Origin of the sequence: Streptomyces sp. NPDC005483 (genome assembly GCF_040606035.1) — a bacterium.
Taxonomy (GTDB): Bacteria; Actinomycetota; Actinomycetes; order Streptomycetales; family Streptomycetaceae; genus Streptomyces.
The window spans coordinates 128,656-183,956 of record NZ_JBEXEA010000003.1 but is presented as its reverse complement, the minus strand read 5'-3'; the positions used below and the strand labels follow the sequence as shown (position 1 = coordinate 183,956).

Here is a 55,301-nt window from a genome sequence, read left to right as displayed (position 1 = left end):
GCCCGAGCGGCACGGTCACGACCTTCTGCATCGTCAACATCAAGGCCAAGAACCTCGACATCGAAGTGCCGTACGTCTACGCCCACATCGCGCTCGACGGCGCCGACCTTGCGCTGCACGGCCGGATCGGCGGCATCCCCTACGACCAGGTGCGCATGGGCCTCCGGGTCGAGCCGGTGTGGACCGAGGGCGGCCGCTACCCGGACCACTACCGGCCGACCGGTGAACCCGACGCGGACTACGAGACGTACAAGGAGCTCCTGTGACCAGCGACGCAGCCCCGGAGCCCCGCGACATCGCCGTCGTGGCCTTCGCCCAGTCCGACACCCTGCGTTCCACCGAGGAGGTGTCCGAGGTGGAGATGCTCATGCCGGTCCTGCACGACGTCCTCGCGCAGACCGGTCTGAAGACCGCCGACATCGGCTTCACCTGCTCCGGTTCCTGTGACTATCTCGCCGGGCGGGCCTTCTCCTTCACCCTGGCCCTCGACGGCGTCGGCGCCTGGCCCCCCATCTCCGAGTCGCACGTCGAGACGGACGGGGCGTGGGCGCTGTACGAGGCGTGGACCAAGCTGCTCTCCGGGGACGCCGACACCGCGCTGGTGTACTCCTACGGCAAGTCCTCACCCGGCTCCCTCCGGGACGTCCTCACCCGGCAGCTGGACCCGTACTACGTCGCCCCGCTGTGGCCCGACTCCGTCGCCCTCGCCGCCCTCCAGGCCCAGGCGCTCATCGACGCCGGCGACACGGACGAGCGCGAGCTGGCGGAGATCGGCGCCCGCAACCGCGCGACCGACAACCCGCGCGCACAGCTCAAGGGACCTGTACCGCAGGGGGATTACCTTGTACGACCGCTCCGCACCGGAGACTGCCCGCCCATCGGCGACGGGGCCGCCGCGGTGATCCTCGCCGCGGGGGAGCGGGCCAGGGAACTGTGTGAGCGCCCCGCCTGGATCCGCGGGATCGACCACCGCATCGAGGCGCACTCGCTCGGCGTCCGCGACCTGACCGACTCACCCTCCGCGCGCCTCGCCGCCGAACGGGCCGGCGCCTTCGAACGGCCCGTCGACACCGCCGAGCTGCACGCGCCGTTCACCTCGCAGGAGGTCGTCCTGCGCAAGGCCCTGCGGCTCGGCGACGCCACGCGGGTCAACCCGTCCGGCGGTGCCCTCGCCGCCAACCCGATGATGGCCGCCGGGCTCGCCCGCATCGGCGAGGCCGCCGCCCGTGTCCACCGGGGCGAGTCCGACCGCGCCCTCGCCCACGCCACCTCCGGGCCCTGTCTCCAGCAGAACCTGGTCGCCGTACTCGAAGGGGATCCCCGATGAGCAAGGAGCCCGTGGCTGTCGTAGGCATCGGCCAGACCAAGCATGTCGCGGCCCGCCGGGACGTGTCGATCGCCGGGCTCGTCCGGGAGGCGGCCCTCCGGGCGCTCCAGGACGCCGAGTTGACCTGGGCGGACATCGACGCCGTGGTGATCGGCAAGGCGCCCGACTTCTTCGAGGGCGTCATGATGCCGGAGCTGTACCTCGCCGACGCGCTCGGCGCGGTGGGCAAGCCGATGCTGCGGGTGCACACGGCGGGCAGCGTCGGCGGCTCCACAGCACTGGTCGCCGCGAACCTGGTGGCGGCCAGGGTGCACTCCACGGTCCTGACCCTGGCCTTCGAGAAGCAGTCCGAGTCCAACGCCATGTGGGGTCTGTCCCTGCCGATCCCCTTCCAGCAGCCCCTGCTGGCCGGAGCGGGCGGCTTCTTCGCCCCGCACGTGCGCGCGTACATGCGGCGCACCGGTGCGCCCGACACGGTCGGCTCCCTGGTGGCGTACAAGGACCGCCGCAACGCGCTCAAGAACCCGTACGCGCATCTGCACGAGCACGACATCACCCTGGAGAAGGTCCAGGCCTCTCCCATGCTCTGGGACCCGATCCGCTACTCGGAGACCTGCCCGTCCTCGGACGGGGCCTGCGCGATGGTGCTCACCGACCGGGCGGGCGCCGCACGAGCGCCCCGGCCCCCGGCCTGGATGCTGGGCGGCGCCATGCGCAGCGAGCCCACGCTGTTCGCCGGCAAGGACGCCGTGTCGCCCCAGGCCGGCAAGGACTGCGCGGCCGACGTGTACCGGCAGGCGGGGATCGCCGACCCGCGCCGGGACATCGACGCCGTCGAGATGTACGTGCCGTTCTCCTGGTACGAGCCCATGTGGCTGGAGAACCTCGGCTTCGCCGACGAGGGCGAGGGCTGGAAGCTCACCGAGGCCGGGGTCACCGAGCTGGACGGAGATCTGCCCGTCAACATGTCGGGCGGGGTGCTCTCCACCAATCCGATCGGCGCCTCCGGCATGATCCGCTTCGCCGAGGCCGCCCTCCAGGCGCGCGGACAGGCCGGGGAACACCAGGTGGAGGGCGCCCGCAAGGTGCTCGGGCACGCCTACGGCGGTGGATCCCAGTTCTTCTCCATGTGGCTCGTGGGGTCTGAGCCCCCTGATGCGTGAATTGCTTCCCGAAAGGTCCCCCGCACGTGGCCTGTCGGCGGTCGGAGTCGATCGCTAGGCTGGCCGCGGACGACGCAATCGGGAGGAGCACGGACGTGGCCGAGACCACCATCCAGCAGCAGCCGCTCATGGGCTGGGACAAGCCGGAGCTGGACCTGAGCAACGCCGATTGGCACTCGAGCAGCCGCGGTCGGGGGGATGTACAGATCGCCTTCGTCGAGGGGTTCATCGCGATGCGCAACAGTGGCCGCCCGGAGAGCCCTTCCCTGATCTTCACCCCCGCCGAGTGGGGCGCGTTCGTGTCAGGGGCGCGGGAGGGAGAGTTCGACCTCACCTGAGGGTGGGCGCAGGACGGGAACCGCAGGATCTTCTGGATGGCTGAAGGGCCGCCGGGGCCCGGTCGGCGGACCAGTGCTGCTGCGACGACCGTGCGTTAATGCATGCGGCGACGTCTAGCATTAGCCGCATGCAGGACACGATCAACAGCGACACCCGTCTGGCCCTGGACCTGGCCCTCACCATCCGGCACGACGGACACGGCGGCGTCGCGGACGAGCTGAGCGGCCTCGCCGGTCTCACCGCGTGGGTCCGGGAGCACGCCGAGACGCTGCCGGACGCCGCGGACCTCGTCGTCGACGAGATGACCCTCGCCGCCGTCCGTGACCTGCGGGCCGCCGTCCGCGCCCTCTTCGCCCGCGCCGTGCGCCCCGGCGAGCCCAGCCCAGCCGACGCGGCACGCCTCCTGCCGGTGCCCGAGGCCGTCGCCCGCCTCAACGCGGCCGCCGCCCGCACCCCGACCGTCCCCGTGCTGCACTGGACCGACGACGCCGAACCCGTCGTACACCGGCGGCCGTTGCCGGGCACCGACCTCACGGCCGTACTCGCGCAGGCCGCGATCGCGTTTCTCTCCGGAGCCGACCGGCCGCGGCTGCGCGCCTGCCATGCCCCGCGCTGCGTGCGCTACTTCCTGAAGGATCATCCGCGGCAGGAGTGGTGCAAGCCCTCCTGCGGCAACCGCGCCCGCGTGGCACGGCATCATGAGCGCCACAGGAAGCAAGGGGAGCGACCGTGACGTCGAAGGCGGCCCGACGGCGGTTCAAGAAGGGCGAACGGCTGCGGGCGTTCCGGGAGACGCGGCGCAGTGAGCTGCGGAACCGGCGGGGTGAGCGGTTCCGTTCGGCCCTGGCCGCCCTGAGCGCCGTCGTGTTCGGCGTGGTGCTGACCGGCTATTCGGGTCTGATGCTCGCGGGGGCCGTGGGGCTGTCCGGGACCTCGGGACGACTGCACGTCGACTCGTGCGACGTGGTGGGGAGCCACAGCAAGCCGACCATCGAATGCCATGGCCAACTGCTGTCGGCCGGCGGCCGGTTGGTGGACACCGACGCGGTCATCGAGGCCGACGCCCGCATCGGATCCACGATCCCCGTACGCGACCAGCCGCTCACCGGGCTGGAGACGCTCGGTTTCCGGGCGATCGCCGGCTGGGCGGCCCTGACGGCGATGGGGCTCGCCGTCCTCGACTTCGGGATCGTCATGGTGCTCACCCTGTCCGGACGGGACGCCGGCGCGACAGCCGGATCCCGCTCCGGCGCCACGCTGGCCGGGATCGCCGGAGCCGGTGGGCTGATCTACCTTCTCGCCGTGCTGTACGAACACGCCTTCTAGCCACGGCCGCGGTGGGCCGTGCCACGGCGCACCCGAACCGGAAACGGACAGTACCGGCCCGCGAACGGTGAGCGATCCCACGCAGGGGCGCCGGTACCCGCCCGGCCGGCCCCCGCACACCTGCGCCCGCACGAGCACGTAACCGCATTACCATGGGCGCATGTCGTTCCTCCGCCGCCGCAGCGCAACCCCCGCCGGTCCAGACTTCGACGTACTGGCCATGGACCCGGGCGACTGGCCCGGCAACCTCGGCGCGGGGCTCCTGCCCGCTCCCGACGGCACCTGCCAGGGCGTTTTCCTGCGCTACGACCTCTTCGGCGGCCGCGGCCCCGCGATGATCATCGGCAACCTCCCCGAGGGCTCCCCGGCCCGCGAGGTCTCCGAAGGAGAGGTCCCCTTCGAGGTGGCCCAGCTGTTGATCGCGCTGGAGAACGACGAGGAGGTGACCGTCACCGACACCGAGGACGTGCCGGTGATGCAGGGCGACAACCTCCTGATCGTGCGCCGCCTCAAGCTCTCCGAGAGCCGGATCTCCTGCGTCCAGTTCGACCGCAGCGACAACGTCCTGGTGACCATCGCCGCCTGGGACCGCCCGATCACGGACGACCTGTACGCCCTCCTCAAGCCCCTCCCGGCGGAGCTCTTCCAGCAGGGCTGACCGCCGGGCCGGTGGCGGCCCCACTCCCGAGGAGTGGAGCCGCCACCTCCCGGACGCTCCCTACCGGCGCGGCTGCCCCGGCCGGCGCTGTACCGACGGCTTCACATCGACGTCCGCCGCCCGCACGAACGCCACCCGGTGGCCGTACTGGATCTCGTAGTAGCGGTCCTGGCCGACCACGACCTTGTGCGAGTCCGTCGTGAAGGTGACCGCGTAGTAGTACTCGCCGGGCACCTTGTCACCGACGACGTACGTCTGGCCCTTGAGCACCTTGTACGGCAGCGGCGACACCGCCTGCGCGGGAACCCCCGTCGGATAGGCGGAGGCCTCGGGGTAGGCGCGGCCGTACACCGGGACGCTGTCCAGGCCCTCCTTCGGGGTCACCACGAGTCCGGCGGCGCTCACCGCGGTCGGGCTGCTCGCGGGGTTCTTGAACCACGCCTTCTGGCCCAGGTACCAGATCGCCGTCCAGTCGCCGTCCCGGCCGGCGACCGCGTACTGCTGGCCGGTGGACACGCGCGACGACAGGTCGTTGACGTCGGTCGTCGGAGCCTTGCCGCCCAGCCCGATGTCCGTGATCAGGGCGGAGCTCTCGTCGGGGGCCGAGTAGAGGCGTACCTCGCTCGAACCGTGGGAGGCGCAGGGCTCGCCCTTGGTGACACAGCCCGTGTACCGCGGCTGGTTGGCGGCGTAGTCGGGACGGATCGTCACCAGACCGCCCCACCTGGGGGCGGTGGCCCTGAACGGGTGGCCCAGCAGCTCGAAGTAGTGCCGCCAGTCCCAGTACGGGCCGGGGTCCGTGTGCATGCCCGCGACGGTCGAGGTCGTCGGGCCCGGCACGTTGTCGTGGCCGAGGATGTGCTGCCGGTCCAGCGGGATGCCGTACTTCGCGGAGAGGTACCTCACCAGCCGCGCCGAGGACCGGTACATCGCCTCCGTGTACCAGGCGTCCGGATTCGCCAGGAAGCCCTCGTGCTCCAGGCCGATCGACTTGGCGTTGACGTACCAGTTGCCCGCGTGCCAGGCCACGTCCTTCGCCTTCACATGCTGGGCGATGTGACCGTCGGTCGAGCGCAGGGTGTAGTTCCACGACACATAGGTCGGGTCCTGCACCAGGTTGAGGACACCCTCCCAGGAGCCCTCAGTGTCGTGGATGACGATGTACTTGATGCTCTGCGAGGCCGGCCGATCGCCGAGGTCGTGGTTGCCGTAGTCGTTGTCCCCGAATTCCTGGTACGGCGCCGGGATCCACTCGCAGGCCACCGTCTTCGGGCACTCGGTGTCGCCCGCCTTCGGTTTCCTGAGGCCCGCCCGGGTGAGCTGCGCGGTGTCCGGGGCGAGCTGCGGCCGCCCGGCCAGGACGATCCGCTGACCGGCGTCGGTGGTGCGTTCCTCGCCGGAGCGAAGCACCTCGAAGACGTCGTTCGCGTACGCCGCCGCGGTCGCGCTGTCGTCCGCGCCGGAGAAGCGGGCCACCGCGCCGTACCAGTCCGCCGGGTCCTGGCTCAGCGGCTCGCCCAGGTCCTTCTGGGCGGCGGCCAGCAACGCGGCACCGCCGGCGACGTTCGCCGCCGGGTCGGTGCGCAGGTCCTGCGTGCTCAGGCCGGTCAGCTCGGCGGCCTTCGGCAGTGTTTCGAGGCGGGCGGGGAGGTCCGCGGGCTCCGGGATCCTCGCGTCGGGCAGCAGGGCGGCGCGGGCGCTGTCGCCGCGTGCGTCCTCCGTGCCCTCGCTGTGGTGCGTCGCCGAGGCGAGCGCGGTGTGGGCGTCGGTCAGGTGCATCGGGCCGTAGCCCCCGGTCACGCTCGGGGCGCCGCCGTGCGTGTCCCAGCGGGACTGGAGGTACGAGACACCCAGCAGGACGCTCTGCGGCACCCGGTACTCGGCGGCCGCCGCGGCGAAGGCCCGCTGGAGGCCGGCCGAGGAGTCCTCGGCCGACGACGGGGCCGCACCGAGCAGGGGCAGCAGCAGGGCGGTGCCGGCCAGCGTGCCGACCACCCGCCGGGTGGCTCTGTTGGGGTCGGTGACGGATCCTCGCAATGCAGCCTCCTGGGACGATCGAGCGCGATGAGTCGAGCGGGGCCGGGCGTGCGTCAGTGCTACCGGCTTGTCGACGATCCGTCAATCATGCCCAGAGGCAGGGGATTTCCCCTGTCACCCGGGAACCACGGGAGTTTCGTGGCGGGGCCCCACGGGCCTGGGGGGCGTCAGTGGCGTACACCAATGGCCCCTGGCGAGAAGCAGCACATACGAAGGTCCGCGGCGCGCCGCTCCACAGGGCGCACCGCGGACCACCGTCCCCGTCAGCGAGTGCCGACCGCCGCGCGCACGGCCCGACGGGCCAGCTGGCAGTCGTCGTGCAGCCGCCTCAGCAGCAGCCGCTGTTCCTCGCCGGACGGCGCAGCACCCGGGTGGGCAGCGCCCGGTGCCGCCGGGGTCGCGTCGTGCATCGAACGCTGCACGGCCGTCTCGTAGGTACGGATCTCACGGGTCAGGACCAGCATCAGGTTCACCAGGAAAGCGTCCCGCGAGGCCGGGCCCGCCGACTGGGCGATCTGGCTGATCTGACGACGGGCCACCGGCGCGTCACCGAGGACCGACCACAGCGTCGCCAGGTCGTAGCCCGGCAGATACCAGCCCGCGTGCTCCCAGTCCACCAGCACTGGACCGGCCGGTGAGAGCAGGATGTTCGAGAGCAGTGCGTCGCCGTGGCAGAACTGGCCCATGCCCTGCCGGCCCGCCGAGTGCGCGATGCCGTGCAGCAGCTTCTGGAGGTCGCCCATGTCCCGGTCGGTCAGCAGCCCCAGCTCGTGGTAGCGGGAGATGCGGGCCGCGTAGTCGAGCGGGGCGTCGAAGGTGCCCACCGGGGGCCGCCAGGCGTTGAGCCGGCAGACCGCGCCGAGCGCCGCCCTGATGTCGGCGCGGGGCGGAGCCTCCGCGGGATGCCGGTGCAGTGCCGCCACCCGGCCGGGCATCCGCTCGATGACGAGCGTGCAGTTGTCCGGGTCGGCCGCGATCAGCCGGGGGACGCGCACTGGAGGGCGGTGCCGGACGAACGAGCGGTAGGCGGCTATTTCGTGCCGGATCCGCTCGGCCCATACGGGGGAGTGGTCGAGTAAACACTTGGCGACGGCCGTGCTGCGTCCCGTCGTACCGACCAGGAGCACGGAGCGTCCGCTGCGGCGCAGCACCTGCACCGGCGCGAACTCCGGGCAGATCCGGTGCACCGACGCGATCGCCGTGCGCAGCTGGGCGCCCTGGGGGCCGGACAAGTCGAGTCTCCCGCTGAGCGGTTGGGTGCCGAGCCCCGGAACGCGCCGTGCCCTGCCCGTACCCGGTACGGGGGCCGTCGGCCGCGCGGGGTCGAGGTAGGGGCCACCGCCCGGGCGGAGATGCGGCGACCGGGGCGGGGCGGACACGGAGGACGATGCTGCGTACATGGGCGAGACAGATCCCTTCGTGTGCCTGCTGTGCCTGGGAAAGCAGTGCGCCGCCCGGCCCGGATCACCGGGTGCACCCTGGGGAATGTCCCTGTGCGGTCCGGGTCGGGGTGGCGCGTTCCTACCTCACCGCATATGCCGCGTGGCACACCATCTGGCGAACCCTGGCGAACCCTGGCGAATAGTCCCCGAGCAACTGACGCGGGGCTACTGTCAACTCAGCCGAGAACCTGGGGGCTTGACGTGAGCGGACAATCCAACACCCGACTTTCGGACCTGTTCGGCCTGGCCGGCTGGTCCAAGGGTGAACTCGCGAGGCTGGTCAACCGGCAGGCGGCGGCAATGGGCCATCCCCAGCTCTCGACCGACACCTCCCGGGTGCGGCGGTGGATCGACATGGGAGAGATCCCGCGCGATCCGGTGCCGCGGGTGCTGGCGGCTCTGTTCACCGAGCGTCTCGGCCGTGTCGTGACCATCGAGGACCTCGGTCTGGTCAGGCACGGGCGTACGGGGAAACGGCAGGGCGACGGGAGTGCGGAACATCCCGACGGCATGCCGTGGGCGCCCGACCGAACCGCCGCGGTCCTCACCGAATTCACGGGAATGGACCTCATGCTCAACCGACGCGGCTTGGTGGGCGCGGGTGCAGCGCTCGCCGCGGGATCCGCACTCACCGGTGCCATGCACGACTGGCTGCACACCGATCCGGCCCTCACCGCCGATGCCCCTCAGTTCGACGACCCCCTGCACGCCGACCCCGCCGGGTTCGACCGTTACGAGGCCGCCCCCATCGGGTCGCAGGAGATCGAGGAACTGGAGCGCTCGGTCGAGGTGTTCCGGGCCTGGGACGCGGCCCGCGGCGGCGGCCTGCAGCGCAAGGCGGTCGTGGGCCAGCTCAACGAGGTGGGCGGCATGCTCGCCTACCGGCACCCCGACCATCTCCAGCGGCGCCTGTGGGGCGTCGCCGCCAACCTGGCCGTCCTCGCGGGCTGGATGTCCCACGACGTCGGCCTCGAACCGACCGCCCAGAAGTACTTCGTGATCGCCGCCCATGCCGCGCGAGAGGGCGGTGACCGGCCCCGCGCCGGCGAGGCGCTCTCCCGTGCGGCCCGCCAGATGGTGCACCTGGGCCGGCCCGACGACGCGCTCGACCTGATGAAACTCGCCCGGTCCGGCTCCGGCGAACAGGTGCTGCCCCGCACGAAGGCGATGCTCTACACCATCGAGGCCTGGGCACAGGCGTCCATGGGCAAGGGCCAGGCCATGCGCCGCACCCTCGGACAGGCGGAGGACCTCTTCGTCTCCGACAAGGGTGACGTGCCGTCGCCGAGCTGGATGCAGACCTTCAAGGAGGAGGATCTGTACGGCATGCAGGCTCTGGCCTACCGCACGCTGGCGGAGCACGAGCCGGGTGCGGCCGCGCACGCCCAGCACTACGCGGAGAAGGCCCTCGCGCTGCGGGTCGACGGGCGGCAGCGGTCGAAGATCTTCGACTTCCTGTCGATGGCCTCGGCCTGTTTCATCGCCGACGACCCCGAACAGGCGGACCGCTACGCGCGGTTGGCGCTGGTCTCGATGGGCTCCAACTCCTCCCACCGCACCTGGGACCGGCTGCGCCAGATGTACCGGCTCACCGCCGAGTACTCCAGCTACCCGAAGATCAACGAACTGCGCGAGGAGATCAGGCTGGCGTTGCCGAAGCCGAAGGGAAGGGGTGGCAACAGCGCACGGGCGTGAGCTTGTCCGAAGTCACGCTTGTCATGAAGTCACCTTGGCGATGAGCACGCAGGCGTCGTCCTCGCGTTCGGTCTCGCCGAACTCCTCCATGACCATCCGCACACAGTCCTGCGCGGTGCGCGCCCCGCCGAACCGGGGGGCCAGGTCCAGAAGCCGCTCCACGGCAGCCGTGTGGTCGCACCCGGGCACCAGTCCGTCCGTGTGCAGCAGGAGCAGGTCTCCCGGTTGGAGGGTCTCCTCGGCCTGCGCGTAGACGGCTGCGGAGGTCGCGCCGAGGAGCACGCCGTCGGGCGAGTCCAGCCGGCGCCCCGTCCCGCCCCGGAACAGCAGCGGGGCGGGGTGCCCGGCCTGCGCCCAGACCAGGGTGCGGGTATCGGGGCGGTAGCGGCAGCAGACCGCGCTGCCGAGGGCCGGTTGCACGGTGGCGTCGAGCAACTGGTTGAGCAGGGCCATCAGCCGGCCAGGCTGGGTGCCCGCCATGGCCATGCCGCGTACGGCACCGAGGAGGGTCGCCCTGCCGGAGGCCACGGAGACTCCGTGGCCGGTGAGGTCGCCGACGCTGAGGAGCGTCTCGCCGTCGGCCAGTTCGAGTGCGTCGTACCAGTCGCCGCCGATCAGGGCGTTCGATGACGCCGGCAGATAGTGGGCGGCCAGGTCCAGGGTCTGGGTGCCCTGGTGCGGGAGCCGCAGGGAGCCACGCCCCGGCGGCAGCACGGCCTCCTGCAGCTCGACCGCGAGCCGGTGCTCGCTGTGCGCGCGCTGCCGGTGGCGTTGTAACGAGTCACGGGTCTCGCTCACCGCCCGTTCACTGCGGCGCAGTTCGCTGACGTCCCGCAGGACGGCCCACATCGAGGCGGTGCTGCCGTCGGCGGCGAGCACGGGCTCGCCCATCATGTGGACGGTGCGCACCTCGCCCCCCTGGCGCACCACGCGGAACTCGCCGTCTATGCGCTTGGCGTCGACCAGACAGTCCGTGACCATGACGGTCAGCTTCGGCCGGTCCTCGTCGAGCACCAGGGAAGGGAGCTCGTCGAGGGTGAGCGGGGCGGTGGTGCGGTCGCGGCCCAGGATCTCGTACAGCTCCCCGGACCAACTGGCCTCGTCCGTCAGCAGGTTCCACTCCGCGCTGCCGACCCGGCTGAGCAACGAGCCGCGCCGGGGAGCGGGCGGCGCGGTTCGCGCGGCGGACTCCGCCCCGGGCGCCGACGGCACGGGCGGCGGTCCGTCCCGCAGCTGGGCCAAGTGCTGGTCCAGATCGCTGAGTTGGTGCAGGGCGAGGTCGTACAGCGCGCGCTGCCAGCGCTCCTGGGGGTCCGATTCGTCGCTGGGCGCGTCCCGTCGTACGGCGTCCACGTCACCCTTGAGCCGCCGCGCCTGCGATATGAGCGCGTCGACCGAACCGCGTCCTGGGGGCTGGGCGGCGGGGCGGTCCGCGGAGAGGTGGGACGGCATGACGCACTCCGATGCGGGGACGGTTCGACCAAGGAGGGGTGGAGGGACCGTTACGACTGTTGCACAGGCCGCGACGCGCTGTAAGGGATTTGGCGGCACACGATACGGTGGTGCTTCTGGCATATGCCACAGTCTTCACAGAGCGGTCGTACGGCGCGTGTCGTCTACGCCGTTCGGTGGGCCAAGTCGTAGGTGGCCTACGTGACTTGATGGTGCGCCGGAGTGGTCGTCCCGGTGTCCATCCATGTGTTCGACGGGCGTGTGTTCCAAGGAGTGTGACACAGGTGGATCGCACCTGGTGGCACGCATGTGACGCGGGTCACAAAAATTCACCCCCGCTCAGACGTAATGCAAACGGCGCCTGCGAGCTCCTAAGAACATGGACACGACCTTCGAGCAGACCGCCCACGCTCGCCTGATCGCCGCGGAGAACCGGCGACTGCCCGTTCCCGCCACGCTGCGCTACGGCTCCACCGACCCGCTGGCGGTGTGCGTCGACTTCCCGTCCGAAGTCTCCCTGGACGGGCGGGAGGTGACCTGGACCTTCGCCCGTGCCCTGCTGGAGGAGGGGCTGCGCGGCCCGGCCGGCGGCGGGGACGTGCACATCTGGCCGTGCGGCAGGGACACCACGGTCGTGGAGTTCCACTCGCCGTACGGCCTGGCCCTCCTGCAGTTCGACACGCCCACCCTGCGCGGCTTCCTGCTGCGGACCTACGCGCTGGTCGGCGCCGGCCAGGAGGACCTCGGCGAAGCCGTCGAGCAGGGGCTCAACGCGCTCTTCGGGAGCGTGTGAGGGGGGTACGGCGTCTCGGTGGACGCCCTCCCGTTCAGTACCGCAGCACCCCCGCGATCCCGTCGGCGCCGCCCAGTGTGCCGTCCGGGACGAAGCGGACGTCGGCGCCGGTCTCCAGGCACTGTTCGACGATCTCGTCCACGATGTCCTCGCGGGCGTCGAGGTCGCCGCTCTCGGCCGGGACCAGATGGTCGCCGCCCTCGTCGCGCACCGTCACCCGGTAGTTCTCCTCCACGGCCAGCAGTCGTAGGCGGCCCTCCCGGGCGCTCTGCCAGATCTCGTCGACGCCGGCCGCGAACGCCCGCCGCCCGCGCGCCGACTCGAGTTCGTGCGTCACCGCTTCGGTGCTCTTGCGTGCCTCCGCGGCGACCAGCGGCCGCACCGCCTGCCACACGGCGTCCGGGGTGCCGTGCGCGAGACCGCCGTGCGGGACGTGCACCGCGTCCTTGGTGACACTTCCGACATCGTCGAGCGCGGACAGCGCGGCGGTCTCGCCGGTGATGTACAGCGGCCGCGGGTCCTCGCGCAGGAGCTTGGTCATCGCCGTGTCGGCGTCCCGCAGGAAGTGCCGTGTGTCCTCGTCCCGGAAGGTGCTCGGCATGTCGCCGATCCGCTCCAGGCGCTCGGCGTCGAAGTTCTCGCGGGTCCTGGTCAGCGGGAAGCCGTCGGACCGGTGCTCGGTGACCCGGTCGACGCCGCCGTTCCACAGCGCGGCGCGATCGGCGGAGACCGACAGTACCCAGAACGGCCGTTCGGAGGCCTGTGCGGAGACGAGGTTGCGGGTCAGGAAGGTGTCCGAGAGCACCACACGCTCCGGAACGGCACGGGCCAGGGACCACACCTGGTGCTCGCCCGGCGCGGCGAAGATCACCAGTCCGTCCTCGGCATGCGTCAGATCGATCTCGGTGAGGGCCTGATCGAGCTGCCGGGCGACGTCGATGCGCCGTTCCCGGGGGACCGCCGGATCGGCCTCCAGCTGCTTCTTGGCCTCGGCCACCACATTGCGCAGCCGGACCGGATCCTGGGCGTTCTCGGGTTCGCGGCGGTGGGTCGGCGTCAGCACGGACACCGCCGGGTAGGCGCGCGGGCGGCGCAGTTCGGAGAGGGTCGCAGGGCTGAGTGCGTGCTCCATAACAGCACCATAGGACCGTTCGGCCGATCAGGCATTTGGGGCAACTCGATCGGGCAATCAGAACATTGCGTGGTTAACGTGATGATCTCATGGCAAAGAACGACACCGAGGTCCGGGCCCCCGCCACCACCGCGAAACTGAGCCTCCCGACGCTGACCACCATGGTCGTCGGTTCCATGGTCGGCGCCGGTGTCTTCTCCCTGCCCCGCCGGTTCGCGCAGGAGACGGGCGTGGCCGGGGCGCTCATCGCGTGGGCGGTCGCCGGCACCGGGATGCTGATGCTGGCGTTCGTCTTCCAGAACCTCGCCGTCCGCCGCCCCGACCTCGACGCCGGGGTGTACGCCTACGCCAAGGCCGGCTTCGGTGAATACCTCGGATTCTTCTCGGCGTTCGGCTACTGGGCGAGCGCCTGCGTGGGCAACGTGACGTACTGGGTGCTGATCATGTCGACGGTCGGCACCCTCTGGCCCGCGCTCGGCGAGGGCGACACCGTGCTCGCGGTGGTGCTCTCCTCGGCGGGGCTGTGGCTGTTCTTCGCGCTCATCAGCCGGGGCGTGAAGGAGGCGGCGGCGATCAACCGGATCGTCACCATCGCCAAGATCGTGCCGATCCTCGTCTTCGTGATCCTCGCGCTCTGCTATCTCAAGCCGTCCGTCTTCGCCGACAACTTCGCCGGCGCCGACTACGCGGGCTCGCTGTTCCAGCAGGTCAAGGGCACCATGCTGGCAACGGTCTTCGTGTTCCTTGGAGTCGAGGGCGCGAGCGTCTACTCCCGTCACGCGCGCCGCCGCGAGGACGTCGGAAGGGCCACCGTCCTGGGCTTCCTCAGCGTCTTCGCGATCTTCGCCTCGGTGACCATCGTGTCGTACGGCATCATGCCGATGAGCGAGATCGCCGACCTGCGCCAGCCCTCCATGGCGGGCGTGCTGGAGCACGCGGTCGGCACCTGGGGCCAGGTCTTCGTCAGCGTCGGCCTGATCGTCTCCGTGCTCGGCGCCTATCTCGCCTGGACGCTGATGGCCGCGGAGGTGCTGTTCGTGGCGGCCAAGGACGACGACATGCCGCGGTTCCTGAAGCGCTCGACGGCGGCCGACGTCCCGGTGCCCGCACTGGTGATGACCACCCTGCTCAGCCAGCTCTTCCTCGTCGTCACCCTGTTCTCGGACGACGCGTTCAACTTCGCCCTCGATCTGACCAGCGCGCTGACCCTGATCCCGTTCCTGCTCGCGGCGGCCTTCGCGGTGCGCGTGGGAGTGCGGGGCGAACTGGTGGTCGCCCTCCTCGCCACGCTCTACACCGCGTTCCTCATCTACGCGGCGGGCCTGAAGTTCGTCCTCGTCTCCTTCATCGTCTACGCCCCAGCCACCGCGCTGTTCGTGATGGCCCGCAAGGAGCAGGGCAGACGGCTGTTCTCACCGCGCGAGCTCGTCATCCTCGCCGTCTCGGTCGCCGGGGCCGTCCTCGGGATGGTCGCCCTGACGCTGGGCTGGATCAGCCTCTGACCTCTCAAGTGCTCGGAAAGGTGCTCCTCGTGACCAGTACCGCATACGGCGTCCACTCCGAGGTCGGAAGGCTGCGCAAGGTGCTGGTCTGCGCGCCCGGGCTCGCCCACCGCAGACTCACCCCCACCAACTCCGACGACCTGCTCTTCGACGACGTGATGTGGGTGGAGAACGCCCAGCGCGACCACGCCGACTTCGTCAACAAGCTGCGGGAACGGGACGTGGACGTCGTCGAGCTGCACGACCTGCTCGCGCGGACCATGGCGGTCCCCGGGGCCCGGGACTGGCTGCTCGACCGCAAGATCGTGGCCAACGAGGTCGGCATCGGCCTCATCGACGCCACCCGCGCCTACCTGGAGACCCTCGAACCCGACCGTCTCGCCCGCTACCTGATCGGCGGCCTGGCCACCACCGACCTGCCCGAGGAGTTCCGCTCCGCCCACATCGTGCTGGCCCGCGAGTCCACCGGCGTGCGTGAGTACCTGATGCCGCCACTGCCCAACACCCTGTACACCCGCGACACCACGTGCTGGCTCTACGGCGGCCTCACCCTCAACCCGCTGTACTGGCCCGCCCGGCACGACGAGACGCTGCTGATGAAGGCCGTCTACACCTTCCACCCCGACTTCGCGGGCGCCACCGTCTGGTGGGGAGACCCCGAACTCGACTGGGGACAGGCCACGTTCGAGGGCGGCGACATCATGCCGGTGGGCAACGGTGTCGTGCTGATGGGCATGAGCGAGCGGACCTCGCGGCAGGCGATCACCCAGGTGGCGGCCGCCCTCTTCGCGAACGGCGCCGCCGAGCACGTCGTCGTCGCCGGTATGCCCAAACTGCGCTCCGCGATGCACCTGGACACCGTCTTCACCTTCGCCGACCGCGACCTGGTGACCCTCTACCCGGCCATCATGGAGGCCGTCCACACCTTCTCCCTCAGGCCCTGCGACAAGGCGCCCGGCATCGAAGTCGTCGACGAGGGCTCGGCGGCCTTCGTCGACGTCGTCGCCAAGGCCCTCGGACTGCCGGAGCTGCGAGTCGTCGAGACCGGCGGGGACGTCTACGCCTCCGAACGCCAGCAATGGGACAGCGGCAACAACGCCGTCGCCCTGGAGCCCGGTGTGGTCTTCACCTACGACCGCAACACCCAGACCAACACCCTGCTGCGCAAGGCCGGCATCGAGGTCGTCACCATCGTCGGCGCCGAACTGGGGCGCGGCCGGGGCGGTGGGCACTGCATGACCTGCCCGATCGTGCGGGACCCGGTGGAGTTCTGACCGCTCACGCCGTGAGCGGTTCGAGTACGGCGATCGAGCCCTGCGCCACCGCGCACAGGGTCTCTGTGCCGTCGGCGCCCACCGTGCTGAGGTCGCACCGGCACACCACACGGGTGCGGCCGGCCCGTACCACCCGGGCGCGGGCGCGCAGCAGCTCGCCGCGGGCCGGGCGCAGGAAGTCGATGGAGAAGCCGGCGGTGGTCACCGTGGAGCCGGCCACCGAACCCGCCGCGAAGGAGAGCGCGTTGTCCGCCGCGTAGCCGAGCACTCCGCCGTGCACCGTGCCGTGCTGCTGGAGCAGATCGGCGCGGATGTCGAACTCGAGCGTCGCCTCTCCCTCCTCGAAGTCGGTCAGCCGGGCGCCGACCAGAGTGCTGAAGGGCTGGGCCGCCAGTACCTTCCGGGCGAGCTCCAGGTCCAGGGTCCGAGTCATCCGCTACCTCACTTCACTAGTGAAGCGAGGGTGGTGCGAACCCCTCGTGTCTGTCAACATCGGCCCATGCCCGAGCCCGACGACCAGCGCCTCTACTTCCTGCTCCAGCGGGCCGCGCACCGTCTGCGCACCGCCGCGGACCGGCGCTGCGTGGCCGCCGCGGGGGTCACCACGGCCCAGCTCGGCGCGCTGTTCGCCGTGCGCGACGAGCCGGGTATCACCCAGCAGCGGCTCGCCCGCACGCTCGGGCTGCGCGAGTCGGCGGTGACCGGACTGGTCGGCCGGCTGACGGCCGCGGGTCTCGTGGCCAAGGAGGCGCACCCGCGTGAACACCGGGCCGTCGTACTGGAGTTGACGGACTCGGGAACCGATGCCCTGCGCGCCGCCCAGCCGGAGATCGACCGCTTCAACGCGGAACTGCGTGAGGTGCTGGGCGACGACGGCTTCACCGGTGCGGCCACGGCCATGCACCGGCTCGCGTACTGGGAGCCCTAGAGGGGGCGATCGTGGCAGGAGCTGTGCTCAGTCGTCGCGTTCGGGTCCGCAGGAGCTGCCGTTCGGCGGCAGGCTGCCGTACAGCAGGAAGTCGTCGACCTTGCGGTGCACGCACTTGGAGGAGCCGTAACCGGTGTGGCCCTCGCCCCTGTTGTCGAGGACCACGGCCGAGTCGCCGAGGCGCTTCGCGGTCTCCACGGTCCAGCGGTACGGCGTCGCGGGGTCGCCGCGGGTGCCGACGAGCAGCATCTTCGGGGTGCGGACGTCGTTCACCTCCTCACGGATGAAGTCGGTGCCCTTGGGGCGGCCGTAGCACATGAGGTACTCGGTGAGCCGGTAGCGGCCGAAAACCGGGGACGCCTGTTCGTAGGCGGCGCGCAGCCGGGGCAGGTCCTCGGTGATCCGGTCGGCGCCGGGGCGGTCGGGATCGTCCGCGCAGTTGATCGCCATCAGCGCCGCCGGAAGATTGTCGAGCGGCACGTCCTCCACGTCGGAGAGGGGGGTGTGCGTCGGGTCGTCGGAGGGAGGGCGCGCGCGGGTGAGGAAGCCGGAGCCGCCGCCCGCGAAGGTGAGGACTCCCGAGGTGTCGCCGTCCTCCACGAGCTGGGCGAGCGCCCGTTCCAGCGACGGCCACAGATCCTCGCTGTAGAGGGCCTGGCTGATGGCGCCCACGAGGTCCTGTCCGGTGAAGTCGGGGCCGAATCCCGTCGGCACCGGATCCTCGTCCAGCGACGCCACGAGCCGCACGACCTGCTCCCGGGCGCCGCGCGCGTCGGTGCCGAACGGACAGGCGATGTCCTTCACGCACCAGTCGACGAAGTCCTCCAGCGCCGTCTGCTGCCCGGCCGCGCCCGCCACGCCCTGCTCGGACAGCGGTTCGGTGAGGGTGTCCACACCGTCCAGCACCAACCGGCCCACCTTCTTCGGGAACTGGGCCGCGTACACCGCCCCGAGCCGGCTGCCGTAGGAGAAGCCCAGGTAGTTGAGCTTCTTGTCGCCGAGGGCCTGGCGGATGACGTCCAGGTCGCGCGAGACGTTCACCGTGCCGATGTGCCGGAGCACGGGGCCGGAGTGCTTGGCGCACTGGCCGGCCGCCTCCCGCAACCTGCCGAGCACGGTCCGCGGATCCTGGGCGACGGCTGCCTCGTCGTCCGTGGCCGCCAGTGCCTCGTCGGTGCCGGCGCCGCAGCTGACCGGCGAGGATCTGCCGACGCCGCGCGGATCGAAGGACACCACGTCGTACCCGTCGGTGAGGCCCATGAAGTCGTCGCCGCCGGCCGCGAGTGCGGGCACGCCCGCGCCGCCCGGGCCGCCGAAGTTCAGCACCACCGAACCCCGCTTGTGCTTGGCCGTGGACCGGTAACGGGCCAGTGCCAGGTCGAGGGTGCCCGCGCGGGGCTTCGCGTAGTCGAGGGGAACGGTGATCTTTCCGCACTGCAGGTTGTGCGGGGTCTCCATGTCCACGCACTTCGACCACTTGATCTTCTGGCTGTAGAAGCGCGACAGGTCCGGTCCCGAGTCGGCCGCGGCCACGGCCGGCAGTCCGGCACCGAGCAGTGCCAGTCCCACGGCTCCGGACAGAGCGCATCGCCGCCTCGTCACCTTGGCGAGCATCCATGCCTCCAAGGACGCCCATCGGCGCCCTCGATCACGATAAGCGTCCCCCGGGCGGCACGCCTCCGGACGAGCGGGATCATGAAATGTGCCCTAGCCTGTGCCCGCTCGATGCCCATGAGTCGGTTTTGCCGCAAGTTCGACAACCATGTCGCTCGATGGGGTGAAAGGCCGATTAGCCATAACTCTGATGGTTCGCCTGCGTTTTACGTGGTGCGGGTGAGTGCCCGCGTCCATGTCTGGAAGGCAGGGAACCTATGAGACGGGTCACCCGAAACGGTGTGATCGCCGTCGCCGCCGCGTCCGGGGCGATGGCCGTGGCGATGCCGGCGTACGCCGGCGGTACGGCGGACGGTACCGCGGCAGGCTCGCCCGGGCTGATCTCCGGCAACACCGTCCAGCTCCCGGTGCATGTTCCGGTGAACGTGTGCGGCAACACGGTCGACGTGGTGGGGCTGCTCAACCCCGCGGCGGGCAACACCTGCGTCGACGAGGACTTCGGCGCCGGTACGGCGGGCGGTGGCGCGCGGGCCCAGGGCGACGGAGACGATTCACCGGGTGTGCTCTCCGGCAACGGGGTGCGCCTCCCGGTCCACCTGCCGGTCAACGTCAGCGGGAACTCCGTGAACGCCGTCGGCGTCGGCAACCCGTCCGTCGGCAACGAGTCCGTGAACGCGCCAGGGGATGACCTCCCCGACACTCCGGCCCCGCAGGCGAACCCCACGCCGGGCACGCCGCCGAGGAGCCACCCCGGCCCGCAGCCGACCGCGCCCACCTCACCGGGGCCCGGGACCGCCCTCGCCCACACCGGCACGGACCAGACCCTGCCCGCCGCGATGGGCAGCGCCGCGCTGATCCTCGGCGGAGCCGCGGTCTACCGCCGCTTCCGCCCACGAGGCGCGCGCTGACGGAAACCTGCGGCGAGGCCCTGCGGGGCGGCGACCACGTGCGGTCTCCGCCGCACGACGACGGTGAGCCTCGGCGCCTGCCGTGCGGTGCGGAACAGTGCCTCGGCTGTACGGCGACGGGGCCCCGGCTGCACGACGTCAAATGGCCCGGCAGCACGAAAGGCAAGCCGTTGCCCTATTGCCACGGGTGGGGCCGTGCTCGTACGACGTCCGTGGACCCGCCTCTCGACAGCGGATGGGGGCGTGGCTGTCCGGTGTGCTCGGGTGCCCTGCAGTGGCACCCCCTGGCCCCGCCTTTCGAGGACGGGTGGGGTCGTGGCTCTCCTTGTGTGTGCGCTCATGTTCTACAGCGGGGCCGGGCGGTGCTCGTACGACACCGGAGGGCGCGCCTCTCGACACCGGATGGGGGTCGTGGCTGCCCGGTGCCCGTACGCTCCCACCCGGCAGGGGCGGTCGGGCCGTGCCTGCACGACACCCGTGGGCCCGTCTTTCGACGACGCTGGGCGTGGCTGTCCGTGTGCGCGCGCTTCTGTCCGGCCGCGGCGGTCGGGCCGTGCCTGCACGACACCCGTGGGCCCGTCTTTCGACGACGGTGGGGCTTGGCACCCGTGTGCGCGCTCTTGCTCTACAGCGGCGGTCGGGGCGTGCTCGTACGAGCCTGTGGGCCCGCCTCGCACCGGACGGTGAGTCGTGGCTGTCGTCGGTGGCCGCCGGCCCCGTCCCTCTGGCGGCGGATGCGGTGGTCGCTCGGTCCGGCCCGACGGCCAGGGCGAGGCCGTGGGCGTCCGCGTCCGCTCACCTTCACCTCTCCGCCGTCACCCCCGTGAGCAGCACCATCCCGGAGTCCCCGTAGTCCGGCAGTGTCGTGTCGGTGTCGACGCGGGTGACGGACAGCTCACGGGTGAGGGGCGCGAAGACCTCCGTGACGGTCTCCGGGCTCACGGGGCAGCCCGGCCAGCGCGAGGTCGGGCCGATGCGGTAGGTCGGCATGTTCTCCATGAACGCGGCCACCAGATGCCCGCCGGGCACCACACAGCGGGCGAACGCCCGGCAGAAACCGGCGAATTCGGCGAAGTCCTCCGTGGCGCCCTCGGCGACGAAGTGCATGGACGCCAGCTGGTACCCGCCCGGCTCCAGGTCCCGGACGTCCGCGTGGACGACGTGTACCTGCGCCAGTGATCCCGCGAGGGTCCTCGGTATGGTGGGGTTGAGCTCGTGGCACAGTGTGTGGAAGGGCAGCCAGCTCGCGTCGGGCCCGCAGACGATCTGCCGTTGCAGATAGGCCACATTGCCCGCGCCGGCCTCGACGGCGTCCACATGGCGGCTCGCCGCGGACGCGAGGATCAGCGGGTAGAGGTTGGGCCCGGCACCGAACTCCACCGAGCGGGTGACCCCGCCGGGAGCCAGACGCCGGTAGAACGCGGAGTGGTGGGCGATCACTTCGGCGTCCGAGGGGTGCAACTCCCGGTAGTTCTCCGCGAGATAGTCGGCGACCGGCCAGCGGTCCCAGTCCACGTCGTCGTTGTGCGTCATCATCACCGTACCCACCTCCTCAGTTCCTCGGCCGCAGCCGGAAGCGTCCCGCCAGCGCGGTCAGCGTGGCGTTGAGCCGGTCGATGTCCTCGTCGGAGTTGAGCGCCGTGATCTGCGCCCGGAAACCGACCCGGTCGCGCGCCACGAGCGGGTGGGCGGCGAGCGTCACGTAGATGCCCTCCTCCCACAGGAACGCGGCGACCGCGTCGAGGTCGGCCGGGTCGGCCAGCGGGATCTCCACGATGGGCAGCCGGTCCGTGTTGAGGGTGCGCACGTCGAGGTCCGCGAGATGGTCGAGCACCCGCATGGTCTTGCGGTACAGGTCGGCCCGCAGCACGTCCCCCCGGCGGTCGTTGACCTCCAGTCCGGCCAGCGCGGTGGCCAGGGACGCCGTGGGGGAGGGGTCCGAGTACACATAGGGGGCCGCGGCGGTCTTGAGGCGGTTCTTGAGGTCGGTGGGCAGCGCGAGGAACGCGAGCAGCGACGAGTACGCCTTGGAGAAGCCGCCGGCCAGCACGATCCCGTCGTACGACTCGCCGGTGTGCCGCACCACGCTGTTGCCGCGCAGGCCGTACGGACAGGGCTCGTTCGGCGCGCGTTCCCCGATCACCCCGAAGCCGTGCGCGTCGTCGACGTACAGCGTCGCGTCCTGTTCGCGGCACAGCGCGGCCAGCACGGGCAGGTCGGGGATGTTGCCGGTGATGCTGTTCACGCCGTCCATGCAGACCAGCCGGGTCGTGCGCGCGGGGACCGAGGAGAGCAACGCGTCCAGTTCCTCGGGCCGTTCGGCGTGGAAGCGGTGCAGGGTGGCGCCCTGGCCGCGGGCGACCAGGCAGCCGTCGTACACCGTCCGGTGCGCGCTTGCCTCGACGAAGATGTGGCCGCCGTCGGCGAGGACCGGGATCACCGAGGCGTGGATGAGGGTCAGTGTCGGCAGCAGCAGGGTGTCGGGGGCGCCCAGCAGCGCGGCGAGGCGTTCCTCCAGCGCGGGATACAGCCGCGGCCTGCCCAGCAGCCGTGACCAGCTGGGGTGGGTGCCCCACCGTTGCACCTCGGGATCGATGCGGGCGGCGATCTCCGGATCCCAGTCGAAGCCGAGGTAGTTGCAGGAGGCGAAGTCGATCAGCCAGTGGCCGCGGCTGCGGATACGGCGGCCGCGCACCTCGTCGATGACCGCGTCGCTCATCGGACTGGTGCGCCGCAGATGTTCGAGTTCCGCCGTGCGTCTCCCGGCGGAGGTCCGCGGGGTACGTCGGGTCGGGCGCCCGTTGGTGCCACCGGCACCCGGGGTGAAACGGCCGCCGTCCTGCCGCAGCACCCGCTCGCTCTGCTCCACCGTCATGGGCCGGGCGAACAGGAACCCCTGTCCGAACCGGCACCCCATCGCGGCCAGCATGTCCCGTTGCGCCGGATCCTCGATGCCCTCGGCGATCACCTGCAGCCCCAGCGTGTCGGCGATGCGGACGATGCCCTCGACGAGGGCGACCTGCTGGGCGTCGCGCGTGATGTCGTCGATGAAGGTCTTGTCGATCTTCAGTACGTCGACGGGGAAGTCCCGCAGATAGCGCAGCGAGGAGAACCCGGTGCCGAAGTCGTCGACCGCGATGTGCACCCCCAGCTCCTTGAGGGCATGGAGCACCGCCTGGATCTGGGTGTCCCGGCGCAGCAGCACCGTCTCCGTCAGCTCCAGCTGGAGGGAACCGGGGGCGAGCCCGGGAGTCCGCAGCGCCCGCCCCACCTGGTCCACGAAGCCGGTGTCGCGGAACTGGCGCGCGGACACGTTCACACTCACGTACGGCGGAGTCGCGGGCCCCGGAAGCTGTTGCAGGCCCGCGATGTCGCCGACCGCGTTCTCCAGCACCCACGAGCCCAGCGGGGCGATGTGCCCGGTTTCCTCGGCCAGGGTGATGAACTGTTCCGGTGAGACGGGCCGGTGCGGGGCCCGCGGCCAGCGCACCAGCGCCTCGAAGCCGACCACCTCGCCCGCGTCGATGTCCACGACGGGCTGGTAGCGCAGGGTGAACTCCTGTGCGGCGACCGCCCGGGCGAGGCGGCTCTGCAGATCGTGCCGCTCGACCATGCGGGTGTGCAGCATCGCCTGGAAGCGCCGCCACTGCCGTTTGCCCGCCGCCTTGGCCGCGTACAGCGCGAGGTCGGCGTGACTGAGCAGTTCCTCGGCGTCGGTGCTGTCGCGGGCCGTGGCCACGCCCACGCTGGCCGAGACGGTGACCGACTCGTCGCCGAGCACGAACGGCCTGGTGAGCGTCTGTATCACCTGTGCCGCCAGCAGTTCGGCGTCGAGCGGCTCCCGGGCGTCCTCCATCAGAACGGCGAACTCGTCGCCGCCGAGCCGGGCCGCGGTGTCGGTGCGTCTGAGGGTCCGGGTCAGCCGGTTGCCGACGTCGAGCAGGAGGTGGTCGCCCGCCGAGTGACCCATCGTGTCGTTGACCTCCTTGAAGTCGTCGAGATCGATGAAGAGCAGACAGGTCAGGGACGACTCGCGGCGGCCGCGCAGCAGGGCGCGTTCCATCCGCTCCAGGAGCAGCGTCCGGTTGGGCAGCCCGGTCAGCGAGTCGTGGAAGGCGCGCTGCGTCAGCTCGTGCTCCAGCCTGCGCTGCTCGGTCACGTCGCGCAGGGTGACCACCAGGCCGGCCACGGTCCGCTCGTTGCGGAAGTCGCTGCACCGCACCTCCACCTCCACCCGCCCGGACCGGTGCCGCACCCACCAGTGGTCGTGGGAGACGCGCGGCCCGTGGTCGCGTACGGCGGTCAGCCCACGGGCCGCCCGCTGCCGGTCCCGGGGATCCACCAGGTCCGGCAGCGACGTGCCGACGAGGTCCGCGGTGCCGAACACGGCGGCCGCGGAGGGACTGGCGTACCGGATGGTGTCGTCGTCCTCGACGATCAGGATGACGTCGGAGGTGTTGCGCACCAGGGTCGCGAAGTAGGCCTCGCTCTCCCGGCGGATCACCTCCTGGCGCAGCAGGACCCGTTCCATGGCGAGCCCGGCGTGGGAGGCGAGGATCTCCAGGGAGCCACGCGTCTCGGTGAGCGGTCCCTGCGGGCCGGCGACCAGCAGGACCCCCGGGTCGTCGGTGGCCGGGCGGTCCGGCCGGGTCATGGGGCACACCAGCACGGCGGGCAGCCCGTCCAGCCGGGCGGCGATGTCGGGCCCCAGGTCGGCGGGGGACACCCGGCGGGCATGGTGGGGGAGCAGGGGCGGCGCCTCCTCGGCCGACAGCAGCAGGGTCCGGTGGCGGACCGTCGGCCCCAGGAGCATGTCGACGGCCGCCTCGCAGGACCGCGCGACCTCCTCCTGCCGTATCGCCGACACCAGGGACCCGGCCGCCCGGCGCAGGGCGAGTTCGCGCGCGACCGCCCCGCGGTGGGCCACGACCATGCCCGCCAGCCGCAGGATGACCAGCAGGAACAGCACGGCCGAGAAGGCGGCGATCACGCCCGTGTGGTGGGCGCTGTGGGTGACCGCCTCGAACAGCAGGATCCCCGGGGCGATGAAGGTGGCCACCGCCAGCATCGCGAGCCGGTTCGGCGGCGGGAGCGGGGACTGCTCCTGCAGTACTGCGGCGGTGAGCGCCGTCATCGAGGGGTGCAGGGCGGCGAGGCCCCAGGCCGTGTAGAAGACGAGCCACCCGGAGTCCAGCAGGGTGTCGGCCTGCCACAGGGAGTTGAGCTGGAGGATGCCGTACGCGATGTCGAAGCCGAGCAGCGTCAGCGTGCCGACCACCAGCAGCTGCACCGACCGGTTGTGCCCGCCGACCGGGCCCGGGGTCAGCAGCCTGGCCAGCAGGGCCAGAACCAGCACGTCACCGAGGGGGTAGGCGATGCTGATGGCCCGCTGCTGCCAGGTCAGGCCCTGGACTTCGGCGAGCGGCTGTACCAGGTACACCCACACGGGCAGGGCGAGTCCCGCGGTGAAGATCAGCGCGTCCAGCAGACTGGGCAGGTCGTGGCCCGCCCAGCGGTAGTGGATGAGGCCGTACAGGCCGGCCGCGAAGAGCGGGTAGGTGGCGAGGTAGCAGGCGTCGGCGGGGGAGGGGAAGGGGTTGGAGGCGTTGAAGTACTCCTCCACGACGTTGTAGTACGTGTCGCCCGTGATGAAGGTGAGCAGGCCCGCTGCCAGCGCCCACCAGGGCCAGCGGTGGGCGGGCCGGTGCAGCCGGATGCCGACCAGCACGGCGCCTACGCCGGCGAGTCCGATGACGGCCCACAGCGGGGTGCGCGCGGCGGGCACCGTCATGTAGACGAGGGTGGCGAGGGCGACCAGAGCGAGGTGGGCGGCCATCGGCCGACGTGCCGAATGCAAGGGCAAGCGCCTCCCCCCACTGGCCAATGGAGGAGACCGGGCCTTCGGTCTGGTCCGGGATCCTTATCGATCGTAGGCACCGGGGGAGAGGTGCTGCATCCCGGGAGATCCGTCAGCGCCGGTGGAACCGATGGTGCAACTGCCGTACCCGCTCCGTGAAATCGGGCACCGGGCCCTCCACGATCACATCGGGGGCGATCTCGTTGACCGGCAGGGTCCGCACCGGGGGCGCCGGGACGCCCAACTGGTTCAGCCACTCGGCCAGTTGCGCGGACGAGGCGACGTACACGATGCGTCCGAGACCCACCCAGGCGTGCGCGGCCGCGCACATCGGACAGTGCTCGCCGGAGGTGTACACGGTGGCCGCGGCCCGCTCCTCGGGTGTCAGGTGTGCCGCCGCCCAGCGGGCCAGCTCGAACTCGGGATGCCGGGTGCGGTCACCGGAGGCCACGCGGTTGTGGTCCTCGGCGAGGACCTCGCCGCCCGCGCCCACCAGGACCGACCCGAACGGTTCGTCCCCGGCCTCCAGCGCCTCGGTGGCCAGCTCGACGCAGCGGCGCAGATACGGCAGTTCGGTGTCCTTCACGACCATGGAGTACGGCCCTCCTCGCCACGAGCCTAAGGTCATCGCCGTGTCGCCGGGAACGTTTTCCGGGCCACGGTGACCACCCCGAGGGCCACCGCGACCAACGGCAGCGCGGTCCACGGCAGCGCCCCGGCGCCCAGGCCCTCCAGCGCGACACCCCCGGTCAGGGACCCCACCGCGATCCCGGCGTTGTACACCGTGGTCTGCAACGAGGTGGCCGCGTCCGCCCGCTCCGGGCCCGAGGCGTCGACCAGCGCCGTCTGGATCAGCGTCGGCGCGCCCCCGAACGCGACGCCCCACAGGACGACCGACGTCAGCAGCACGCCCGGCACCCCGGCAGCGAGCCCCAGCGCGAGCATCACGGCCGCGCACAGCCCCAGCGCGCCCAGAAGCGCCGGCCGCGGATGCCGGTCCACCAGCATCCCGGTGACCCAGACCCCCACCACCGTCGCCGCCCCGAACACCAGCAGGACCACTCCCGTACGGCCGAACCCGGCATGCGCCGCGAACGGGGCGACGTACGTGTACATCGTCTGGTGTCCCACCAGCAGGAACAGCGTGACGGACAGGACGGCCGGGACACCCGGCAGCGCGGCGACCTGGACGAGCGGCACACGCGCGTGCGGCGCCTCGCCCGGGAAGCCGGGCACCCGCCACCACACCCAGCCCACCAGCAGCACCGCGAGTGCGGACAGCATCCCGAAGCCCGTGCGCCAGCCCACCGCTCCGGCCAGCGCCGTGCCGGCCGGGACGCCCAGGGACAGGGCGAGGGTGATCCCGGCGAGCACGATCGCGATCGCCCGGCCGCGCCGCGCGGCCGGCACCATCCGTGCGGCGTACCCGGCGAGCATCGCCCAGAGCGTCCCGCCCGCGCATCCGGCCACCAGCCGGGCGGCGAACGTCAGGGGATACGACGAGGACAGCGCCACCACCGCGTCGCTCACCGCGAAGCCGAGCAGCGCCCCGACGAGCACCGGCCGGCGCGGCAGCCCGCGCAGCAGTGCCGTGAGCGGGATCGCGGCGGCGAAGGACGCGGCCGCGTACCCGGTGACGAGGAAGCCGATCCGGGCCTCGGAGACGCCCAGAGCCGGGGCCATGCGGGGCAGCAGACCCGCGGGCAGCAGCTCGGTCAGCACCGCGGTGAAGGCGGCCGTCGACAGGGCGAGGAGCCCGGACCACGGCAGCGGGGCGGACGCGGGCGGGGCTGTGCCCCTGGCAGGGGAAGTGGTGGACATGTGACCATGCTCGGACCTTCACATCAGTGTGAAGGCAAGGGCGACCCGGGAGTACGTCATGAGGATCGGTGAGCTGTCCCGCCGCACCGGTGTCCCCACCAGGCTGCTGCGCTACTACGAGGAACAGGATCTGCTCCACCCCGAGCGGGCCGGCAACGGCTACCGCGCCTTCGGTGAGGCGGCGGTCCGGGACGTCCAGCAGATCCGCGGGCTGCTGGACTCGGGTCTGACCACGGAGATGATCCGCACGATCCTGCCGTACCTCTCGGGACCGGAGGAGATCCTGCTGGCACCCGAACACCTGACACCGGAGACGGCCGCGATCCTGGAGGCCCACGTCGACCGCATCCAGGCCCGGATCGACTGCCTGGCCCGCAACCGCGACCGGCTCAGCGGCTACCTGGCGGCGGTGCGCGGAGTGGCGGGGCGGCCGTAAACGCCATTGCCGCGGCGGCGTACGGGTGATGAAGTGAGCCCATGGATCATGTTGCGGTACTCGCCCTCTTCGACCGGGACATGCGCGAAGGGGCCCAGCCGGACGGTCCCGGCGCGCGTGTCGAGCGGGTCGGCGGGGTGGTCCGGCAGGTTGCCGCCGAGCACGGATGGAACGGTGTCGTGTGGTCCGCCCTGGACGAGTCGAGCGCCGACAAGGCGATCGCCGAACAGATCACGTACTACACGGGGCTCGGTCGCGAGTTCGAGTGGAAACTGTACGGCCACGACCTGCCCTTCGACCTCGGACATCGGCTGAGGGCGGCCGGGTTCACGCCCGAGCCCGAGGAGACGCTGATGATCGCCGAGGTCGCCGATCTCACCCTGGACGTGGAGCCGCCCGAGGGGGTCCGCTTCCTCCCGGTCACCGACCGGGCGGGGGTCGACCTGGTGGCGGACGTGCACGAGAAGGCCTTCGGCACCGACAGCTCCCGGCTGCGGCACCAGCTGCTCGCGCGGCTCCAGGACGATCCCGAGACCGTGGTCGCGGTCGTCGCGCTCGCCGGTGACGTGCCGGTCAGCGCGGCCCGTATGGAGCTCGTGCCCGGCACCCGCTTCGCCGGTCTGTGGGGCGGCGGCACCGTCGAGGGCTGGCGCGGCCGGGGCATCTACCGCGCCCTGGTCGCCCACCGCGCCCGGGCCGCCGTGGAGCGTGGATACCGCTACCTCCAGGTCGACGCGATGGCCGCGAGCCGCCCGATCCTGGAACGCCTCGGGTTCGAGCCGATGACGATCACGCAGCCGCACGTGTACCAGCCGTAGAACCTTGGGCCGGCTCGAAAGGGCCGGCGGCTCGGATGTCACATCCGGGCCCGCCCGATCCGTCGCACCGGTATGACGACGAACCAGAACATCCTTCTCGCCGGCGCGAGCGGTGTCCTCGGCCGCCACATCGCCACCGCTCTGGCCGACGCGGGCCACAAGGTCACCGGACTCGGCCGGAGCGAGGGCAACGGCGTCCGCGCCGACCTCATGGACCGCGACGCCCTGCTGCGCGCCGTGGACGGACAGCACTTCGACACGGTCGTCCACGCGGCGACCGCCCTGCGCAAGCCGCCCGTGCGCCACCGCGACATGTACGCCACCGACGCCCTGCGCATCGAGGGCACCGCCCACCTGATCGAGGCGGCCCGGGCCACCGGAGCACAGCGCTTCGTCACCGAGTCGATGGTCTTCGGATACGGCTACGGCGACTTCGGCGACCGGGCGATCACGGAGGACGACGTGTTCGGGCCGCACGGCACCGACCCGGAGCTGGAACGGCACCTCGCCGGGATGCGCACCAAGGAACAACTCACCTTCGAGACGGCCGGATTGGAGGGCGTCGCGCTACGGTTCGGCCTCTTCTACGGCCCCGGCGGCACGGACGCCCTCCTGCCGCTGTTGCGCAGGAGGCAGTTGCCCGCGCCTGCCGACCAGGGCAGGGTCCTGCCCTGGGTGGAACTCACCGACGCGGCCCGCGCGGTGGCCGCCGCGGTCGAGCACGGGCGCCCCGGGCAGGCGTACAACATCGCGGACCGCACGCCGATGGGCTTCCGTACCCATCTGCTCTGCGTGGCCGAGGAGTTCGGACTGCCGAGGCCGATGTCCGTACCCCTGTGGCTGACCCGGCCGATGGCGTACGCGCACACGATGTTCTCGTCGAGCATGCGGGTGTCGACGCGGAAGGCCGAGCGGGAACTGGGCTGGACACCCGTGTACCCGTCCGGCCGCGACGGTCTGGCCGCACTGCGGGCCGCGACGACCCGGTGATCACAGGTCGAGCTGGTACTCCACGGCCTTGTGCGTCGGCACGTAGCCGAGGGAGTCGTTGACGGCGAGCATCGGTGTGTTGCTCGCCGCGGTGTCGGTGCGGAGCCCGGCCAGTTCCGGGTGCCGTTCGAGGACGTGGCGGACGGCCGCGGCCTTCATCCAGCGGGCGAGGCCGCGCCCACGGTGTTCGGGGAGCACGGCGGTGCCGTAGTGCCGGCCGTCGCCCGACCCGTCGCCGGGCACGACCAGTTCGCAGAACCCGACCACGCCGCCGTCCGTCGCGTCCACGGCGGCGACGGTGTGCAGCAGCTCCCCGCGCCGGGCGACGGCCTCCGCGGCCGCGACCACACGCTCCACGTCCCAGACGACCCTGCCGAAGTCCGTGCCCTCCATCGGCATGTCGTCCATCGCACGCCGGGAGCCGGCGAACGACCGCGCGAGCGCGTCCGGCACGATGCCGTCCCACTCGGTCAACCGGTAGCCGGGGTGGGGCAGTTCGACGAGTGCGTCGATCGCGGCCCGGTCGACGTCGGCCAGCGGGAGCCGGGCGTACGTGAGCGCCAGGACCTTTCGGAAGCCCCGTGCGGCCAGGAACCGATCGGCGGGAGAGCCCTCCACGGCCTGCGCGATCACCGACCGCCGCCGTTCCGCCCCCGCCGCGTCCACGGCGGCCTCCAGAAGACGGGTGCCGACGCCCCGCCTCCGCTCGGCGCCGTGCACCGCGAGTTGCAGTTCGGCGAGATGCTCCTGCCCCTCCTGCGTGAACAGCCGCAGGAACGCGGACCCGAGCGGGACACCTTCGTCCCCGGCGGCCAGCCAGGCCAGTCGGCGGCTGGAGGGGGCGGGCCGGGGATCGGCGAGCGGGGTGATGTCGAAGGACAAGCGAGTCTCCGTCACGAGGGGGAGGGGCGGCGGGAGTGTGAAGCCTTCCGTCCAACCCCGGCGTCCGCAACGGGATTTGGAACCGTCAGCACGCTGTGTCCCAACCGTGGGTCAACACCGGGTCAATCCTCGTCGGGAGAACCGGAACGGTTCTGTTCAGTCTCCTGGGTGCCATGTACCGTTCAAATTGGTCGTATATCTATGCGCGTAGTTCCCGTCCCCGCATCACCCTTCCCCAACTCCTCACGGAGGTATGCCGGATGCCCGGACTCACCCTTCCCCGCCACAGACTCGGCGCGCTCCTCGCCGGCGTCGGCCTCGTCGCCGCGGGCGTCGTCGTGCAGGCCACCGCCACCCCCGCCGCCGCTGCCACCCCCCACCGGATCCTCTTCGACAACGGCCACGCCGAGACGGCCGGCAACGCGGACTGGGTCATCTCCACCAGCCAGCCCGACCCCCTGGGCCAGGACTCCTCGCCCTCCGCCGAGACCGACTGGACCGGCGCCCTCTCCTCCTGGGGCGTCGCCCTCCAGAAGACCGGCGACTACAGCCTCAAGACCGCGACGAGCGCCCTGACGTACGGCGGCTCCTCGGCCACCGACCTGTCGAACTTCGACACCCTGGTCCTGCCCGAGCCCAACACGCTCTTCACCACCGCCGAGAAGACGGCGATCATGACCTTCGTGAAGAACGGCGGCGGCCTCTTCATGATCTCCGACCACACCGGCGCCGACCGCAACAACGACGGCGAGGACGCGGTCGAGATCCTCAACGACCTGATGACCAACAACAGCGTCGACTCCACCGACCCGTTCGGCTTCTCCATCGACTCGCTCAGCATCAGCTCCGACTACCCGAGCGCGATCAGTGACAGCAGTAACCCCGTGCTGCACGGCTCCTTCGGCACCGTCACCAAGAGCCTGATCGCCAGCGGCACCACGGCCACCCTCAAGCCCGCCGACAACGCGAACGTCAAGGGCCTGCTCTACCGCACCGGTTACTCGGGCAACACCGGCGCCTTCTTCGCCACCAGCACCTTCGGCAGCGGCCGGGTCGCCTTCTGGGGCGACAGCTCACCCATCGACGACGGCACCGGCCAGTCCGGCAACACCCTCTACGACGGCTGGAACGACTCCGGCGCCACCAACGCGCCCCTCGCCCTCAACGCCACCGAGTGGCTGGCCGGCGGGAGCGGCAGCAGCGGCGGCGGCGGTGGCGGCGGTTCCACCTGCACCTCCGCCCAGCTCCTCGGCAACAACGGCTTCGAGTCGGGCAGTTCGACCTGGACCGCGACCAGCGGCGTGATCACCAACTCCAGCAGTGAGTCCGCCCGCACCGGCTCCTACTACGCCTGGCTCGACGGCTACGGCTCCGCGCGCACCGACACCCTGTCCCAGCCGGTGACCGTCCCGGCGGCCTGCACCACGGCCACCCTCAGCTTCTACCTCCACGTCGACACCGCCGAGACCACCACCACTACCGCCTACGACACCCTCAAGGTGCAGGTCCTGAACAGCTCGGGCACGGTCCTGAGCACCCTTGCCACGTACTCCAACCTCAACGCGGCCTCCGGCTACACACAGCGCAGCTTCAGCCTGGCGGGCTACGCCGGCCAGACCGTCACTCTCAAGTTCACCGGCACGGAGGGCTCCACGCTCCAGACGTCGTTCGTCCTCGACGACACGGCACTGAACGTCAGCTGATCCGCGCCCGAACCCCACCTGGTCGCGGCCGTCACCTCGGACGCGACGTCGATCACCGTGCGCCCGTCGGTCACCACGCGCAGCGTGCCGGCGGGCGCCCGCTCGTCAGGCGCTCAGCCGCCAGGTGCGCAGGACGGCCTCCCGGCCCCGTGACACCCTCCTGACCGGCGGTTCGTCCGTGAGCTCGAACGCACAGGACCGCGCCACCGCCTCGCTCGCCGCGTTGGCGGCGTCGATGCGCAGCACCACCCGGCGCGGCCGGATCTCCCGGACGCCGTACTCGGCGGCCAGCCGCACCGCCCGCCCGGCCAGCCCCTGACCCCGGTGGGCGGCACCGACACCGTAGGCGAGCTCCAGGTCCCGTTCGTCCGGAGTGCTGCGGAACAGCAGCACTTCACCCCGCGGAAGAACCCCGTCGGTCGTGATGGCGAACTGGACCTTGCGCCCGTCGGCCTGCCCCTCCCGCGCACCGGCGAGATAGGCACGCGCCGCGTCCGGGCCGAACGGTGAGGCCACCGGGGTCCACCGGGCCATCTCGGGATCGTCGTAGAGCGCGACCAGGTCGGCGAGGTCGGCGTCCGCCCACGCGCGCAGCCGGACGCCGTAGCCTTCGAGACGCAGCGGTGGGACGAGGGTGAAGGTTCGGTTCGGGTCCATGGGTCGATCCTGCCTCGGGGAGGCGGTCGGATGAAGGAGTCGGTGCTCGACGGTGGCGCGGTCAACGAGGTCGTCCGGGTCGGGGATACCGTGCGGCGCCCGCCGTCCGAACGGTCGGACTTCGTAAGGGAGTTGCTCGCTCTGTTCGAGTGCGCCGGCTGGCAGGGCGCGCCGCGGTTCCTCGGCGTCGACGAACGCGGCCGGGAGATCTTCGGTCATGTCGAGGGGCGGGCCGCCGTGACCCCGCGCGAGCGCGCCGAGGCCCGGACCGACGAGGCCCTCGCGGAGGTCGCCCGACTCGTCCGCGCCTTCCACGACCTGACCCACGGGACAGCTCTCGCCGAAGACCAGGACGTCGTCTGCCACAACGACCTCGCGCCCAAGAACACCGTGTACGCCGCCTGGCGGCCCACCGCGTTCATCGACTGGGACCTGGCCGCTCCGGGTGAGCGGATGCACGACATCGCCCATGTGTGCTGGCAGTACCTCGACCTGGGGCCGGGCGTCGCGGACGTACGGGAGACCGCTCGCCGCATCCGGCTGATCTGCGATGCCTACGGCCTCGACTCCCGGGACGGGCTGCTGGACACGGTGCTGTGGTGGCAGGACCGGTGCTGGAGGGGGATCGAGGCGGGCGCCCTGCGGGGGGAGCGGGCCATGATCGGGCTGCGCGAGCAGGGGGCGGTGGAAGAGGTGCGGGACGCGCGGACGTGGGTGGCGGACCACCGGCACCAACTCGGCGTCTTCCTGCGCTGACTGGCCCTCCCCGCCGTCTCCTGTCCCGGGAATCCGCTACAGCCTGCGCGCGCAGCGACTCGCATCGGTTCTGCGTCGTATAGTCGCTCCATGCGTGGCATACCGGACGGCGAGGAACCGAGTCTCACCACCGGCGCCCTGGCCCGTCGCCTCGGGGTGTCGCCCACCACGCTGCGCTCCTGGGACCGTCGCTACGGCATCGGCCCCGCCGTCCGCACCGACGGCCGGCACCGTCGCTGGACCCCGCGGGACGTCGCCGTGCTGGAGGCGATGTGCCGGCTCACCTCCGCCGGGGCGCCGCCCGCCGAGGCGGCCCGCGCCGCCAAGGAGTCGGCGGCGCCGGGGCCGGACGGCGGTGGGGTCCCGCCGAGGACACCGGCACCCGCGACCGGCGCACGGTCCCGGGCGGCCGGCACGCTCCCCCTGGGCGACGTGCGCCAGGAGTGCCGCGGCCTCGCCCGGGCGGCCGTACGCCTCGACGCGCCCGCCGTGGAGGAGCAGCTGACCGCGGCGGTCGAGACCCACGGCCTCGCCGTCGCCTGGCAGGAGGTGATGGTGCCCACGCTGCACGCGGTGGGTCGCAAGTGGGCCTCGTCCGAGGACCGTTACGTCGAGGTCGAGCACCTGTTGTCCTGGCACATGTCCACCGCGCTGCGCCGCTGCGCCGGTCCGCCGGTCCGACGGGGCGGGGCGCTCGGCCCCGGGCCGGTCGTGCTGGCCTGCGTCCCCGGTGAGCAGCACACGCTGGCTCTGGAGGCGCTCAAGGCCGGTCTGGGCGAACTGCGCCTGCCCACCAGGATGTTCGGGGCCGCCGTACCCGGGGAGGCGCTGACCGCCGCGGTGGACCGGCTCGGTCCGGCGGCCGTCGTCCTGTGGGCGCAGTCCCGCTCCACGGCGAGCCTGCCGCTGGCCCGGCACATCGCCGGAGCCCAGTGGGGTGTGAAGGGCGCCCGCCGCAAGCCCGTGGTGATGCTGGGCGGGCCAGGCTGGCTCGGCCGCGCCGACCAGGGCATGCTGCGGCCGACCGCCCTCCAGGACGCCCTGGACACGCTGGCCGCTCTGTATCCGGCGCCGCACCCCTGACCCTCACTCGCGGCCACGCGCCCGTTTGAAGCGGGCGAGCCCCTCGGACAGCTCCACGATCGGATCCGGATAGTCCAGCGCGGCTCGGTCCAGGCCCCGCAGTTTCCACGGCTCGTGCACCGCGGGCCCCTCCAGCGTGGCCAGTTCGGGCACCCAGCGGCGGACGTACGTGCCGTCGGGGTCGTAGCGCTTGGACTGGGTGACCGGGTTGAGTACCCGGTTGGGCCGGGTGTCGGTGCCCGTGCCCGCGACCCACTGCCAGTTGAGCTGGTTGTTGGCGAGGTCCCCGTCGACCAGCAGGTCCAGGAAGTGCCGGGCACCGATCCGCCAGTCCACGTACAGCGTCTTGGTGAGGAAGCTCGCGGTCAGCAGGCGGCCGCGGTTGTGCATCCACCCTTCGTGGCGCAGCTGGCGCATCGCCGCGTCGACGATCGGGTAGCCGGTGCGGCCCTCCTTCCACGCCTCGATGTCGTCGCCGGCGGTCCGCTCGGTGCGCCAACGGTCGTGCTTCGTGCGGTAGTCGGTGGCGGCCGCGGCGGGGCGGGCGGCGAGCACCTGCCGGTGGAAGTCGCGCCAGGCGAGCTGCCGTACGAAGGCCTCGGCGCCCGGACCGGCCGCGCGGCGCGCCAGGTGGACGAGTTCCAGGGCGGAGAGCGTGCCGAAGTGGAGATGCGGGGAGAGCCGGGAGGTCGCGTCGCCGGCCAGGTCGTCGTGGCCGTCCCCGTACCCGGCCACAGAGATCCGCAGCCAGGCGGAGAGCCGCTTGCGGCCTTCCGTCTCACCTCCCGCCGTGAGTCCTTCCGAGAGCCCGGACAGCTCGGCACGGGACGGCAGCGGCTCGGATCCGACCCCCTCCGGGACCCGCACGGTCCGCGGGGCCGTGAGCGGGTCGCGAAGCCGCTCCTGGGACCAGCGCCGGAAGTAGGGCGTGAAGACGGCGAAGTGGTCCGAGACCGCCGGGACCACCACGCCGGGGGTGACGGCCGTGGCAACCGTGTCGTGGACGTGCAGCCGTACGCCCTCCGCCTCCAGGACCCGGCGCAGCCGCTCCTCCCGCCGGTGGGCGTACGCACTGACGTCGGACGCCATGTGCACCTCGTCGGCGTCCGCCTCGACGGCGACCTTGCGCACCTCGTCGACGAGGTCGCCGGAGCGCACCACCAGCCGGCCGCCGCGCTCGCGCAGACCGGCGTCGAGGTCGCGCAGACAGTCGGCGAGGAACGCCAGCCGGTTGGGAGCGGCGAATCCGGCGGCGTCCACGGCCCGGTCCCGCACGAACAGCGGGACGGCCTGCTCGGTGCCGTCGAGGGCCGCCGTGAGCGGGGGGTGGTCGTGCAGGCGCAGGTCGCAGGTGAACAGGACGACCGAGATGCTCATGTGCGTACTCCGGGGTGCGGGGAGGAGCCGGGAGGTCAGTGGACGGGGGTGTGCTCCGGATCGCGGGCCGCCGAACTCGCCGCGACGCGGGCGATGTTGCGGGCCATGCCGCCGAAGACGATCGCGTGGAAGGGCGAGACGCTCCACCAGTAGGCCTGGCCGAGCAGACCGTGCGGATGGAACAGGGCACGCTGCCGGTAGCGGGTGCGGCCGTCCTCGTCGGTCACCACTGACATCTCCAGCCACGCCAGGCCCGGCAGCCGCATCTCCGCCCGCAGCCGCAGCAGCCGGCCGGGCTCGATCGCCTCCACCCGCCAGAAGTCCAGCGAGTCGCCGACGCGCAGTCGTGCCGCGTCCCGGCGCCCCCGCCGCAGCCCGACCCCGCCCGCCAGCCGGTCCAGCCCTCCTCGTACCACCCATGCGAGCGGGAAGGAGTACCAGCCGTTCTCCCCGCCGATGCCCTCGACGACCCGCCACAGCGCCTGCGGTGACGCCGCGACCCGGAGCTCCCGGTGGTCGCTGTAGAGACTTCCGCCGGCCCAGCCGGGGTCGGTGGGCAGCGGATCGCTCGGGGCGCCCGGCACCGACGCCGACGACCACCGGGTGGTCACCCGCGCTTCCCGCACCCGCTGCAGAGCCAGTCGTACGGCGTCGTCGAAGCCGATCGCGGGAGCGGGCGGGCCGGGGAGGCAGCGGGTGATGTCGTTCTCGTGGCAGACCACCTCGTGCCGCAGCGACTCGGTGAGCGGCCGGGCGATCGAGGCGGGCACCGGCGTCACCAGGCCCACCCAGTGGCTGGAGAGCCCGGGAGTGAGCACCGGCACCGGAAGGATGACCCGGCGCGGCAGCCCGGCGACCGCCGCGTACCTGATCATCATCTGCCGGTAGGTGAGAACCTCAGGGCCGCCCAGGTCGAAGGCCCGGCTGACGTCCGCCGGCATGCGGGCGCTGCCGACCAGGGCCCGGAGGACGTCGCGGACCGCCACGGGCTGGACACGGGTGTGCACCCAGCTCGGGGTGACCATCACGGGAAGGCGTTCGGTCAGATAGCGCAGCATCTCGAAGGAGGCGGAGCCCGAGCCGATGACGACGGCCGCCCGCAGGACCGTGGCCGGGACCCCGGAGGCGAGCAGGATGCGGGCCACCTCGGCGCGGGAACGCAGGTGCGGGGAGAGCTCGTCCTCGGGCACACCCGCCGGGGTGAGCCCGCTGAGGTGCACGATCCGCCGCACCCCCGCGGCCCTGGCCTGCTCGGCGAAGATCCGCGCGGCCCGGCGGTCGGTCTCCTCGAAGCCCTCTCCGGAGTTCATCGCGTGCACCAGGTAGTACGCCACGTCCACCCCGTCCAGGGCCCGCGCGACGGACGCGGCGTCGGTCACGTCACCGGCCACCACCTCGGCACGGCCGGCCCAGGGATGGTCGCGCAGCCTTTCCGGGGAACGGGCGAGACAGCGCACCCGGTGACCCGCCGACAGGAGTTCCGGGACGAGCCGTCCGCCGATGTACCCGGTGGCGCCCGTCACCAGACACCGCAGGCCCGCTCGCGTGTCGTCGTGCTCCATCGGCCCTCGGTCCTTCGTCTCGGTCCCCCTGCCGGTCACTTCCGTGCCATGACCCCCTTCGGATGCGGCACGTCGCGAACCGGCCGACGCGGCGACCGCGGGCAGGGCGCTCGCCGGGTCCGCCCGTCCGGCACCGGCGAGAACGCGGACATGGTCGCGCCCATCGCGGGAAGCCGCACTGGTACGAGACAAGACGGTTCGAGTCGTACATCGATGCTGGAGGTGTTCGCCGCTATGAGCGCGAAGGTGTTGGAGCGGTTTCCTGCGGGAGCTCCTCGCGGATCGTGGCCGGCAGAGGAGTACGCAGCGCAGAGGCGTGCGCAGGGTGAGCCTGCGACCGTTGTGATGGATCTGCAGTCCGACGCGTTCCTCGTGGTGGTCCCGGGGCGTGACGAGGACTGACCCGCGTCCTCAGAGGGAACCGGTCAGCGTCCCGCCCAGCTGACGGGCCCGGCCTACGAACACCTCGTGCAGATCCCGGGCCGCCCGCGGCACGGACTCGGCCCTGCGGCGCTGAAGCATCAGCAGCACCCGGGTCGTGTCTCCCTCGATCGGCCGGTGGGTGATCGTGCCCTGCCGTTCCAGCGGATCCCCGACCACGCTGAAATCGGGCAGCACGGTCACCCCCAGCCCTTCGGCCACCATCAGCTTGCCCATCTCGGCGCCGTCGGTGGAGTACGCGAACGACGCGTCACGGCCGTCGAGGAGCCGGTGGACGAAGCGGTGCATGACATAGCCGGTACGCATCGCGATCAACGGCTGGGAGAGCAGATCGTCCACCGACACACCCGTCCGCGCGGCCAGCGGGCTGTCGGGGCGCAGGCACACCACCGGCCGTCCGTGCAGCAGTCGGGTCGACTCGAATCCGGCCGGTGTGTCGTCGCCGTCGAGGTGGTTGACGAGACCGAGGTCGAACCCGCCCTCGGCCAGGGCCCGGTGGATCTCCGTCTGCTGCGCGCCCACCACCTCGACCTGGGTGACCGGATGCGCGGCCCGGAAGTCCTCGACCGCCGGGATGAGCAGCGGCACGGTCGCCGCGTTCACCGTGCCGACGCGGACCATACGGCTGACACGGTGCTGTTCGCCCGCCGCCGACCGCAGCCGGTCCACCGCCTCCAGTACGCCGACGATGTGCGGCAGCAGCTCCCGGCCCTCCGCGCTCATCGTCGCCCCGGACCGCTTGCGCTCCAGCAGGTCCACCCCGAGCTCCCGCTCCAGGTTCCGCACGGTCTCGCTCAACGCGGGCTGCGACAGGCGCAGTTCCTCCGCCGCCCGGCGCAGCGATCCGAGCCGCGTCACCGCCGCGATGTATTCCAGCTGTTCCGTCCGCATGCCCGCAGAATGCGGCTCATTTCACGGCCGGTTCAAGGGTTTCCCTGTCACACGTTCGTGAAATTCAATGGTCCGCGATACGAGACCGGTCGGGTTTTCCTTGACGCCTCTCGCCGACGGCTGTCACGATCGACGACATGAAGATGCGACTGGACCTCACGCGGCGACGCCATGTCGACCTCGCGCGCGTCTCCAGCGCCTCCTGTTGCGCCGCGGCCTGATCAGCCTCCCTGCGATCCGCCGCGCTTGCCCCTTCTTTTCGAGATTTCCGCGCCTGAATTCCGTGTGCCCGCGCACCCCTTGAATTCGGCGTGCCCGAAAACATTTTGCAACAGGAGTCACGCATGCCTGCCGCGCCCGTCAAATTCGCCTACTGGGTCCCCAACGTCAGCGGGGGACTCGTCACCAGCAGGATCGAGCAGCGCACCGACTGGGGCTACGACTACAACCGCGAACTCGCCGTCCTCGCCGAGAACAACGGCTTCGAGTACGCCCTCAGCCAGGTCCGCTACATGGCCAGCTACGGCGCCGAGTACCAGCACGAGTCGACCAGCTTCAGCCTCGCCCTGCTGCTCGCCACCCAGCGCCTGAAAGTCATCGCCGCCGTCCACCCCGGCCTCTGGCACCCCGCTGTCCTCGCCAAGCTCGGCGCCACCGCCGACCACCTCTCCAAGGGCCGCTTCGCGGTGAACGTCGTGTCGGGCTGGTTCAAGGGCGAGTTCACCGCCCTGGGCGAGCCCTGGCTGGAGCACGACGAGCGCTACCGCCGCTCCGAGGAGTTCATCACCGCCCTGCGGAAGATCTGGACCGAGGACCACGCCGAACTCGCCGGGGACTTCTACCGGTTGCGCGACTTCTCCCTCAAGCCCAAGCCCCTCAACACCGACGAGCGGCCGCACCCGGAGATCTTCCAGGGCGGCAACTCCACCGCCGCACGGCAGATGGCCGGCCGGGTCTCCGACTGGTACTTCTCCAACGGCAAGGACTTCGACGGGGTGGTCGAGCAGCTCACCGACGTCCGCAAGTCAGCCGCCGAAGTCGGGCGCAGCGCACCGAAGTTCGGCCTCAACGGCTTCCTCATCGCCCGGGACACCGAGGCCGAGGCCCGCGAGACCCTCCGGGAGATCGTCGCCAAGGCCGACCACGAGGCCGTCGAGGGCTTCGGCGCCGCCGTGAAGCAGGCCGGACAGTCCACCGGCGACAAGAAGGGCATGTGGCAGGACTCCTCCTTCGAGGACCTCGTCCAGTACAACGACGGTTTCCGCACCGGCCTGATCGGCACACCGGAGCAGATCGCCGAGCGGATCGTCGCCTACAAGAAGCTCGGCGTGGACCTCCTCCTGCTCGGCTTCCTGCACTACCACGAGGAGGTCGAGTACTTCGGCAAGCGCGTGCTGCCCCTGGTGCGCGAACTGGAAGCCCAGCTCCCCGAGTCCACCCCCGCCCAGATCTGAGGAGGTCACCGACATGAGCACCGCCACGAACACCGACTGGCAGACCCGCCCCACCCCCAAGACCGCCCAGGACTGGATCGCCCGCGCCGCCGAGGTCGCCGCCGTCCTCGCCACCGACGCCGCCGAACGGGACCGCGCGGGAGCCACCCCGTACGCCGAGGTCCAGCGCCTCAAGGACGCGGGCCTCGTCACCCTCCTCGGCCCCACCGAGCACGGCGGCGGGGGCCAGGACTGGCCCACCGCCTACCGGGTCGTCCGCGAGATCGCCAAGGCCGACGGCTCCATCGGCCAGCTCCTCGGCTACCACTACCTGTGGTTCTGGGCCGCCCGCCTGGTCGGCAGCCGCGAACAGTGGGAGCACGTCGAGGCCGAGGCATCCCGGAACCGCTGGTTCTTCGGCGGCGCGGTCAACCCGCGCGACAAGGACGTGGTCGTCACCGAGGACGGCGACGACCTCGTCTACACCGGCCGCAAGACCTTCTCCACCGGCAGCAAGGTCTCCGACGTCACCGTCCTCGAAGGCGTCCTGGAAGGCACCGACAGTCATGTCTTCGCGATCGTGCCCTCCGACTCCGCGGGCCTGACCTTCCACGACGACTGGGACAACATCGGCCAGCGCCTCACCGAGAGCGGCGGAGTGACCCTCGACGGCGTCCGCACGCCTTGGTCGTCGGCGGCCGGATATGTGGACAAGGTGTTCCAGCCGCGCGTCTACAACACCCTCAACGTCCCCACCATCCAGCTGGTCTTCGTCAACTTCTACCTCGGCATCGCGGGCGGCGCCCTGGAGACGGCCGCCACCTACACCCGCGAGAAGTCCCGCTCCTGGCTGCACGGCGGCTTCGAGCGCGCCGTCGACGAGCCGTACGTCATCGACATCTACGGCGACCTCACCGCCAAGCTCTGGGCGGCCGAGGCCCTCGCCGACGCCGTCGCCGCCGAGGGACAGCGGCTGCACGACGACCCCGACGCGGTCACCGAGCAGACGCGCGGCGATTTCGAGGTCCGGGTGGCCGCCGTCAAGGCCCGCGCCACCGACGTGGCCCTGGAGATCGCCGGCCGGATCTTCGAGGTGACGGGCGCCCGTTCCACGGCCACTTCGGAGGGCCTGGACCGGTTCTGGCGCAACGTCCGCACCCACACCCTGCACGACCCGGTCGCCTACAAGCGCCGCGAGGTCGGCCGCTGGGTCCTCGAGGGCGAACTGCCCGAACCCACCTGGTACTCCTGACCGTTTCCCGCCGGGGCGCCCCCTCCTGAACAGGGGGCGCCCCGCCTCCCCGAAAGAGGACCGCATGGCCACCGTCCTGTCCGTCTCCGGCAGCCCCTCCGCCTCCTCCCGCACCAACCGGCTGCTGCGCCACCTCGACCGGCGCCTGACCGCGCAGGGCCATGAGGTGATCCCGCTCGACGTCCGCACCATCCCCGCCGAGGCCCTGCTCGGCGCCGACTTCCAGCACCCGGCGATCGTCGAGGCGACCGAGCTGTTCGCACGCGCCGACGGGGTCGTCGTGGCCACCCCGGTCTACAAGGCGTCGTACTCCGGAGTCCTCAAGGCCCTCCTGGACCTGCTCCCGCAGTACGCCCTGGCCGGCAAGACCGTGCTGCCCCTGGCCACCGGCGGTTCCACCGCCCATGTCCTGGCCATCGACTACGCGCTCCGCCCGGTCCTCAGCTCCATGGGCGCGGCCCACATCGTGCAGGGCTGGTTCACCCTCGACAAGGACATCAGCGTGCAGGAGGACGGCTCGCTGACCGTCGCGCCCACCGCGACCGAGGCGCTCACCCAGGTCGTGGACCAGTTCTCGACCGTCCTGGGACGGCGACCGGTGCTGGCGGCGGCGGGCTGACCGTGGCGACGACCCAGGCCACCCAGGAGGTCCAGGCCACCCAGGACATCCAGGCCGCCCACGTGATCGCCGACGACGCGGAGGCCCTCGCGGTCGCCGCGTCGCTCGCCGCGGAGTTCCGGGCGGGCGCCTCCGCCAGGGACACCGAACGCAGGCTGCCCCGCGCGGAGTTGGACCGTCTGTCCGCCTCCGGGCTGCTCGCCGTCACCGTCCCCGCCGAGCACGGGGGTGCGGACGTGAGCGCGGTCACCCTCGCGGAGATCTTCCGGCTGCTCGCCGCCGCCGACGCGAGCCTCGCCCAGATCCCGCAGAGCCACTTCGCCTACGTCAACGTGATCCGCCGTCAAGGCACCGACGAGCAGCGCAAGTTCTTCTTCGCCGAGCTGCTCGCCGGCCGCCGTTTCGGCAACGCGCAGTCCGAGGCCGGTACCCAACACGTCCAGGACATCCGCACCCGACTGCGCCCGCGGGCGGACGGCTCGTACCGCCTGGACGGCGTCAAGCACTACTCCACCGGCGCCCTGTTCGCCGACTGGATTCCCGTGCTGGCCCGCGCCGAGGACGACAACCTGCACGTCGCCTACGTGCCCAGGGACGCGCCGGGGCTGACGGTGGTCGACGACTGGGACGGCCTCGGCCAGCGTACGACGGCCAGCGGCACCGTCCGCCTTGAAGGCGTCGGGGTCCCGGCCGACCGGGTCCTGCCCCACCACCTCACCTTCGAGGGCCCCCAACTCCACGGAGCGGTCGCCCAGTTGCTGCACGCCGCGATCGACGCCGGGATCGCCGGGGGAGCGCTCGCCGAGGCGGCGGAGTTCGTCCGGACGAAGAGCCGCCCCTGGTTCGAGAGCGGCGTCGAGACGGCCGCCGAGGACCCGCTGCTGATCCAGCGCTTCGGTGAACTCGCCATCCGGGTACGGGCGTCGGAGGCCCTGCTGCGCGAGGCCGCGCGGGCCGTGGAAGCCGCCCGGGCCGACCTCACCGACGATTCGGCGGCCGAGGCGTCCATCGCGGTCGCCACGGCCAAGGTGCAGGCGGCCCAGGCGGCGGTGGAGGTGGCGAGCGCCCTCTTCGAGGTGTCCGGCACCCGCTCGGCCCTCAACTCCCTCAACCTGCACCGGCATTGGCGCGACGCCCGCACCCACACCCTGCACGACCCGACCCGCTGGAAGATCCAGCACATCGGCAGGTACGTGCTCAACGGCACCCGGCCGCCCCGGCACGGCCTCCTCTAGCGAACAGCGGACCTTCCCGATCGGAGACCCCCCATGTCCCTCACCTTCCACTGGTTCCTGCCCACCAACGGCGACAGCCGCCATGTCGTCGGAGGTGGCCACGGCACGCCCGCCACCGTCTCCGGACGGGACCGGCCGCCGACGGTCGCCTACCTGAGCCAGATCGCCGGCGCGGCCGAGGACCTGGGCTTCGTGGGGGCGCTCACGCCCACCGGCGCCTGGTGCGAGGACGCCTGGCTGACCACCGCGATGGTCAGCCAGAACACCGAGCGGCTGAAGTTCCTGGTCGCCTTCCGGCCCGGCTCCGTCTCGCCGACGCTCGCCGCGCAGATGGCCTCCACCTTCCAGCGGCAGTCCGGCGGGCGGCTGCTGCTCAACGTGGTCACCGGCGGGGAGAGCCACGAGCAGCGGGCCTACGGGGACTTCCTCGACAAGGACGCCCGCTACCGCCGTACCGGTGAATTCCTCGAGGTCGTACGGGGGTTGTGGGAGGGCAAGACCGTCGATCTGCACGGCGAGCACATCCAGGTCGAGGACGCGAAGCTGGCACGCGTGCCCGACCCGGTGCCCGAGGTGTACTTCGGCGGGTCCTCGCCCATCGCCGGCGAGGTCGCCGCCAAGTACTCCGACGTGTACCTCACCTGGGGCGAGCCGCCCGCACAGGTCGCCGAGAAGATCGCCTGGGTGCGGGGGCTCGCGGCCCGGGAGGGCCGCACCCTGCGCTTCGGGATCCGCCTGCATGTCATCACCCGGGACACTTCCGAACAGGCCTGGGCCGAGGCCGACCGCCTCCTGGCGGGCTTCGACCCCGAGACCGTCAGGTCGGTACAGGCCGGGCTCGCCCGCAGCGAGTCCGAGGGCCAGCAGCGGATGCTCGCCCTGCACGGCGGCGGCGACCGAAACGGCCTGGAGATCCACCCCAACCTGTGGGCCGGCATCGGCCTGGTGCGCGGCGGCGCCGGCACCGCGCTGGTCGGCAGTCATGACGAGGTCGCCGAACGGATCAAGGAGTACCACGCGCTCGGCATCGACGAGTTCGTGCTCTCCGGCTATCCGCACCTGGAGGAGGCCTACTGGTTCGGCGAGGGAGTCCTGCCGCGCCTCGCCGGACAGGGCCTGTGGCAGCACCCGTTCGGCGAGCGGGCCGCGCCCTCGGCGCAGGTGCCGTTCGCGAGCTAGGCAGTCACCACGTACGCTCACAGACTCGACCTGCGTAACCGTCGTGAGGAACAGCCCGTGAGCGACTGGCCGTTGACCAGGACCTTCCGCAGCAGCTCCGGTGAGGTCCGCTGGGACAGCCTCGGAGACCCCGGCCGCGCCCCGGTCGTCCTGCTCCACGGCACCCCCTTCTCCTCCTACGTCTGGCGTGCCGTCGCCCGCGCCCTGGCCCGCCGCCACCACGTGTTCGTGTGGGACATGCCCGGCTACGGGACCTCGGAGAAGTTCGCCGGCCAGGACGTCTCCCTGGCGGCCCAGGGCAGGGTCTTCACCGAGCTCCTGGCGCACTGGGATCTGGACCGACCCCGGGTCGTGGCCCATGACTTCGGCGGCGCGGTGTCCCTGCGGGCCCATCTGCTGCACGGCGCCCGCTACCGCTCGCTCGCCCTGGTCGATCCGGTCGCGCTGGCCCCGTGGGGGTCGCCGTTCTTCCGGCTGGTCGGCAAGCACTCCGATGTCTTCGACCAACTGCCGCCCGCTCTGCACCGGGCCCTCGTCCGCGAGTACGTCAGCTCCGCCAGCAGCCCCGGCCTGCACCCCGCCGTCCTCGACCGGCTGGTCGAACCCTGGCTCGGCGACCCGGGCCAGGCGGCCTTCTACCGTCAGATCGCCCAGGCCGACCAGCGATACACCGACGAAGTACAGGAGCGGTACGGGGAGATCGCGCTCCCCACCCTGGTGTGCTGGGGCGAGGACGACACCTGGATCCCCGTCGACAAGGGGCGCGAACTCGTCGCCCGCATCCGGGGCGCACGCCTCGAAACCGTCCCGGGCGCCGGTCACCTCGTACAGGAGGACGCCCCCGCCCACCTCACGGCCGCCCTCGTCGACTTCCTGGCCTAGAGCTGCGCCAGAGCGTCCAGATGCGCGCGGCGGACCTCGGTCGTCTGCCCCTGCACGAGGAGGAACATCCCCTCGCGGAACAGCCGTTGGGCCGTGCCGTCGAGCCCCATGGCCCGGCCGCCCCCGGCCACCACGGCCGCCGTCGTGGCGGCACGCATCAGGTCGTACGACCGTGTCTTGAGCGCCAGCCGTTCGGCGACGCGCTCGTAGGGGACGGGATGCCCGGCCAGGGCGTACACCTGCCCGCGCACCTCGTCGAGAGGTCCGCGAAGAGCACTCGCGGTCTCCGACTCCCCGGCGTCCTCCAGCACTTGGAGCGCCGCGTACGCCACCCCGAAGACGGCGGGGGAGGCGTTGGTGTTGCGGGGCTGGTCCTCCAGCGCGAACTCCGCCTGGGGGGCGCGCAGCACCACCGCGTCTCCGGGAAGCCACAGCCCGTCCAGTTCCAGCGACACCGTCCGGGCCGCGGTGAGGGCCGCGAGCCGCATCAGCTCCGACGCCCGCAGGCCCGGCTGCTCGCGTGCCTCGGTGAACGCGAACACCACCTCGTCCGCGTCGGACACGCCGGCCAGCAGCATCACGTCGTTCAGACCCCAGCCCGTGTACCAGGGCACTCTCCCGTCGAACCGCCAGCCGTCCCGCTCGGCCGTCGCCCGCACCGGCACCCGCGGAAAGGCGCGCACATGCGCGAACGCGATCCCCGCCAGCAGCTCGCCGGTCGCCAGCGGCCCGAGCAGCCGCTCTCGCGCCGGGAGGGCGGACTTCGCGAGCATCCGCACCGGCGAGTGGTGCTGGGTCTGGACGAACCAGGTGGAGCAGCACGCCCCGGCCAGGATCTCCTGGACCTCCCGCGCCACCGCGTCCGGAGCGCCCGCACCGCCGTACTCCTTCGGCGCGCTCACCCCCAGCAGGCCCGAGCGCCTGATCGCGTCGAGGTGACTCGGGGGCACGCCCTCCTGGTCGACGCGTGCCGCGTGCGGGGCGAGGAGGCCGTCCGCGAGGGTGCGGGCGGTGGCGAGGAGCGGGTGCGGTGCGGTGGTCATGGACAGGATTCTCCCGATCCCGTCGCGCGCGGTGTCGATCCGGGGGTGTGCCGTTCGTGTAGGAGGTGAGACACACTCACAGGAGGAGAACGACATGCAGTACTACCTGCTCAACGTCATGCAGCCAGGCTGGGACGAGGTGCCCGCCCCCGAGGAGATGGCCGAGATCGGCAAGCGGCTCGACGCCTTCCACCGGGAGCTCCGCGAGGCCGGGGCCTGGGTCTTCGCCGGGGGACTGCACAGCCCGGACTCCTCGACCGTGCTGCGGCCCCGCGACGGCGACGTGCTGATCACCGACGGGCCGTACGCCGAGGGCAAGGAACAGCTCGGCGGCCTCTGCATCGTGAAGGCGCCCGACCTGGACGCGGCCCTGGAGTGGGGGCGCAAGGCGGCCCAGGCCACCACCCTGCCCATCGAGGTGCGGCCCTTCCAGCACCAGTCCGAGGACTGATGACCCTGGACATCGAGGGCGTCTTCCGCGAGGAGTACGGCCGCGCGGTCGCGGTCCTCGTCCGCTTCCTCGGCGATATCGACCTCGCCGAGGAAGCGGTCCAGGACGCCTTCACCACGGCTGTACGGCGCTGGCCGGAGACCGGCGTGCCGCCCAGCCCGGCCGGCTGGATCATCACCACCGCCCGCAACCGCGCGATCGACCGGCTGCGCCGCGAGTCCACCAGGCAGGCCCGCCACGCCGAGGCCGCCCTCGTGCACGCTCCCGACGCACCGCCCGAGGAGGGCCCCGTGCGCGACGAACGGCTCCGTCTCGTCTTCACCTGCTGCCACCCCGCGCTCGCCCCGCAGGCCCGGGTCGCCCTCACCCTCCGGCTGCTCGGCGGTCTCACGACCGCGCAGATCGCCCGCGCCTTCCTGGTACCCGAGCCGACGATGGCCCAACGGCTCGTCCGCGCCAAGGCCAAGATCCGCGACGCCCGCATCCCCTACCGCGTCCCCCGCGACGCCGACCTCCCCGACCGGCTCAAGGGCGTCCTGGCCGTCATCTACCTCATCTTCAACGAGGGCTACGGCGGCACCCCCGAACTGTGCGCCGAAGCCGTACGCCTGGGCCGTCTGCTGGCCGAGCTGATGCCGGACGAGCCCGAGGCGATCGGTCTGCTCGCGCTGATGCTGCTCATCGAGTCCCGCCGGGCCGCCCGTACCGACGACAGCGGCGAACTCGTACCGCTGTCCGAGCAGGACCCCGGCCGCTGGGACCGCGCGCTCGTCGCCGAGGGTCAGTCACTCGTACGGCGGTGCCTGCGCCGGAACCGGCCGGGGCCGTACCAGATCCAGGCCGCCATCCAGGCGGTCCACAGCGACGCGCCCACCGACTGGGAGCAGGTGCGCCGGCTGTACGACCAGCTCATGGCCGTGGCGCCAAGCCCCGTCGTGGCGCTGAACCGGGCGGTCGCCGTGGCCGAGACCGAGGGACCCGCGCGGGCCCTCGCCCTGGTGGACACGCTGGACCTCGACGGCTACCACGTCCTCCACGCCGTCCGCGCCGACCTGCTGCGCCGGCTCGGACGGGGCACGGAAGCCGCGGCCGCCTACGCCAGGGCCGCGGAACTCACCGAGAACCCGGTGGAGCGCACCTATCTCGAACACCGCCGCCGATCGCTGTGACCTGGTCCCGGAAGGACTGAGTGACCCCGTCCCGGAAAGTAGTGAAGGCGGCCCGGAATTTACCCGGCCACGAAAAGGTTGCAATATACATCTGACCGTCGAGACCAGGCCGCAAGGCCCGCCCAACCCAGCGAGGCACCCCGTGAACCACCCCGCCCCCGAGCAGCCCGCCGACGTCGTGGCCCGACTGCGCGCCACCTTCCGCAGCGGCCGCACCAAGCCCATCGAATGGCGCACGACCCAGCTGCGCCGCCTGCGCGAGATGCTCACCGACAACGGCACCGAGCTGGCCGCCGCCCTCCACGCCGACCTGGGCAAGAGCTCCACCGAGGCCTTCCGCACCGAGATCGACTTCACGATCCGCGAGATCGATCACACCCTGGACCACCTCACCGACTGGCTGAGCCCCGAGTCCGCCCCGGTCCCGGCACACCTCGGCGCCGACGCGAGCGCCTGGACGCAGTACGACCCGCTCGGCGTCGTCCTCGTCATCGCCCCCTGGAACTACCCGGCCCAGCTGCTGCTCGCCCCCGTGGTCGGCGCCCTCGCCGCGGGCAACGCGGTGGTCGCCAAGCCCAGCGAGCTCGCCCCCGCCACCTCCGCCGCCGTGGCCCGGCTGCTCCCCGCCTACCTGGACACGGACGCGGTGGCCGTCGTCGAGGGCGGCATCCCGGAGACCACGGCCCTGCTGGCCGAGCGCTTCGACCACATCTTCTACACCGGCAACGGCACGGTCGGCCGCATCGTCCTGCGCGCCGCCGCCGAGCACCTGACCCCGGTCACCCTCGAACTGGGCGGCAAGTCCCCGGCATTCGTCGACCGCGACGCCGATCTCGCCGTGGTCGCGGACCGGCTGGTCCGCGGCAAGTTCCTCAACGCCGGGCAGACCTGCGTCGCCCCCGACTACGTCCTCACCGACCCGGAGACCGCTGCCGCCCTGGAGCCGCTGTTCGCGAGCGCCGTGGAGACGCTGTTCGGCAGCGATCCGGCCGAGTCCGGCGAATACGGCCGGATCATCAACGAGCGGCACTTCGACCGCCTCACCGGCCTCCTCGACTCGGGCCGTACCGTCGTGGGCGGCGCGAGCGACCGTACGACCAAGTACATCGCGCCCACCGTCCTCGCCGACGTCGACCCCAAGGCGCCGGTCATGCAGGAGGAGATCTTCGGCCCCATCCTGCCCATCGTCACCGTGCCCGGCCTCGACGCCGCCATCGACTTCATCAACGACCGGGACAAGCCGCTCGCACTGTATGTCTTCACCGACTCCGACACGACCCGCCGCCGCATCGCCGCCGAGACCTCCTCCGGCGGCCTCGGCTACGGCCTGCCCCTCGCCCACCTCACCGTCTCCGACCTGCCGTTCGGCGGGGTCGGGGAGAGCGGCATGGGCAACTACCATGGCCGCTACTCCATCGAGACCTTCAGCCACCGCAAGGCGATCCTGGAGAAGCCGCTCGGCCGGTAGCCGGTAGCCGGTAGCCGGACGCGGTGCGCGGAGCGCTCTTGTTGTCCCACCAGAGTGGAAACCGCGCTGATGGCCCGGCAGCTCCCCCAGGGCCTGCCGGGCCTCGCCGCCGAGTGGTCCTAGTCTCGATGGTGAGACCGGAGAACCCACAGCGCACTGCCTGCGCGGAAGACGGGGAGCGTACCGATGCACCACTGGGCGATGCCGACGGCCTGGGCACCCTCGCTTGCGGCCCGCCCGGGGGAGGGCTTCCTCGCCACCCCCTTCTCCAGGCGCTGCGCGGGCCTCGTCGAAGCCGGCCACCACGTGTTCCTCGGGATCGGTCCCGGCAACGGCTACCTCTCCGAGGACCGGCTGGTCGCACTGCTGCGCCGGGCCGCCGCCCGCTTCACCCCCGAGATCGCCCACCCCGGCACCGTCGCCCCGCACCTGCCTCGGCCGCGGCTACGAACCCCCGCACGCCCACCGCGACGTACGCCAGATGGCCGCCGTGACCACCGAGGTGCTTGTCCCCGCCCGGCCGCGGGTCGCGCGGTTCTCCGACTCCTACGACACCCCGGCCTACCGGGCAGCCCTCGAGGCGCGTCACCCGCACGCACCAGGAGCGCCCCGTGTTCCACGCCACCTGCACCCGTGCGGTCAGCACCGCGATGCCCGCCGACCGGACCCCGACCAACTGGCCGCCGGATCGAAGTACCTGGACCGCGAGCTCCCCTTCATCCCCGGACCGGGCTCGTCCGGGATGTTTCCGGCAAGCTCGGTGCCTGACAGAACATCCGCACCACCGCATGGAGTTGACGTCATGACCGACAAGCTCACCGTGAGCGTCCTGGGCACCGGCATCATGGGTGCCGCGATGGCCCGCAACCTCACCCGTGCCGGACACACCGTCCGCGCCTGGAACCGCAGCGCCGACAAGGCACAGCCGCTGGCCGCGGACGGGGTCGAGATCGCCGGCAGCCCCGCCGAGGCCGTGCGCGGCGCCGATGTCGTCCTGACCATGCTGTACGACGGCCCCGCGGCCCTGGACGTGATGCGCCAGGCCGCCGAGGGGCTCCGCCCGGGCTCCGCCTGGGTGCAGTCGACCACCGCCGGCATCGAGGCGATCGCCGACCTGGCCGCCTTCGCCCGTGAGCACCGGCTGGTCTTCTTCGACGCGCCCGTTCTGGGCACCCGCCAGCCCGCCGAGGCCGGTCAGCTGCTGGTCCTCGCGGCCGGACCGGTGGACGGGCGCGGTGCCGTCACCCCCGTTTTCGACGCGGTCGGCGCCCGCACGGTGTGGACCGGTGAGGACGGCGCCGAGGGCAGCGCGACCCGGCTGAAGCTGGTCGCCAACAGCTGGGTGCTCGCCGTGACCAACGCCGCTGGAGAGGCCCTCGCCCTCGCGAAGGCCCTCGGCGTGGACCCGCAGGACTTCTTCGACGCCATCGACGGCGGCCCCCTCGACATGGGATACCTGCGCGCCAAGTCCGGGCTCGTCCTCAACGACCGGTTGTCACCGGCCCAGTTCGCGGTCTCCACCGCCGCCAAGGACGCCCGTCTGATCGTCGAGGCCGGCGAGCGGAGCGGAGTGCGCCTGGACGTGGCCGCCGCGAGCGCCGAGCGCTTCGAACGCGCGGCCGCCCAGGGTCACGGCGACGAGGACATGGCCGCCGCCTATTTCGCGAGCTTCGACGGGGAGGATGCCTGACCGCGAGACCGGAATCCCTGACCCCGAGACCGGAACACCCGCCCCCGAGGAGGGCCCCGCATGTCCAAGCCCCCGCTGCCGCCCGCGGCCGTCGAACTGCTGAGCCGCGCCAACCCCTGCGTGATGGCGACCCTGCGCTCGGACGGCACACCGGTGTCGACCCCCACCTGGTACCTCTGGGAAGGCGGCCGTGTCCTGATCAACCTGGACGAGGGCCGGGTCCGGCTGAAGCACCTGCGCCGCGACCCCCGCGTCACCCTCACGGTCCTGGACAGCGACAACTGGTACACGCACATCACGCTCATCGGCCGCATGATCGAGACGTACGAGGACAAGGACCTCGCCGACATCGACCGCCTCTCCACCCACTACGGCGGCCGTCCCTACCCGAACCGGGTCCGGGGCCGCGTGAGCGCCTGGATCGAGGTCGAGCGCTGGCACGGCTGGGGTGAGATGAAGGACAACGACCAGGCTTCCGGCTGACGACGCGTCCGCAGGAGGGGGCGAGGGCACCGACCGTGACCTCGCCCTCTCCCGAGCGGCTGGGCGAGTCGGCCCGGCGCACCGGCGTCCCGTACGTCAGGCGTCGCTGCTCAGGGGGTGGCTGAATCCCTGGTCGGAGATGAGGCGGGCGCCTTCGGCGAGCTCCGTGGCGAAGCGCTCGACGGCCTCGTAGGGGAAGCGGTGGCTGGGGCCGCTCAGGGAGAGGGAGGCGACGACCTTGCCGGTGCGGCCGACGACGGGCACCGCCACGGCGGTGAGTCCCTCGTCGAACTCACTGCTGCTGACGGCGTAACCGCGCTCGGCCGCCTCCCTGACCCAGGCCCGCAGCCGCTCGAGCTGCGCCTCGCCCTGCGGTGAGGCGACGGCGACCCGGCGCAGGAACGCCTCGGAGGTGCCCCGCAGCAGGATCTTCGAGGAGGCGCCCGCCCACAGCGGCTGCTCGTCGCCGACGTCGACGACATGACGCAGCGGGTGCGGACTCTCCTCGTGAGCGACACAGATGCGGTGGACGCCCCGGGCGACGAACAGGTTGACGGTCTCGCCGAGCCGGTCCGCGAGGTCGCGCATGACCTTCCGGGTCTCCTGCGGCACCTCCCACTGGCCGCGCGCGAGATAGGCCCAGCGCCACAGCGCGGGCCCCGCGGTGTAGCCGGACGGGTGCGAGCCCAGCAGGCCGGTCTCCTCCAGGGTCTGCACCAGACGCAGCGCGGTCGTCTTCGGGAGACCGGTCGACTCGGTGATCTCCCGCAAAGTGATCACCGGCCGGTCCTCGGTGAGCAGAGTGAGGATGTCGAAGGCCCGCCGCACACTGCGCACCCCGCCCGCCTGCTGGTCGGCGTCGCCTCCCGCCCGCGTCTGTCCGTCGCTCACCCGCTGCCTCCCCGTGTACCCCGTGGCCCTCGGCCGCTGCTGTTCCCGACCGTAGTCCGCTGTGCGGACCAGGGATACCGCAACGCCCAAGATCGGGCCGTGGGGTGATGACCACGTGTAGCCCTGGCTGCGCCCTTGCCCTTTCCGGCTGCCGCGCCCTTGTTCGAGAAGCGGGTGCCGCCTAGGCTGTCCGCACAGTGGATCGTATGGACCGTCTAGTGGTCACCATGGAGTCCCAGTGCGAGCAGCAGTCCTTACGGAACCGGACCTGGCGGTGTCTCACCGCAAGCGCGTCCCACCGTCCGCGCCGGTGGGTCATGGGCCAACAGGGGTTCGGGCGGGTTGTGAGCATCGGAGCGGGCCTACGGGACCGTCCGGTGGACCGCCAGGTGGCCACCGAGCCGAACCACGCCTGCCGCACGTGCGCCTCGTCCTGTCCCGCCCCGGCATCACGCCCGGTGCCACCGAACCGCACCCTCGGCGTCCGGAACGCGCGGTACGGATCGGCGAGATCGTGCTCGTCGGCCGCAACGCCGGACGGCTCGATGATCTACGCCCCCCCCGGCGACCTCACCGCCGGCATGACCGAACCGCCTGACGCCCGCCCCCGAGCCGTGATCAAGGCCCGTCTCCCGCTCGTGCGGGCGCAGGAGGCCTCCGCCGGAGCCGCGGGACACGCCGGGAGGACCTGGATCGACCTCGGGAGCGAGTATGCGTAACCCCTCCGCAGCGGACACGCGCGAGACCTCGGGAACAACCATGCGCAAGTCCATCGCCACCGTCTGCCTCAGCGGCACCCTCACCGAGAAACTGACGGCCGCCTCACGAGCCGGTTTCGACGGCGTCGAGATCTTCGAGAACGACCTCCTCGCAAGCCCCCTGGCCCCGGAGGAGATCGCCGCCCGCACGGCCGACCTGGGGCTGCGCATCGACCTCTACCAGCCGATGCGGGACATCGAGGCCGTCCCGGAAAGGACCTTCGCCCGCAACCTGCGGCGCGCACGCCACAAGTTCGAGCTGATGGGCAGGCTCGGCGCCGACACCGTCCTCGTCTGCTCCAGCGTCTCCCCGCAGGCCGTGGACGACGACGCCCTCGCGGCGGAGCAGCTGAGCCGACTGGCCGACCTGGCCCAGGAGTTCGGCATCCGGGTGGCCTACGAGGCACTCGCGTGGGGACGACACGTCAGCACCTACGACCACGCCTGGCGGATCGTCGAGGCCGCGGACCATCCGGCGCTCGGCACCTGCCTGGACAGCTTCCACATCCTCTCCAGGGGTTCCGATCCCAAGGGCATCGCGGACATCCCCGGTGACAAGATCTTCTTCCTCCAGCTCGCCGACGCCCCGCTGATGGCCATGGACGTCCTCCAGTGGAGCCGCCACTACCGCTGCTTCCCGGGCCAGGGCGGATTCGACGTCGCCGGACTCCTGCGCCACGTCCTTGACGCCGGATACGACGGCCCCCTGTCCCTGGAGGTCTTCAACGACGTCTTCCGCCAGGCGGACGCGGGCCGAACGGCGCTGGACGGGCTGCGCTCCCTGCTCGCCCTGGAGGAGAACGCGGGCGTCTCCCCGCTCCCGGCCCCCGTGATCCCCTCCGGGGTCGCCTTCGCCGAACTCGCCACCAGTGACCCCGAACCCGTCGGTGAACTCCTCACGGCTCTCGGCTTCACCCGCACCGCCCGCCATCACGGCAAGCCGGTCGACCTCTGGGAACAGGGTGAGGCCCGCGTCCTGGTCAACGCGGGCACCGCCGGCCGCCGTACCGACACCGCCCTGGCCGCCGTAGGCCTGGAGACGGCTGATCCGGCGGCCTCCGCACGGCGGGCGGAAGCCCTGCTCGCGCCCGCCCTGCCCAAGCGCCGCGCCGCACAGGACGTCCCCCTGGAGTCGATCGCCGCCCCGGACGGCACCGAAGTCCTGTTCTGCGCGACCGGCCGCCCCGAACTCCCCAGCTGGACCGACGACTTCGCGTACACGGCCGAGGGCGGGACCGCGACCGCCCTCACCATCGACCACCTCGCGCTGACCCAGCCCTGGCACCACTTCGACGAGTCGGTGCTCTTCCACCGCACGGTGCTGGGCCTCAGCCCGCACGACACCGTCGAACTCGCCGACCCCTACGGCCTGTTCCGCAGCCGTGCCCTGTCCGCCTCCACCGCCGGGCCCCGGCTGGTCCTCAACCTCGCGCCCACTCCGGAGGAGGGCGGTGAGACGCGGGCCAGGCACGTGGCGTTCGCCGTCGACGACATCGTCGCCGCGGTCCGCCGCTTCCGCGCGGCCGGGGCGGGGCTGCTGCGCGTCCCGGCGAACTACTACGACGACCTGGAGGCCCGGTTCGAGTTCGCCGAGGGGGAGTTGGAGACGTACCGTGAGCTCGGCATCCTCTACGACCGCGACGAGCGGGGCGGCGAGTTCCGGCACTGCTACACCGAGACGGTCGGACGTGTCTTCTTCGAGTTCGTCCAGCGCTCGGGCGGCTACTCCGGGTTCGGCGCGGCCAACGCGCCCATCCGGCTGGCCGCGCAGCGGAGGTAGAAGTTCGGAAAGTGCCGACGAGGACGGGCCGGAGGTGTGTCATCATCCGCCGATGACCTCCGAAACGATCACCGCGGACGCGGCAGGCACCTGGACACTCGGCG

53 protein-coding genes (2 of these 53 only partly in view) are annotated in these 55,301 nt (G+C 71.8%); 36 read left to right on the top strand and 17 right to left on the bottom strand.

What is annotated here, in order from left to right; translation table 11 throughout:
- The 7 genes from ABZT06_RS06975 to ABZT06_RS06945 all read left to right on the top strand — a co-directional run.
- Positions 1–266, top strand: the end of a protein-coding gene (locus ABZT06_RS06975) for an OB-fold domain-containing protein (protein WP_355736026.1). It extends 676 nt beyond the left edge of the window; the window shows 266 of its 942 coding nt (coding positions 677–942); its start codon lies off the left edge, out of view; the stop codon is at positions 264–266.
- Positions 263–1,327 carry a thiolase domain-containing protein gene (locus ABZT06_RS06970; protein ID WP_355736024.1) on the top strand — a complete coding sequence of 355 codons (1,065 nt, stop codon included), beginning with the start codon at positions 263–265 and terminating at the stop codon, positions 1,325–1,327. Before ABZT06_RS06975 ends, ABZT06_RS06970 begins: the two co-directional genes overlap by 4 nt.
- Complete coding sequence (locus ABZT06_RS06965) at positions 1,324–2,490, top strand: thiolase domain-containing protein (RefSeq protein ID WP_355736021.1); 1,167 nt, start codon at positions 1,324–1,326, stop codon at positions 2,488–2,490. The genes ABZT06_RS06970 and ABZT06_RS06965 overlap by 4 nt, the downstream gene beginning before the upstream one ends.
- A 95-nt stretch (positions 2,491–2,585) precedes the next feature.
- Entirely contained in the window at positions 2,586–2,828 is a 243-nt protein-coding gene (locus tag ABZT06_RS06960) for a DUF397 domain-containing protein (RefSeq protein WP_328744573.1), read from the top strand.
- Between the two features lie 128 nt (positions 2,829–2,956).
- On the top strand, positions 2,957–3,562 hold the full coding sequence (locus ABZT06_RS06955) for an ABATE domain-containing protein (protein ID WP_355736018.1): 606 nt from the start codon (positions 2,957–2,959) through the stop codon (positions 3,560–3,562).
- On the top strand, positions 3,559–4,155 hold the full coding sequence (locus ABZT06_RS06950; protein WP_355736016.1) for a hypothetical protein: 597 nt from the start codon (positions 3,559–3,561) through the stop codon (positions 4,153–4,155). Before ABZT06_RS06955 ends, ABZT06_RS06950 begins: the two co-directional genes overlap by 4 nt.
- 160 nt (positions 4,156–4,315) lie before the next feature.
- On the top strand, positions 4,316–4,813 hold the full coding sequence (locus tag ABZT06_RS06945; protein WP_355736014.1) for a hypothetical protein: 498 nt from the start codon (positions 4,316–4,318) through the stop codon (positions 4,811–4,813).
- Positions 4,814–4,873: 60 nt separating this feature from the next.
- Here the strand turns inward: ABZT06_RS06945 and ABZT06_RS06940 are convergent, their stop codons facing one another.
- Both ABZT06_RS06940 and ABZT06_RS06935 read right to left on the bottom strand, forming a co-directional pair.
- On the bottom strand, positions 4,874–6,850 hold the full coding sequence (locus ABZT06_RS06940; protein ID WP_355736011.1) for a peptidoglycan recognition family protein: 1,977 nt from the start codon (positions 6,848–6,850) through the stop codon (positions 4,874–4,876).
- Between the two features lie 263 nt (positions 6,851–7,113).
- Positions 7,114–8,250, bottom strand: a complete 1,137-nt coding sequence (locus ABZT06_RS06935; RefSeq protein WP_355736008.1) for an aminoglycoside phosphotransferase family protein — start codon at positions 8,248–8,250, stop codon at positions 7,114–7,116.
- Positions 8,251–8,493: 243 nt separating this feature from the next.
- Between ABZT06_RS06935 and ABZT06_RS06930 the strand changes: the two genes are divergently transcribed.
- Positions 8,494–9,987, top strand: coding sequence for a hypothetical protein (locus ABZT06_RS06930; RefSeq protein WP_355736006.1), 1,494 nt, complete (start codon positions 8,494–8,496; stop codon positions 9,985–9,987).
- Between the two features lie 21 nt (positions 9,988–10,008).
- On the opposite strand, the gene ABZT06_RS06925 is transcribed toward ABZT06_RS06930, so the two are convergent.
- The gene (locus tag ABZT06_RS06925; RefSeq protein ID WP_355736003.1) at positions 10,009–11,439 is read right to left on the bottom strand and encodes a SpoIIE family protein phosphatase; all 1,431 of its coding nucleotides are present in this window, start codon (positions 11,437–11,439) and stop codon (positions 10,009–10,011) included.
- Positions 11,440–11,818: 379 nt separating this feature from the next.
- Between ABZT06_RS06925 and ABZT06_RS06920 the strand changes: the two genes are divergently transcribed.
- Positions 11,819–12,232, top strand: a complete 414-nt coding sequence (locus ABZT06_RS06920) for an SsgA family sporulation/cell division regulator (protein WP_355736001.1) — start codon at positions 11,819–11,821, stop codon at positions 12,230–12,232.
- A gap of 34 nt (positions 12,233–12,266) precedes the next feature.
- On the opposite strand, the gene ABZT06_RS06915 is transcribed toward ABZT06_RS06920, so the two are convergent.
- Positions 12,267–13,364 carry a chemotaxis protein gene (locus ABZT06_RS06915; RefSeq protein ID WP_355735999.1) on the bottom strand — a complete coding sequence of 366 codons (1,098 nt, stop codon included), beginning with the start codon at positions 13,362–13,364 and terminating at the stop codon, positions 12,267–12,269.
- A gap of 89 nt (positions 13,365–13,453) precedes the next feature.
- Between ABZT06_RS06915 and ABZT06_RS06910 the strand changes: the two genes are divergently transcribed.
- Both ABZT06_RS06910 and ABZT06_RS06905 read left to right on the top strand, forming a co-directional pair.
- Positions 13,454–14,866 (top strand): basic amino acid/polyamine antiporter, encoded by a 1,413-nt coding sequence (locus tag ABZT06_RS06910; protein ID WP_355735996.1) that lies wholly within the window; start codon positions 13,454–13,456, stop codon positions 14,864–14,866.
- Positions 14,867–14,895: 29 nt separating this feature from the next.
- The gene (locus ABZT06_RS06905; protein ID WP_355735993.1) at positions 14,896–16,140 is read left to right on the top strand and encodes an arginine deiminase; all 1,245 of its coding nucleotides are present in this window, start codon (positions 14,896–14,898) and stop codon (positions 16,138–16,140) included.
- 4 nt (positions 16,141–16,144) lie between these two features.
- Here the strand turns inward: ABZT06_RS06905 and ABZT06_RS06900 are convergent, their stop codons facing one another.
- Entirely contained in the window at positions 16,145–16,573 is a 429-nt protein-coding gene (locus tag ABZT06_RS06900) for a PaaI family thioesterase (RefSeq protein WP_355735990.1), read from the bottom strand.
- A gap of 66 nt (positions 16,574–16,639) precedes the next feature.
- Between ABZT06_RS06900 and ABZT06_RS06895 the strand changes: the two genes are divergently transcribed.
- Positions 16,640–17,068, top strand: a complete 429-nt coding sequence (locus ABZT06_RS06895) for a MarR family winged helix-turn-helix transcriptional regulator (protein ID WP_355735986.1) — start codon at positions 16,640–16,642, stop codon at positions 17,066–17,068.
- Positions 17,069–17,095: 27 nt separating this feature from the next.
- On the opposite strand, the gene ABZT06_RS06890 is transcribed toward ABZT06_RS06895, so the two are convergent.
- Complete coding sequence (locus ABZT06_RS06890) at positions 17,096–18,682, bottom strand: alpha/beta hydrolase (protein ID WP_355735984.1); 1,587 nt, start codon at positions 18,680–18,682, stop codon at positions 17,096–17,098.
- Positions 18,683–18,939: 257 nt separating this feature from the next.
- On the opposite strand from ABZT06_RS06890, the gene ABZT06_RS06885 reads away from it, so the two are divergent.
- Positions 18,940–19,590 (top strand): chaplin family protein, encoded by a 651-nt coding sequence (locus tag ABZT06_RS06885; RefSeq protein WP_355735981.1) that lies wholly within the window; start codon positions 18,940–18,942, stop codon positions 19,588–19,590.
- A gap of 801 nt (positions 19,591–20,391) precedes the next feature.
- On the opposite strand, the gene ABZT06_RS06880 is transcribed toward ABZT06_RS06885, so the two are convergent.
- From ABZT06_RS06880 to ABZT06_RS06865, 4 genes are all read right to left on the bottom strand, one after another.
- Positions 20,392–21,126: a class I SAM-dependent methyltransferase gene (locus ABZT06_RS06880; RefSeq protein WP_355735979.1), complete on the bottom strand. Its 735-nt coding sequence runs from the start codon at positions 21,124–21,126 to the stop codon at positions 20,392–20,394.
- Positions 21,127–21,142: 16 nt separating this feature from the next.
- On the bottom strand, positions 21,143–25,426 hold the full coding sequence (locus ABZT06_RS06875; RefSeq protein ID WP_355735976.1) for an aminotransferase class I/II-fold pyridoxal phosphate-dependent enzyme: 4,284 nt from the start codon (positions 25,424–25,426) through the stop codon (positions 21,143–21,145).
- A 133-nt stretch (positions 25,427–25,559) separates the two neighbouring features.
- Positions 25,560–26,039 carry a nucleoside deaminase gene (locus ABZT06_RS06870; protein WP_355735974.1) on the bottom strand — a complete coding sequence of 160 codons (480 nt, stop codon included), beginning with the start codon at positions 26,037–26,039 and terminating at the stop codon, positions 25,560–25,562.
- Between the two features lie 32 nt (positions 26,040–26,071).
- Positions 26,072–27,268 carry an MFS transporter gene (locus tag ABZT06_RS06865; RefSeq protein ID WP_355735971.1) on the bottom strand — a complete coding sequence of 399 codons (1,197 nt, stop codon included), beginning with the start codon at positions 27,266–27,268 and terminating at the stop codon, positions 26,072–26,074.
- A 58-nt stretch (positions 27,269–27,326) separates the two neighbouring features.
- On the opposite strand from ABZT06_RS06865, the gene ABZT06_RS06860 reads away from it, so the two are divergent.
- From ABZT06_RS06860 to ABZT06_RS06850, 3 genes are all read left to right on the top strand, one after another.
- The gene (locus ABZT06_RS06860) at positions 27,327–27,704 is read left to right on the top strand and encodes a MerR family transcriptional regulator (RefSeq protein ID WP_355735969.1); all 378 of its coding nucleotides are present in this window, start codon (positions 27,327–27,329) and stop codon (positions 27,702–27,704) included.
- Between the two features lie 41 nt (positions 27,705–27,745).
- The gene (locus ABZT06_RS06855; RefSeq protein ID WP_355735967.1) at positions 27,746–28,522 is read left to right on the top strand and encodes a GNAT family N-acetyltransferase; all 777 of its coding nucleotides are present in this window, start codon (positions 27,746–27,748) and stop codon (positions 28,520–28,522) included.
- Positions 28,523–28,594: 72 nt separating this feature from the next.
- A complete protein-coding gene (locus tag ABZT06_RS06850; RefSeq protein WP_355735965.1) occupies positions 28,595–29,512 on the top strand; it encodes an NAD(P)-dependent oxidoreductase in 918 nt (305 codons plus the stop codon).
- Here the strand turns inward: ABZT06_RS06850 and ABZT06_RS06845 are convergent, their stop codons facing one another.
- Positions 29,513–30,394, bottom strand: a complete 882-nt coding sequence (locus tag ABZT06_RS06845) for a GNAT family N-acetyltransferase (RefSeq protein ID WP_355735963.1) — start codon at positions 30,392–30,394, stop codon at positions 29,513–29,515.
- Positions 30,395–30,654: 260 nt separating this feature from the next.
- Here ABZT06_RS06845 and ABZT06_RS06840 point away from each other — a divergent pair, with 260 nt between their 5' ends.
- Positions 30,655–32,097, top strand: coding sequence for a hydrolase (locus ABZT06_RS06840; protein ID WP_355735961.1), 1,443 nt, complete (start codon positions 30,655–30,657; stop codon positions 32,095–32,097).
- 105 nt (positions 32,098–32,202) lie between these two features.
- On the opposite strand, the gene ABZT06_RS06835 is transcribed toward ABZT06_RS06840, so the two are convergent.
- Positions 32,203–32,754 (bottom strand): GNAT family N-acetyltransferase, encoded by a 552-nt coding sequence (locus tag ABZT06_RS06835; RefSeq protein WP_355735958.1) that lies wholly within the window; start codon positions 32,752–32,754, stop codon positions 32,203–32,205.
- A 30-nt stretch (positions 32,755–32,784) separates the two neighbouring features.
- Here ABZT06_RS06835 and ABZT06_RS06830 point away from each other — a divergent pair, with 30 nt between their 5' ends.
- Complete coding sequence (locus ABZT06_RS06830) at positions 32,785–33,510, top strand: phosphotransferase (RefSeq protein WP_355735955.1); 726 nt, start codon at positions 32,785–32,787, stop codon at positions 33,508–33,510.
- 90 nt (positions 33,511–33,600) lie between these two features.
- Positions 33,601–34,593, top strand: coding sequence for a MerR family transcriptional regulator (locus tag ABZT06_RS06825; protein ID WP_355735953.1), 993 nt, complete (start codon positions 33,601–33,603; stop codon positions 34,591–34,593).
- Positions 34,594–34,596: 3 nt separating this feature from the next.
- Here the strand turns inward: ABZT06_RS06825 and ABZT06_RS06820 are convergent, their stop codons facing one another.
- Complete coding sequence (locus ABZT06_RS06820) at positions 34,597–35,970, bottom strand: deoxyribodipyrimidine photo-lyase (RefSeq protein ID WP_355735951.1); 1,374 nt, start codon at positions 35,968–35,970, stop codon at positions 34,597–34,599.
- A gap of 35 nt (positions 35,971–36,005) precedes the next feature.
- Entirely contained in the window at positions 36,006–37,532 is a 1,527-nt protein-coding gene (locus ABZT06_RS06815; protein ID WP_355735948.1) for an SDR family oxidoreductase, read from the bottom strand.
- A 213-nt stretch (positions 37,533–37,745) separates the two neighbouring features.
- Between ABZT06_RS06815 and ABZT06_RS06810 the strand changes: the two genes are divergently transcribed.
- Positions 37,746–37,934: a hypothetical protein gene (locus ABZT06_RS06810; RefSeq protein ID WP_355735946.1), complete on the top strand. Its 189-nt coding sequence runs from the start codon at positions 37,746–37,748 to the stop codon at positions 37,932–37,934.
- Between the two features lie 9 nt (positions 37,935–37,943).
- Here the strand turns inward: ABZT06_RS06810 and ABZT06_RS06805 are convergent, their stop codons facing one another.
- Complete coding sequence (locus ABZT06_RS06805) at positions 37,944–38,864, bottom strand: LysR family transcriptional regulator (RefSeq protein WP_355735943.1); 921 nt, start codon at positions 38,862–38,864, stop codon at positions 37,944–37,946.
- Positions 38,865–39,001: 137 nt separating this feature from the next.
- Here ABZT06_RS06805 and ABZT06_RS06800 point away from each other — a divergent pair, with 137 nt between their 5' ends.
- The 7 genes from ABZT06_RS06800 to ABZT06_RS06770 all read left to right on the top strand — a co-directional run bounded on the left by ABZT06_RS06800 (position 39,002) and on the right by ABZT06_RS06770 (position 45,464).
- Positions 39,002–39,085 (top strand): putative leader peptide, encoded by an 84-nt coding sequence (locus ABZT06_RS06800; RefSeq protein ID WP_350760414.1) that lies wholly within the window; start codon positions 39,002–39,004, stop codon positions 39,083–39,085.
- 123 nt (positions 39,086–39,208) lie between these two features.
- Positions 39,209–40,318, top strand: a complete 1,110-nt coding sequence (gene sfnG, locus ABZT06_RS06795) for a dimethylsulfone monooxygenase SfnG (RefSeq protein ID WP_355735940.1) — start codon at positions 39,209–39,211, stop codon at positions 40,316–40,318.
- A gap of 13 nt (positions 40,319–40,331) precedes the next feature.
- On the top strand, positions 40,332–41,549 hold the full coding sequence (locus ABZT06_RS06790) for an acyl-CoA dehydrogenase family protein (RefSeq protein WP_355735937.1): 1,218 nt from the start codon (positions 40,332–40,334) through the stop codon (positions 41,547–41,549).
- Between the two features lie 64 nt (positions 41,550–41,613).
- Positions 41,614–42,168, top strand: a complete 555-nt coding sequence (gene ssuE, locus ABZT06_RS06785; protein ID WP_355735934.1) for an NADPH-dependent FMN reductase — start codon at positions 41,614–41,616, stop codon at positions 42,166–42,168.
- Between the two features lie 2 nt (positions 42,169–42,170).
- Positions 42,171–43,403, top strand: a complete 1,233-nt coding sequence (locus tag ABZT06_RS06780) for an SfnB family sulfur acquisition oxidoreductase (protein ID WP_355735931.1) — start codon at positions 42,171–42,173, stop codon at positions 43,401–43,403.
- Positions 43,404–43,436: 33 nt separating this feature from the next.
- Positions 43,437–44,582: an LLM class flavin-dependent oxidoreductase gene (locus tag ABZT06_RS06775; protein ID WP_355735928.1), complete on the top strand. Its 1,146-nt coding sequence runs from the start codon at positions 43,437–43,439 to the stop codon at positions 44,580–44,582.
- Between the two features lie 57 nt (positions 44,583–44,639).
- Positions 44,640–45,464, top strand: a complete 825-nt coding sequence (locus ABZT06_RS06770) for an alpha/beta hydrolase (protein WP_355735925.1) — start codon at positions 44,640–44,642, stop codon at positions 45,462–45,464.
- Here the strand turns inward: ABZT06_RS06770 and ABZT06_RS06765 are convergent.
- A complete protein-coding gene (locus ABZT06_RS06765; protein WP_355735922.1) occupies positions 45,461–46,507 on the bottom strand; it encodes an acyl-CoA dehydrogenase family protein in 1,047 nt (348 codons plus the stop codon). The genes ABZT06_RS06770 and ABZT06_RS06765 overlap by 4 nt on opposite strands.
- Before the next feature lie 94 nt (positions 46,508–46,601).
- On the opposite strand from ABZT06_RS06765, the gene ABZT06_RS06760 reads away from it, so the two are divergent.
- The 6 genes from ABZT06_RS06760 to ABZT06_RS06735 all read left to right on the top strand — a co-directional run bounded on the left by ABZT06_RS06760 (position 46,602) and on the right by ABZT06_RS06735 (position 51,768).
- Complete coding sequence (locus ABZT06_RS06760) at positions 46,602–46,958, top strand: YciI family protein (protein WP_355735919.1); 357 nt, start codon at positions 46,602–46,604, stop codon at positions 46,956–46,958.
- Complete coding sequence (locus tag ABZT06_RS06755; RefSeq protein WP_355735916.1) at positions 46,958–48,127, top strand: RNA polymerase sigma factor; 1,170 nt, start codon at positions 46,958–46,960, stop codon at positions 48,125–48,127. Before ABZT06_RS06760 ends, ABZT06_RS06755 begins: the two co-directional genes overlap by 1 nt.
- 142 nt (positions 48,128–48,269) lie before the next feature.
- Positions 48,270–49,595, top strand: a complete 1,326-nt coding sequence (locus tag ABZT06_RS06750; protein ID WP_355735913.1) for an aldehyde dehydrogenase family protein — start codon at positions 48,270–48,272, stop codon at positions 49,593–49,595.
- Between the two features lie 186 nt (positions 49,596–49,781).
- Positions 49,782–50,363: a tRNA-dependent cyclodipeptide synthase gene (locus ABZT06_RS06745; protein WP_355735910.1), complete on the top strand. Its 582-nt coding sequence runs from the start codon at positions 49,782–49,784 to the stop codon at positions 50,361–50,363.
- A gap of 34 nt (positions 50,364–50,397) precedes the next feature.
- The gene (locus tag ABZT06_RS06740; RefSeq protein ID WP_355735908.1) at positions 50,398–51,285 is read left to right on the top strand and encodes an NAD(P)-dependent oxidoreductase; all 888 of its coding nucleotides are present in this window, start codon (positions 50,398–50,400) and stop codon (positions 51,283–51,285) included.
- A 60-nt stretch (positions 51,286–51,345) separates the two neighbouring features.
- Positions 51,346–51,768, top strand: a complete 423-nt coding sequence (locus ABZT06_RS06735) for a PPOX class F420-dependent oxidoreductase (RefSeq protein ID WP_355735906.1) — start codon at positions 51,346–51,348, stop codon at positions 51,766–51,768.
- Between the two features lie 96 nt (positions 51,769–51,864).
- Here the strand turns inward: ABZT06_RS06735 and ABZT06_RS06730 are convergent, their stop codons facing one another.
- Positions 51,865–52,659, bottom strand: coding sequence for an IclR family transcriptional regulator (locus ABZT06_RS06730; RefSeq protein WP_355735904.1), 795 nt, complete (start codon positions 52,657–52,659; stop codon positions 51,865–51,867).
- A 545-nt stretch (positions 52,660–53,204) separates the two neighbouring features.
- Between ABZT06_RS06730 and ABZT06_RS06725 the strand changes: the two genes are divergently transcribed.
- The 3 genes in view from ABZT06_RS06725 to ABZT06_RS06715 are tightly spaced (at most 52 nt apart) and all read left to right on the top strand, a layout consistent with a single transcriptional unit that may run on beyond the window.
- A complete protein-coding gene (locus ABZT06_RS06725; protein ID WP_355735901.1) occupies positions 53,205–53,378 on the top strand; it encodes a hypothetical protein in 174 nt (57 codons plus the stop codon).
- 40 nt (positions 53,379–53,418) lie between these two features.
- Complete coding sequence (locus tag ABZT06_RS06720; protein WP_355735898.1) at positions 53,419–55,197, top strand: TIM barrel protein; 1,779 nt, start codon at positions 53,419–53,421, stop codon at positions 55,195–55,197.
- A 52-nt stretch (positions 55,198–55,249) separates the two neighbouring features.
- Positions 55,250–55,301: the 5' portion of an aldo/keto reductase gene (locus ABZT06_RS06715; RefSeq protein ID WP_355735896.1), read on the top strand. Its footprint extends 854 nt past the window's final position; only the first 52 of its 906 coding nucleotides appear in the window; the start codon lies at positions 55,250–55,252; the stop codon falls past the right edge of the window.

What these genes read in the sequence shown, in the direction of transcription:
- ABZT06_RS06965 (WP_355736021.1), top strand. Translation starts at nt 1,324, where the DNA reads ATGAGCAAGGAGCCCGTGGCTGTCGTAGGCATCGGCCAGACCAAGCAT.
- ABZT06_RS06955 (WP_355736018.1), top strand. Translation starts at nt 2,957, where the DNA reads ATGCAGGACACGATCAACAGCGACACCCGTCTGGCCCTGGACCTGGCC.
- ABZT06_RS06945 (WP_355736014.1), top strand. Translation starts at nt 4,316, where the DNA reads ATGTCGTTCCTCCGCCGCCGCAGCGCAACCCCCGCCGGTCCAGACTTC.
- ABZT06_RS06935 (WP_355736008.1), bottom strand. Translation starts at nt 8,250, where the DNA reads ATGTACGCAGCATCGTCCTCCGTGTCCGCCCCGCCCCGGTCGCCGCAT.
- ABZT06_RS06925 (WP_355736003.1), bottom strand. Translation starts at nt 11,439, where the DNA reads ATGCCGTCCCACCTCTCCGCGGACCGCCCCGCCGCCCAGCCCCCAGGA.
- ABZT06_RS06920 (WP_355736001.1), top strand. Translation starts at nt 11,819, where the DNA reads ATGGACACGACCTTCGAGCAGACCGCCCACGCTCGCCTGATCGCCGCG.
- ABZT06_RS06915 (WP_355735999.1), bottom strand. Translation starts at nt 13,364, where the DNA reads ATGGAGCACGCACTCAGCCCTGCGACCCTCTCCGAACTGCGCCGCCCG.
- ABZT06_RS06910 (WP_355735996.1), top strand. Translation starts at nt 13,454, where the DNA reads ATGGCAAAGAACGACACCGAGGTCCGGGCCCCCGCCACCACCGCGAAA.
- ABZT06_RS06900 (WP_355735990.1), bottom strand. Translation starts at nt 16,573, where the DNA reads ATGACTCGGACCCTGGACCTGGAGCTCGCCCGGAAGGTACTGGCGGCC.
- ABZT06_RS06895 (WP_355735986.1), top strand. Translation starts at nt 16,640, where the DNA reads ATGCCCGAGCCCGACGACCAGCGCCTCTACTTCCTGCTCCAGCGGGCC.
- ABZT06_RS06890 (WP_355735984.1), bottom strand. Translation starts at nt 18,682, where the DNA reads ATGCTCGCCAAGGTGACGAGGCGGCGATGCGCTCTGTCCGGAGCCGTG.
- ABZT06_RS06885 (WP_355735981.1), top strand. Translation starts at nt 18,940, where the DNA reads ATGAGACGGGTCACCCGAAACGGTGTGATCGCCGTCGCCGCCGCGTCC.
- ABZT06_RS06880 (WP_355735979.1), bottom strand. Translation starts at nt 21,126, where the DNA reads ATGATGACGCACAACGACGACGTGGACTGGGACCGCTGGCCGGTCGCC.
- ABZT06_RS06875 (WP_355735976.1), bottom strand. Translation starts at nt 25,426, where the DNA reads ATGGCCGCCCACCTCGCTCTGGTCGCCCTCGCCACCCTCGTCTACATG.
- ABZT06_RS06870 (WP_355735974.1), bottom strand. Translation starts at nt 26,039, where the DNA reads ATGGTCGTGAAGGACACCGAACTGCCGTATCTGCGCCGCTGCGTCGAG.
- ABZT06_RS06865 (WP_355735971.1), bottom strand. Translation starts at nt 27,268, where the DNA reads ATGTCCACCACTTCCCCTGCCAGGGGCACAGCCCCGCCCGCGTCCGCC.
- ABZT06_RS06860 (WP_355735969.1), top strand. Translation starts at nt 27,327, where the DNA reads ATGAGGATCGGTGAGCTGTCCCGCCGCACCGGTGTCCCCACCAGGCTG.
- ABZT06_RS06855 (WP_355735967.1), top strand. Translation starts at nt 27,746, where the DNA reads ATGGATCATGTTGCGGTACTCGCCCTCTTCGACCGGGACATGCGCGAA.
- ABZT06_RS06850 (WP_355735965.1), top strand. Translation starts at nt 28,595, where the DNA reads ATGACGACGAACCAGAACATCCTTCTCGCCGGCGCGAGCGGTGTCCTC.
- ABZT06_RS06840 (WP_355735961.1), top strand. Translation starts at nt 30,655, where the DNA reads ATGCCCGGACTCACCCTTCCCCGCCACAGACTCGGCGCGCTCCTCGCC.
- ABZT06_RS06835 (WP_355735958.1), bottom strand. Translation starts at nt 32,754, where the DNA reads ATGGACCCGAACCGAACCTTCACCCTCGTCCCACCGCTGCGTCTCGAA.
- ABZT06_RS06830 (WP_355735955.1), top strand. Translation starts at nt 32,785, where the DNA reads ATGAAGGAGTCGGTGCTCGACGGTGGCGCGGTCAACGAGGTCGTCCGG.
- ABZT06_RS06825 (WP_355735953.1), top strand. Translation starts at nt 33,601, where the DNA reads ATGCGTGGCATACCGGACGGCGAGGAACCGAGTCTCACCACCGGCGCC.
- ABZT06_RS06820 (WP_355735951.1), bottom strand. Translation starts at nt 35,970, where the DNA reads ATGAGCATCTCGGTCGTCCTGTTCACCTGCGACCTGCGCCTGCACGAC.
- ABZT06_RS06815 (WP_355735948.1), bottom strand. Translation starts at nt 37,532, where the DNA reads ATGGAGCACGACGACACGCGAGCGGGCCTGCGGTGTCTGGTGACGGGC.
- ABZT06_RS06810 (WP_355735946.1), top strand. Translation starts at nt 37,746, where the DNA reads ATGCTGGAGGTGTTCGCCGCTATGAGCGCGAAGGTGTTGGAGCGGTTT.
- ABZT06_RS06805 (WP_355735943.1), bottom strand. Translation starts at nt 38,864, where the DNA reads ATGCGGACGGAACAGCTGGAATACATCGCGGCGGTGACGCGGCTCGGA.
- ABZT06_RS06800 (WP_350760414.1), top strand. Translation starts at nt 39,002, where the DNA reads ATGAAGATGCGACTGGACCTCACGCGGCGACGCCATGTCGACCTCGCG.
- sfnG (WP_355735940.1), top strand. Translation starts at nt 39,209, where the DNA reads ATGCCTGCCGCGCCCGTCAAATTCGCCTACTGGGTCCCCAACGTCAGC.
- ABZT06_RS06790 (WP_355735937.1), top strand. Translation starts at nt 40,332, where the DNA reads ATGAGCACCGCCACGAACACCGACTGGCAGACCCGCCCCACCCCCAAG.
- ssuE (WP_355735934.1), top strand. Translation starts at nt 41,614, where the DNA reads ATGGCCACCGTCCTGTCCGTCTCCGGCAGCCCCTCCGCCTCCTCCCGC.
- ABZT06_RS06775 (WP_355735928.1), top strand. Translation starts at nt 43,437, where the DNA reads ATGTCCCTCACCTTCCACTGGTTCCTGCCCACCAACGGCGACAGCCGC.
- ABZT06_RS06765 (WP_355735922.1), bottom strand. Translation starts at nt 46,507, where the DNA reads ATGACCACCGCACCGCACCCGCTCCTCGCCACCGCCCGCACCCTCGCG.
- ABZT06_RS06760 (WP_355735919.1), top strand. Translation starts at nt 46,602, where the DNA reads ATGCAGTACTACCTGCTCAACGTCATGCAGCCAGGCTGGGACGAGGTG.
- ABZT06_RS06755 (WP_355735916.1), top strand. Translation starts at nt 46,958, where the DNA reads ATGACCCTGGACATCGAGGGCGTCTTCCGCGAGGAGTACGGCCGCGCG.
- ABZT06_RS06745 (WP_355735910.1), top strand. Translation starts at nt 49,782, where the DNA reads ATGCACCACTGGGCGATGCCGACGGCCTGGGCACCCTCGCTTGCGGCC.
- ABZT06_RS06740 (WP_355735908.1), top strand. Translation starts at nt 50,398, where the DNA reads ATGACCGACAAGCTCACCGTGAGCGTCCTGGGCACCGGCATCATGGGT.
- ABZT06_RS06735 (WP_355735906.1), top strand. Translation starts at nt 51,346, where the DNA reads ATGTCCAAGCCCCCGCTGCCGCCCGCGGCCGTCGAACTGCTGAGCCGC.
- ABZT06_RS06725 (WP_355735901.1), top strand. Translation starts at nt 53,205, where the DNA reads ATGATCTACGCCCCCCCCGGCGACCTCACCGCCGGCATGACCGAACCG.
- ABZT06_RS06720 (WP_355735898.1), top strand. Translation starts at nt 53,419, where the DNA reads ATGCGCAAGTCCATCGCCACCGTCTGCCTCAGCGGCACCCTCACCGAG.